The organism is Pseudarthrobacter albicanus (assembly GCF_018224015.1).
GTDB classification, from domain to species: domain Bacteria; phylum Actinomycetota; class Actinomycetes; order Actinomycetales; family Micrococcaceae; genus Arthrobacter; species Arthrobacter albicanus.
Genome location: NZ_JAGPOT010000004.1, coordinates 55227 through 112368 on the forward strand (window position 1 = coordinate 55227; position 57142 = coordinate 112368).

Annotated in this window: 47 protein-coding genes and 5 pseudogenes (1 of these 52 running past the window's edge); 21 read left to right on the top strand and 31 right to left on the bottom strand. The window is 66.5% G+C overall.

What is annotated here, in order from left to right; genetic code table 11:
- The 3 genes from J9611_RS01405 to J9611_RS01415 all read right to left on the bottom strand — a co-directional run.
- Positions 1–769 carry the 5' portion of an MFS transporter gene (locus J9611_RS01405; protein ID WP_211877020.1) on the bottom strand. It extends 590 nt beyond the left edge of the window, so only the first 769 of its 1359 coding nucleotides appear in the window; the start codon lies at positions 767–769; its stop codon lies beyond the left edge, outside the window.
- 275 nt (positions 770–1044) lie between these two features.
- Entirely contained in the window at positions 1045–1647 is a 603-nt protein-coding gene (locus J9611_RS01410; protein WP_211877021.1) for a class I SAM-dependent methyltransferase, read from the bottom strand.
- A 46-nt stretch (positions 1648–1693) separates the two neighbouring features.
- Positions 1694–2029 (bottom strand): cupin domain-containing protein, encoded by a 336-nt coding sequence (locus tag J9611_RS01415; protein WP_211877022.1) that lies wholly within the window; start codon positions 2027–2029, stop codon positions 1694–1696.
- Between the two features lie 140 nt (positions 2030–2169).
- Here J9611_RS01415 and J9611_RS01420 point away from each other — a divergent pair, with 140 nt between their 5' ends.
- Together J9611_RS01420 and J9611_RS01425 are read left to right on the top strand one after the other, a co-directional pair.
- Positions 2170–4023, top strand: coding sequence for a RecQ family ATP-dependent DNA helicase (locus J9611_RS01420; RefSeq protein ID WP_211877023.1), 1854 nt, complete (start codon positions 2170–2172; stop codon positions 4021–4023).
- A 246-nt stretch (positions 4024–4269) separates the two neighbouring features.
- Positions 4270–4497, top strand: a complete 228-nt coding sequence (locus J9611_RS01425; protein ID WP_211877025.1) for a hypothetical protein — start codon at positions 4270–4272, stop codon at positions 4495–4497.
- A 654-nt stretch (positions 4498–5151) separates the two neighbouring features.
- On the opposite strand, the pseudogene J9611_RS01430 reads toward J9611_RS01425, so the two are convergent.
- A pseudogene (locus tag J9611_RS01430) lies at positions 5152–5904 on the bottom strand (helix-turn-helix domain-containing protein).
- Positions 5905–5955: 51 nt separating this feature from the next.
- Between J9611_RS01430 and J9611_RS21680 the strand changes: the two are divergent.
- A pseudogene (locus J9611_RS21680) lies at positions 5956–6027 on the top strand (short-chain dehydrogenase); the annotation flags it as partial.
- A gap of 124 nt (positions 6028–6151) precedes the next feature.
- Here J9611_RS21680 and J9611_RS01435 read toward each other — a convergent pair.
- From J9611_RS01435 to J9611_RS01485, 11 genes and pseudogenes are all read right to left on the bottom strand, one after another.
- Positions 6152–6637, bottom strand: a complete 486-nt coding sequence (locus J9611_RS01435) for an NUDIX hydrolase (protein ID WP_211877028.1) — start codon at positions 6635–6637, stop codon at positions 6152–6154.
- Positions 6638–6790: 153 nt separating this feature from the next.
- Entirely contained in the window at positions 6791–8524 is a 1734-nt protein-coding gene (locus tag J9611_RS01440) for a thiamine pyrophosphate-dependent enzyme (protein ID WP_372447740.1), read from the bottom strand.
- 96 nt (positions 8525–8620) lie between these two features.
- Positions 8621–8776: a hypothetical protein gene (locus tag J9611_RS01445; protein ID WP_211877034.1), complete on the bottom strand. Its 156-nt coding sequence runs from the start codon at positions 8774–8776 to the stop codon at positions 8621–8623.
- A gap of 120 nt (positions 8777–8896) precedes the next feature.
- The gene (locus J9611_RS01450; RefSeq protein WP_211877039.1) at positions 8897–10411 is read right to left on the bottom strand and encodes an amino acid permease; all 1515 of its coding nucleotides are present in this window, start codon (positions 10409–10411) and stop codon (positions 8897–8899) included.
- 74 nt (positions 10412–10485) lie between these two features.
- Positions 10486–11430: a glutaminase gene (locus J9611_RS01455; RefSeq protein WP_211877041.1), complete on the bottom strand. Its 945-nt coding sequence runs from the start codon at positions 11428–11430 to the stop codon at positions 10486–10488.
- Positions 11427–13025 (bottom strand): PucR family transcriptional regulator, encoded by a 1599-nt coding sequence (locus J9611_RS01460; RefSeq protein WP_211877042.1) that lies wholly within the window; start codon positions 13023–13025, stop codon positions 11427–11429. The genes J9611_RS01455 and J9611_RS01460 overlap by 4 nt, the downstream gene beginning before the upstream one ends.
- Positions 13026–13218: 193 nt before the next feature.
- Positions 13219–13512, bottom strand: coding sequence for a winged helix-turn-helix domain-containing protein (locus tag J9611_RS01465; protein WP_211877043.1), 294 nt, complete (start codon positions 13510–13512; stop codon positions 13219–13221).
- 70 nt (positions 13513–13582) lie between these two features.
- The gene (locus J9611_RS01470) at positions 13583–14893 is read right to left on the bottom strand and encodes a dicarboxylate/amino acid:cation symporter (protein WP_211877044.1); all 1311 of its coding nucleotides are present in this window, start codon (positions 14891–14893) and stop codon (positions 13583–13585) included.
- A 247-nt stretch (positions 14894–15140) separates the two neighbouring features.
- Positions 15141–16556, bottom strand: a complete 1416-nt coding sequence (locus J9611_RS01475) for an aspartate ammonia-lyase (RefSeq protein ID WP_211877123.1) — start codon at positions 16554–16556, stop codon at positions 15141–15143.
- 187 nt (positions 16557–16743) lie between these two features.
- Positions 16744–17472 (bottom strand): FadR/GntR family transcriptional regulator, encoded by a 729-nt coding sequence (locus J9611_RS01480; RefSeq protein ID WP_211877046.1) that lies wholly within the window; start codon positions 17470–17472, stop codon positions 16744–16746.
- A 201-nt stretch (positions 17473–17673) separates the two neighbouring features.
- Positions 17674–18347, bottom strand: a pseudogene (locus tag J9611_RS01485) (carbon-nitrogen hydrolase family protein); the annotation flags it as partial.
- On the opposite strand from J9611_RS01485, the gene J9611_RS01490 reads away from it, so the two are divergent.
- A complete protein-coding gene (locus J9611_RS01490; protein ID WP_211877048.1) occupies positions 18229–18900 on the top strand; it encodes a DUF2848 domain-containing protein in 672 nt (223 codons plus the stop codon). The pseudogene J9611_RS01485 and the gene J9611_RS01490 sit on opposite strands and share 119 nt — an antisense overlap.
- A gap of 137 nt (positions 18901–19037) precedes the next feature.
- On the opposite strand, the pseudogene J9611_RS21685 reads toward J9611_RS01490, so the two are convergent.
- Positions 19038–19160: pseudogene (locus tag J9611_RS21685) on the bottom strand (alcohol dehydrogenase); the annotation flags it as partial.
- Between the two features lie 53 nt (positions 19161–19213).
- Entirely contained in the window at positions 19214–19519 is a 306-nt protein-coding gene (locus tag J9611_RS01495; RefSeq protein WP_211877050.1) for an acylphosphatase, read from the bottom strand.
- Between the two features lie 187 nt (positions 19520–19706).
- Between J9611_RS01495 and J9611_RS01500 the strand changes: the two genes are divergently transcribed.
- The 3 genes from J9611_RS01500 to J9611_RS01510 are packed head-to-tail and all read left to right on the top strand — an operon-like array spanning position 19707 to position 22249.
- Positions 19707–19970, top strand: a complete 264-nt coding sequence (locus tag J9611_RS01500) for a YegP family protein (RefSeq protein WP_211877051.1) — start codon at positions 19707–19709, stop codon at positions 19968–19970.
- A 27-nt stretch (positions 19971–19997) separates the two neighbouring features.
- Entirely contained in the window at positions 19998–20984 is a 987-nt protein-coding gene (locus J9611_RS01505; protein WP_246527217.1) for an ABC transporter ATP-binding protein, read from the top strand.
- A 2-nt stretch (positions 20985–20986) separates the two neighbouring features.
- The gene (locus tag J9611_RS01510; RefSeq protein WP_211877053.1) at positions 20987–22249 is read left to right on the top strand and encodes an ABC transporter permease; all 1263 of its coding nucleotides are present in this window, start codon (positions 20987–20989) and stop codon (positions 22247–22249) included.
- A gap of 42 nt (positions 22250–22291) precedes the next feature.
- Here the strand turns inward: J9611_RS01510 and J9611_RS01515 are convergent, their stop codons facing one another.
- From J9611_RS01515 to J9611_RS01525, 3 genes are read right to left on the bottom strand one after another with little or no spacing between them, the layout of a single operon-like run.
- Positions 22292–23299, bottom strand: coding sequence for an alpha/beta fold hydrolase (locus tag J9611_RS01515; protein ID WP_211877054.1), 1008 nt, complete (start codon positions 23297–23299; stop codon positions 22292–22294).
- Between the two features lie 51 nt (positions 23300–23350).
- Positions 23351–23749 carry a hypothetical protein gene (locus J9611_RS01520; protein WP_211877056.1) on the bottom strand — a complete coding sequence of 133 codons (399 nt, stop codon included), beginning with the start codon at positions 23747–23749 and terminating at the stop codon, positions 23351–23353.
- Between the two features lie 48 nt (positions 23750–23797).
- Positions 23798–24403, bottom strand: coding sequence for a recombinase family protein (locus tag J9611_RS01525; protein ID WP_211877058.1), 606 nt, complete (start codon positions 24401–24403; stop codon positions 23798–23800).
- Between the two features lie 338 nt (positions 24404–24741).
- Between J9611_RS01525 and J9611_RS01530 the strand changes: the two genes are divergently transcribed.
- Entirely contained in the window at positions 24742–25041 is a 300-nt protein-coding gene (locus J9611_RS01530) for a cupin domain-containing protein (RefSeq protein ID WP_211877060.1), read from the top strand.
- Between the two features lie 273 nt (positions 25042–25314).
- Here J9611_RS01530 and J9611_RS01535 read toward each other — a convergent pair whose 3' ends face one another.
- Together J9611_RS01535 and J9611_RS01540 are read right to left on the bottom strand one after the other, a co-directional pair.
- Positions 25315–28248, bottom strand: a complete 2934-nt coding sequence (locus tag J9611_RS01535; RefSeq protein ID WP_211877062.1) for a Tn3 family transposase — start codon at positions 28246–28248, stop codon at positions 25315–25317.
- 68 nt (positions 28249–28316) lie between these two features.
- Positions 28317–28505: a hypothetical protein gene (locus J9611_RS01540; RefSeq protein WP_211877064.1), complete on the bottom strand. Its 189-nt coding sequence runs from the start codon at positions 28503–28505 to the stop codon at positions 28317–28319.
- Positions 28506–28807: 302 nt separating this feature from the next.
- Here J9611_RS01540 and J9611_RS01545 point away from each other — a divergent pair, with 302 nt between their 5' ends.
- The gene (locus J9611_RS01545; RefSeq protein WP_246527218.1) at positions 28808–30043 is read left to right on the top strand and encodes a mechanosensitive ion channel family protein; all 1236 of its coding nucleotides are present in this window, start codon (positions 28808–28810) and stop codon (positions 30041–30043) included.
- A 112-nt stretch (positions 30044–30155) separates the two neighbouring features.
- Here J9611_RS01545 and J9611_RS01550 read toward each other — a convergent pair whose 3' ends face one another.
- The 3 genes from J9611_RS01550 to J9611_RS01560 form a co-directional block, all read right to left on the bottom strand.
- Positions 30156–31259, bottom strand: coding sequence for an alpha/beta fold hydrolase (locus J9611_RS01550; protein WP_246527219.1), 1104 nt, complete (start codon positions 31257–31259; stop codon positions 30156–30158).
- Between the two features lie 101 nt (positions 31260–31360).
- Positions 31361–32278: a pullulanase X25 domain-containing protein gene (locus J9611_RS01555; RefSeq protein ID WP_211877066.1), complete on the bottom strand. Its 918-nt coding sequence runs from the start codon at positions 32276–32278 to the stop codon at positions 31361–31363.
- 196 nt (positions 32279–32474) lie between these two features.
- The gene (locus tag J9611_RS01560) at positions 32475–34619 is read right to left on the bottom strand and encodes an amylo-alpha-1,6-glucosidase (protein ID WP_211877068.1); all 2145 of its coding nucleotides are present in this window, start codon (positions 34617–34619) and stop codon (positions 32475–32477) included.
- A gap of 408 nt (positions 34620–35027) precedes the next feature.
- Between J9611_RS01560 and J9611_RS01565 the strand changes: the two genes are divergently transcribed.
- From J9611_RS01565 to J9611_RS01575, 3 genes are all read left to right on the top strand, one after another.
- A complete protein-coding gene (locus J9611_RS01565; RefSeq protein ID WP_246527220.1) occupies positions 35028–37622 on the top strand; it encodes a winged helix-turn-helix domain-containing protein in 2595 nt (864 codons plus the stop codon).
- 128 nt (positions 37623–37750) lie between these two features.
- Complete coding sequence (locus J9611_RS01570; RefSeq protein WP_211877070.1) at positions 37751–38440, top strand: hypothetical protein; 690 nt, start codon at positions 37751–37753, stop codon at positions 38438–38440.
- A 47-nt stretch (positions 38441–38487) separates the two neighbouring features.
- Positions 38488–38712 (top strand): DUF8691 family protein, encoded by a 225-nt coding sequence (locus J9611_RS01575; RefSeq protein WP_211877071.1) that lies wholly within the window; start codon positions 38488–38490, stop codon positions 38710–38712.
- Between the two features lie 261 nt (positions 38713–38973).
- On the opposite strand, the gene J9611_RS01580 is transcribed toward J9611_RS01575, so the two are convergent.
- The 3 genes from J9611_RS01580 to J9611_RS01590 all read right to left on the bottom strand — a co-directional run bounded on the left by J9611_RS01580 (position 38974) and on the right by J9611_RS01590 (position 42072).
- Complete coding sequence (locus J9611_RS01580) at positions 38974–39741, bottom strand: DUF899 domain-containing protein (RefSeq protein ID WP_211877073.1); 768 nt, start codon at positions 39739–39741, stop codon at positions 38974–38976.
- A 42-nt stretch (positions 39742–39783) separates the two neighbouring features.
- Complete coding sequence (locus tag J9611_RS01585; RefSeq protein WP_211877075.1) at positions 39784–40419, bottom strand: DUF2182 domain-containing protein; 636 nt, start codon at positions 40417–40419, stop codon at positions 39784–39786.
- A gap of 198 nt (positions 40420–40617) precedes the next feature.
- Positions 40618–42072 (bottom strand): purine-cytosine permease family protein, encoded by a 1455-nt coding sequence (locus tag J9611_RS01590; protein ID WP_211877076.1) that lies wholly within the window; start codon positions 42070–42072, stop codon positions 40618–40620.
- Between the two features lie 257 nt (positions 42073–42329).
- On the opposite strand from J9611_RS01590, the gene J9611_RS01595 reads away from it, so the two are divergent.
- Entirely contained in the window at positions 42330–43214 is an 885-nt protein-coding gene (locus J9611_RS01595; protein WP_211877078.1) for a carbon-nitrogen hydrolase family protein, read from the top strand.
- 21 nt (positions 43215–43235) lie between these two features.
- On the opposite strand, the gene J9611_RS01600 is transcribed toward J9611_RS01595, so the two are convergent.
- Positions 43236–44354: an adenosine deaminase gene (locus J9611_RS01600; protein WP_246527221.1), complete on the bottom strand. Its 1119-nt coding sequence runs from the start codon at positions 44352–44354 to the stop codon at positions 43236–43238.
- A 48-nt stretch (positions 44355–44402) separates the two neighbouring features.
- Between J9611_RS01600 and J9611_RS01605 the strand changes: the two are divergent.
- A pseudogene (locus J9611_RS01605) lies at positions 44403–46841 on the top strand (excinuclease ABC subunit UvrA).
- Between the two features lie 169 nt (positions 46842–47010).
- On the opposite strand, the gene J9611_RS01610 reads toward J9611_RS01605, so the two are convergent.
- Positions 47011–47583 (bottom strand): hypothetical protein, encoded by a 573-nt coding sequence (locus J9611_RS01610; RefSeq protein ID WP_211877080.1) that lies wholly within the window; start codon positions 47581–47583, stop codon positions 47011–47013.
- Between the two features lie 146 nt (positions 47584–47729).
- On the opposite strand from J9611_RS01610, the gene J9611_RS01615 reads away from it, so the two are divergent.
- From J9611_RS01615 to J9611_RS01645, 7 genes are all read left to right on the top strand, one after another.
- Positions 47730–48629, top strand: a complete 900-nt coding sequence (locus J9611_RS01615) for an MSMEG_6728 family protein (RefSeq protein WP_211877082.1) — start codon at positions 47730–47732, stop codon at positions 48627–48629.
- Between the two features lie 131 nt (positions 48630–48760).
- Complete coding sequence (locus J9611_RS01620; RefSeq protein ID WP_211877084.1) at positions 48761–49798, top strand: nuclease-related domain-containing protein; 1038 nt, start codon at positions 48761–48763, stop codon at positions 49796–49798.
- Positions 49799–49842: 44 nt separating this feature from the next.
- Positions 49843–50808: an NAD-dependent epimerase/dehydratase family protein gene (locus J9611_RS01625; RefSeq protein ID WP_211877086.1), complete on the top strand. Its 966-nt coding sequence runs from the start codon at positions 49843–49845 to the stop codon at positions 50806–50808.
- A 69-nt stretch (positions 50809–50877) separates the two neighbouring features.
- The gene (locus J9611_RS01630; RefSeq protein ID WP_211877088.1) at positions 50878–51267 is read left to right on the top strand and encodes a DUF1622 domain-containing protein; all 390 of its coding nucleotides are present in this window, start codon (positions 50878–50880) and stop codon (positions 51265–51267) included.
- A gap of 41 nt (positions 51268–51308) precedes the next feature.
- Positions 51309–52073, top strand: coding sequence for a YqjF family protein (locus J9611_RS01635; protein ID WP_211877089.1), 765 nt, complete (start codon positions 51309–51311; stop codon positions 52071–52073).
- Between the two features lie 80 nt (positions 52074–52153).
- Positions 52154–53893 carry an HNH endonuclease signature motif containing protein gene (locus J9611_RS01640; RefSeq protein ID WP_211877090.1) on the top strand — a complete coding sequence of 580 codons (1740 nt, stop codon included), beginning with the start codon at positions 52154–52156 and terminating at the stop codon, positions 53891–53893.
- Between the two features lie 167 nt (positions 53894–54060).
- Complete coding sequence (locus J9611_RS01645) at positions 54061–54459, top strand: VOC family protein (protein ID WP_211877092.1); 399 nt, start codon at positions 54061–54063, stop codon at positions 54457–54459.
- Positions 54460–54526: 67 nt separating this feature from the next.
- On the opposite strand, the gene J9611_RS01650 is transcribed toward J9611_RS01645, so the two are convergent.
- Positions 54527–57052, bottom strand: a complete 2526-nt coding sequence (locus tag J9611_RS01650) for a Tex family protein (RefSeq protein ID WP_211877095.1) — start codon at positions 57050–57052, stop codon at positions 54527–54529.
- Positions 57053–57142: the final 90 nt, after the last annotated feature.

Consider the following 57142-nt stretch of genomic DNA (forward strand, 5'->3'; position numbering starts at 1 on the left):
GGAACGGCGGGCTGAACCGCAACTCGCGCCACACAAACAGCGCGGCGAGCACAACCCCTCCCCCGAGCAGCCACCACCGGAATTCCGGCAGGACATCCAGCAGGGCCATCATCACCAGCATCAGCGCTCCGACAAAGGCCAGGATCCCGGGAATATCCGAGCTGCGCAGCAGCTCAGCGGCGCTGCCGCGTTCCCGTTCGGCGTCGGCCGGGGCGAACCGCCGGACGATGAAGATCGCGGCCAGGGACAGCGGCACGTTGACCAGGAACAGGGCCTGCCACCCCACCAGGCTCACCAGCAGCCCGCCGAGCACCGGCCCGACCGCAGCGGCGGAGGTGTTCGCCATCTGGATCCGGCCCAGCGGACGCGTCGACTCCACCTTCGCCTGCCGGACCAGCGCCCCGACCATTACGACGGCGCTCGGGTAGGCCGTCGCCGTGCCGAGCGCCATGAAGACCCGTGCCACGCAGAGCAGCGCGAAGTTCGGAGCGAAGGGTGCCAGCGCACACGTCACCGCCACCACCAGCATCCCGGACAGGAACAGCCGCCTCGGCCCGAACCGGTCCGCCAGCCGCCCCATCAGCGGCTGGCCTGCCGCTGAGGTGAGGTAGAACGCCGTGATCACCCAGGTGACCGTGGCGACGTCGAGCCCGAAATCCGCGCGCAGCACCACCAGGGCCACGGCGATCATCGAGGAGTTCAGCGGATTCAGAGATGTGCCGAGGCTGAGGCCGGCGACGGCGAGGTTGTTGCGGGAAGAGTTGCTCACGGCAACAGTCTGTCCTAAGGCGCCAGCCGAAATCGAACCATATGCCGCGGCATGGGCCGGTTGACGCGTCACGCTGGGCAGACTTTCAGCCCTGCGGCGGCCGGGATCTCCCGGAAAACCGCGGAAGACCGCGCGTCCGGGACCGAAAAACTGCGTCCAGTGACGTCTGCCCGGATACGTTCACGCCAGCAACAACCACCCAATGGTCGATGCCGGGAGATGCCCAGAGGGGCCATCGATGCACGAGCAGGATCACAACGAGGCCGGCTCCGCCTTCACGGCCGGCGGGCGATCACATCGAAAATGTGCCAGCGCTTCGGCCCCCTGAACGATTGTCCGTCGTCGTCAAACACCTCGAATTTCAGTATTTCGAGTCCGTCGAAGAGCTGCCGCGCCTCCGCCTCTGTGTGGAAGTTCCAGTCGGCAATGTCCGCCCAGGAATCCCGGTCCCCGAACAGGTTTACGGCGATGACGCCGGCGGGCCGGAGCGCATCCAGCATCACCCGCCAGATCCGCCCGAAGTCCTTCGGGTGGATGAAGGGCAGCGAATAGCCGGCGAAGATCAGGCCCGCCTCGGGCAGGCCCCTGATGTCCTCGAACGGCCTCATGTCGACGTACAGGAGTCCGTCCATCGCCGCCGGCACAATCGCCAGCAGCCGCTCGCGTGTGCCGGGGAGGGAGTCAACGGCGTGCACACGCCAGCCCTCATCCAGCAGGGCCAGTGTTTCTTTTCCCGCGCCGCAGCCCAGATCTATGGCCTGGCGGCCGTTCCCGGGACCGGCGAGGGCCATGGCGTCGAGGCAGAGTGGGCGCACGGATCGCGTTGCCTGGGCGGCGTTGTACTCAGCCCAGACTTTGCTCCCGGCAGGTCTTTCCACAGGATCAGTTTTCCGCTCTCGCGGGGGCGTAGCCACGGATCGGCGCTCAGGTCCGGATCTTCGCCACCGTCATCAGGATCGCCGAGTCCTCTTCCGCTTCCAGGCTGTGCAGGCCGTCCGGAACGATCAGGAGGTCGCCGGTCTTCCCCTGCCACGAGTCCTCCCCAGCCCGCAAGCGGACGCACCCCCGGAGCACAAAGACCGTCGCCTCCCCTGGGTTCAGGTGTTCACTCAGTTGCGTCCCTGCTTTGAACGCCATGACCGTCTGCCGGAGGACCTTTTCGTGCCCGCCGAACACCGTGTCCGCCGCCCGGCCACTGCCCGACGCCAGCGCGGCCGTGAGCTGCTGCCGGGCCAGGGCCTCGATCGATATCTTTTGCATGAGGACACCGTACCCAGAATCGGGCCCGGTGCCGAGAGCCCTTGGTCCCGGGGCGGACTCCGCGGCGCCCGGGGTGGAAGGCGTTAGGCTGGATGGACGGCTGAAGCCACCGGCCCCCGGATCGTCCAGCGGAGCACCACATGACCGACACCATCGCAGACCCTCCCCGCGGCCCGTCCGGCGCTGAGCGCCAGCTGCCGCGTACGTCCCATGCCGGGGTTCCCGCCCCCTCCGCGGCCGCGGACGACGCCGGCCTCCGCCGGCTCGCCGACGTCACCTTCGGCCTCTCCCACCTCCGCGGAGGCCAGCTGGCCGGGATGCGCGCCCTCGTTTCCGGCCGGGATGTCCTCGCCGTGATGCCTACAGGGTACGGGAAGTCCGCCATCTACCAGGTCGCCGCGCTGGAGCTGCACCGCCGCCTGAAGCGCCCCGCCGTCGTCGTGTCCCCGCTGATCTCGCTGCAGGAGGACCAGCTGGACGGCCTGCGGGAGGTGCTCGGCCCGGACGGCGCCGTCGCGGTCAACTCCTCGCACAGCGCCGCCGAGCAGGAGCGCGCCTGGCAGGCGGTGGAGAGCGGCGGGGCCACCTTCCTGTACGTGGCCCCGGAGCAGCTGGCCAAGACCAGCACGGTGGAACGGATCGCAGCCCTGGACATCGCCTTGTTCGTGGTGGACGAGGCCCATTGCGTCTCCTCCTGGGGCCATGACTTCCGGCCGGACTACCTGCGCCTCGGCGAGGTCCGCGAGCAGCTGGGCAACCCGACGACCGCCGCCCTGACCGCCACCGCCGCTCCCCCGGTCCGCGAGGAAATCCTGGCCCGGCTCCGCCTGCACGACCCGCTGCTCCTGGTCCGCGGCTTCGACCGGCCCAACATCCGCCTCGACGTGCTCCGCGAGCAGGACGACCAGGACAAACGCCGCAATGTACTCCGGCAGGCCACGGAACTGATCGCGGGACTCCGTGAATCCGGGCTCCGTGAATCCGGGCCCGCCGGAGCCGGGCCCAATGACGGGGGCAGCGGCGGGTGCGGGCTGGTCTATGCCGCGAAACGGAAGGACACCGAGAAGTACGCCGCGAAGCTGGTCAGGAGCGGCCTCCGCGCCGAGGCGTATCACGCCGGCCGCACCCCGGCCGAGCGCGAGGCCGTCCACCAGCAGTTCCTCGACGGCGAGCTGGACGTGGTGGTGGCCACCACGGCCTTCGGCATGGGGATCGACAAGCCCGACGTCCGCTTCGTGCTCCACGCGGACATCCCCGAGTCCCTGGACAGCTACTACCAGCAGCTCGGCCGCGCCGGGCGGGATGGGGCGCCCGCGGCCGCGGTGCTGCACTACCGTGCCGAGGACCTCGGCCTGCGCCGCTTCTTTGCCAGCCACAGGCCGGACGAGGAACGGCTGCTGGCCGTCCTCACGGTGCTGCGCGACGCCGCCGCCTCCGGGGTCCCGGTCCACCGGCCGGCGCTGGCGGAGCAGACCGGCATCCCCGCCCGCACGCTCACCGGGCTGCTGAACCAACTGCAGGAAACCGGGGCCGTGAAGGTGGGCAAGCGGGGTGTCCGGCTCAGCCGCAAGGCGGACCTTGACCAGGTGGTGGGCCGCGCCGTCGGGCTGGCCGAAGCGCGTGAACGCATGGACAAGTCGCGCATCGAGATGATCCGCGGCTACGCCGAGACGGACGGCTGCCGGCGCCAGTTCCTGCTGGGCTACTTCGGCGAGGACCTGCCGGATCCGTGCGGCAATTGCGACAACTGCACGGATGGCTCCGCGGACCCCTCGCCGATGGAGGAGAACGACGGCGGCGCTGCCGCCGGGGACCCGGAGCCGTTCCCGCTGAACTCCCGGGTGGAGCACAGCGAATGGGGTCCGGGCCTGGTGATGCGGCACGACGACGACATCCTGACGGTGCTGTTCGAGCAGGAAGGCTACAAGACGCTGTCCCGGAAGACGGTCCTGGAGCGCGGGCTGCTCGCGCGCTGCGGGGACAAGTGTGACTAGGGCGTGTCCACGCTCGCCATTCGCCATTCGCCACGAAGACGGTCCCGACCGCCGCTAGTCGCCCGTCTCGGCGGCGACCGGCCTGCACGAATTCCCGAGTGGCGACGTCGTCCAAGGTTATCTTAAGTACGCCGGGCGAGACTCGTCGCGTCTGAGATCTGACCTCAGGGCCTGCCTTTTTCGTCCGCCAATCAATGGCGATTGAGTACAACCAGATGAGAAACTCTTCTTGCATTGGATGAAAACATGACAAGCATTTCAATCCGCCGATATGCCCTTTCCGTCCTGCTGGGAGCTGCACTGATTGCCGCTCCCCAGGCAGCAACCGCCGCCGCCCCTGCGACCGACAAACTCACCGTCACTGTCAAGGGCCCACCTGACGACTTGCTCGTGCCCCGCCTGGACGCCGGTGTAGCCTGCCCTGGCTTCGCCCTGAAAGTGAAGGGCACAAATTCGAAGACCCGCACGCTGTAATACAGGGACCAGAATGGCAAGCTGGTACGCACCGTCCAGTCCGGCAATGGATATAACCTGACCTACACAAATCTAGACACCGGCAAGTCCGTCTTCTACAAGTCAGACTACTTCCGTGAGGTCTCCGTCTACCACAAGGATGGAACGAGGACTGTCACGTCGACCGGACACTTCGGACTCATCATGTTCCCCACTGACGTGCCCCCCGGACCGTCAACGACGCAGTATGTGGGAACCGTCGTCTATGACGCCACCCCGAACAACGATTTCACCATAAAAAGCGTCCAAGCAAAGAGCACAGACGTCTGCAAGCAGTTAGCGGGCGGCCGACCGATCTCTTGACAACGATCCAAAAGTACACGCTTTTTCGTACTTATCCCATCTGATTGCCGAATGGTCCCGTCCTCCTTGCTGACGGTTTTCTGGGTGCCGTCTGCATTCCCCCCGGGACCACGGTGCCGCCGATGCGTGCGGCCGGAAGTAGGCGCAGCAAAGGGTGGGAGCAGGCGGTTGCCTGCTCCCACCCCGGGCTCAGAAGCCTTGCGCCTCCTTATTGACGTAGGCAGATGATGACTTCGTAAAGGACGACGCCAGCGCGGTAGGTCAGGGTGAGTTTGTCGTAGCGGGTGGTCCCGACGCCCTCACATTGAACCCTTAAAGCTGTTCCCGCGGGTCAGACGTCGGACGGGCCGATCTTTTCCTCGGGCGTGCGGGTTGGTGCTGGGTCGCTCCCCAACCGGCAAGGAGCCGCAGGCGGTCACCGTCGGGCGTTCCAGGTTCGGCGCTGTAAACAGTCAGGACCAGGCGTAAATCGGCGGGCAGGTCCATGGCATTGAAGCTCAACGTTAGGTTCCCGACGACCGCGTGATGGAAGTGCTTGGTTCCGGTGTGGTGCAACCGGACATCGTGCGCGGCCCAGCGGACACGGAACTCTTCGCTGCGTGTGGAGAGCTCGCCGACGAGGTCCTGCAGGTCCCTGTCGTAGGGGTTGCGGCCGGCCTCGCTGCGCAGCAGGGCGACAGTGGTGTCGGCAGCCCCGTCCCAGTCGGGGTAAAAACTCGTGGACCGGGGCCGAGGAACGCGAAGCAGGCCAGGATGTCCAGGCCGCCGTGTGGTGGCAGGCTTGCGGCGTCCTGCGGCCTTGGCCAGAGCGAAGAGGTGCTCGCGCTCGGTCTAGTTTCAATGCCGGCTCACGGCTTCCAGCACGTCTTCGGACACTCCGGAGAGGTTGCCGCGCTCCAGCCGGGTGTAGTACTCGATGCTGACCCCGGCCAGCATCGCGACTTCCCCGCGACGCAATCCGGGCACCCGGCGGACGCCACCGAATTCCTGCAAGCCCGCCTCCCCCGGGGTGAGCTTGGCCCGCCGGGAAGCCAAAAACTCTTTAATTTCCTTGCGATTGTCCATACACCCAACCCTTGAACCAGACCTCCGCGACCAGGGAGTCCCTGGCAGTGCCTCACCTTCCTGCTCAGCGACGACGGCACCAACATCAGCGGCGCCATCCTGGCGTCCGACGGCGGCTGGTCGGCGCTGCACGGGAGCGGGACTACACACCAGAGGACGACGGCGGGAGGTCCCGCCGTCGTCCTCTGCGGGTGCCTGCGATGCTGCATGCTGGGGCGATCGCCCGGGAGGGGAGATCCTTGCGGGTTTACTTTGGTCCTGTTCCCCGTTTCCCGAGGTGCTCAATGAGCGCATCGAGGATCGGTACTTGCCCTGTCACCAGCTTGGTGCGAGCTTCGGATTCTTTGAACCACCTGGCGTCATCGATTTCGGGGTAGCTTCTTACCCTGCCGGATCCTTTCGGCCATTCCAGCGAAAACGTGTTGCTCACAATTCGTTCGGGCTGGAAGTCCGCCTCGGCTGCGAAAACCGTGATGATTTTTCCTGAAGGTTGCCGGAATGTCCCTAGGTGGAGGTAATCACTGGACGGTGCAGGAGTACCGATTTCCTCGGCAAATTCACGCCAGGCGGCCGCCAGCGGATCCTCGTCCTCGAGGTACTCGCCCTTGGGAATGGACCAGGCATGGGCGTCCTTACGAGCCCAGAAGGGTCCGCCCATATGGGCCATCCATATCTCCAACTGCGATTCTGTGCTCCGCCGGTACAGCAGGATGCCTGCGCTTTGAACCGTCATGTCCCCTCCACGTCCCAAGGCTACCGCGCGTCAAGCGACCGTGCAGCGGACTTCCGCGCTGGCTAACCCATCGGAGCCTTAACGGAAGCGGACGACGGCGGGGGTTCCCGCCGTCGTCCGCTTCCGCTTCCTGCGGAAGCCGGAAGGCGTTCGTTAGTAGGCCTTTACGCGCTGTTCGACGATGAGGTGGATGAGGGCAAACACCCCGTCCTGGTCGATGGCCTGGAGCGCAGCGTCGAGGGCGGCCGGCACGTCCTTGTCCTGGGTGACCGTGACGCCGAAGCCGCCGAAGGCTTGGGCCATGAGGCCGAAGTCAGGGTTTTTCAGCTGCGTGCCCGAAACCCGGGACGGGTAGTGGCGTTCCTGGTGGGTGCGGATGGTGCCGTATTCCTGGTTGTCCATCACGATGATGAGCGGCGTGGCTCCGTACTGGGCAGCGGTGGCCAGCTCCTGGCCGTTCATGAGGAATTCCCCGTCGCCGGCGATGGTGACCACGCGGCGCTGCGGACTGGCCAGCGAGGCGGCGATGGCCGAGGGAATGGAGTAGCCCATGGAGCCGTTTCTCGCGCTGATCATCGAAGCGTAGCGCCGTGTGGGGAAGTACCGGTGTGCCCAGTTGGTGTGCTCGCCCGCCCCGAAAGTCACCATGGCATCCTCGGGAAGCCGCGGGACCAGGTTCGCCATCAGGGTGTCCATCCTTGCAGGCCCTTCGCAGGGGGTGACCGGCGGCAGGCTGGCGAAGGAAGTCTGCTCGGCGCGCATCCTGGCCGTCCACGCTTTCCACTCCTCTTTCATGGGCAGGTCGATTTCAACGAGATCCCGGACGAAGGCGTCCGGTTTCGCCACTATCTGCCTCGAGACCGGACCTGAGCGGCCGCGCAACGAGGGGTCTATGGTCACCAGAAAGTTCTTCTTGTTCCAGTCCTGCCTGCAGACAAAGCCGTCCGTGATCACGTCCCCCGGGACCGTCCCGACGAAAACGAGGAGGTCGGTTTCCTCGAGCAGGTCGTACGTGGGGCGGGGGCGGCCGTAACCGATCGGGCCCACGTAGCTCGGCGAGTCGAAGGAAACTGTTCCCTGCGTGCGCCATTCCGCGGCGGCCGGGATGTGGTGCTTTTCGAGCCATTCTGTGAGTTGGTGGGCCGCTTCCTGGGACCAGTCGTTGCCGCCGGTGACAAAAAGGGGCTTCGAGGAATTTGCCAGGGCCGCGGCGAGTGCTTCGGCATCCGGGGTGCTCATTCCGCCGGTGGCCACGGGGATGGTGGGGTGCAGGGCTGGATCCACCTGCTGGCGGATGATGTCTTCCGGCAGACCCACCACCACCGGGCCCGGCCGTCCGCTCATTGACGCGAACATCGCTTCCGCAACGATCTCGGACGCCCGTTCGGCATGGTCAAGCACCATAACGCGTTTGGCTCCTGTGTCGAACCAGGCCTTGATATCAAACTCCTGGAACGCTTCGCGGTCCCGGTGGGCAAAAGGGATGAGCCCGACGAATAGCAGCATCGGGGTGGAGTCCTGCCAGGCGGTGTGCAGGCCAACATGGGCGTTGGCCGCGCCGGGTCCACGGGTGACCATGGCCACGCCCGGACGCTGGTTCATCTTCCCGTCAGCCTCGGCCATGTAGGCGGCGCCGCCCTCATGCCGGCAGACCACCGTGTCGATGTCAGAACCGTGCAGCCCGTCCAGCACGTCCAGGAAGCTCTCGCCGGGAACAACATAGGTGCGTTCGACTCCGTGGGCCACGAGGGAGTCAACAATTACATGCCCGGCGGATTTCAGGGCCCGGCCGCCGTCCAGGCCCCCGGGAACGGTCGATGGGGTGGGCTGTACGGGGCCGTGTTGGATGATGTTGGCTTCGAATGGCTGCGTGTCGGTTGCGGTCATGGTGGATGCGGACTCCGTTGTCATCTCTACTTGTCTTCGTGGGTTGGTTGGCGTGCATGGTATTTCCGCTGCCTTCAGCGGAACGATAGTTGGTGCTTAGTCTGTTTCCGGTCCGGTGCAGAAGAAGCAGCCGTCCTCGCAACTGTCGTTCGACGCCGGTACGTAGCCGTTGTCTGCGGCCACCGCCGGCAGCGGGAGGTCCGGGCCTCGTTTGGCGGATACCGGATGCGGGATAGGGGTGGCAGCTGACATGTGGCGGTCCTGAGGAGAGATGTGGCGGTTAGGGCTCTGCGGATTTCGTAGCTTCATGAGGCTTTCCGTCGTTTGTTGAGGGATTGGGCAGCGGAACCGGGACGGTGGGCAGCTGTTCGCTTACCGGATCGAAGGCCTATTGGCCACCACGGGGGCGGCGCCCGTATAGCCCGTCCGGATTTCGGCGATTTCGTGGATCCGCTTCCGGCAGGCGTACCAGCCGGCCACCATCAGGGCACAGGCAAGCAGGGTTACCAGCAGCGTGAGCGGGGAGTCGATGAAGACCATGACCAGCACGCCGACGAGGAACAGCAGCGAGAGGTAGCCGGTGTACGGGGCGCCGAACATCCGGAACGATGGGCGTTTCAGCCAGCCCTTGTCCGCCCAGCGTTTGAGCTGCATCTGGCACAGCACGATCGTGGCCCACGTGACGATGATGCCCACAGAGGCGACGTTCAGGACGATCTCGAACGCCTGGGACGGCACGAGGTAGTTCAGCGGGACGCCGAGCAGCGAGACGCCGGCGGTCATGGCGATGCCGCCGTAGGGGACGCCCGCCTTGTTCATGCGCTGGGCGAACATGGGCGCCGAGCCAGCCACGGACATGGAGCGCAGGATGCGGCCGGTGGAGTACAGGCCGGCGTTGAGCGAGGACAGCGCGGCCGTGAGGACGACGAGGTTCATGATGACGTCCACGCCCTGGATGCCGATGGAGCCGAAGAAGGTCACGAAGGGGCTGACGCCCTTTTCGTAGGAGGTGTAGGGCAGCAGCAGCGCGAGCAGGATGACCGAGCCGACGTAGAAGACCGCGATGCGGAAGACCACGGAGTTGATGGCTTTGGGCATGATTTTCTCGGGGTTCTCGGTTTCGCCAGCCGCGGTGCCGATGAGTTCGATCGAGGCGTAGGCGAACAGCACGCCTTGCATGAGGATGATCATGGGAAGCAGGCCATTGGGGAAGATGCCGCCGTTGTCCGACAGGAGGCTGAACCCCACGTACTGGCCGTCGACGGGGGTGCCGAAGATGACGAAGAAGGTGCCGATGACGAGGAACGCCACCAGCGCGGCGACCTTGACCAGGGCGAACCAGAACTCGAGTTCGCCGAACACCTTGACCGAGACGAGGTTCAGGCTAAGCACCACCACGAGGGCGATCAGGGCCCAGGCCCACTGCGGCACGGCGCCCATCCAGGGGACGTACTTGCCGAAGAAGTTCATGTACAGGGCCGCGGCGGTGATGTCCACGATGGTGGTGGTGGCCCAGTTGAGCCAATAGAACCAGCCGGAGACAAACGCTGCCTTCTCACCGAAGAATTCACGCGCATAGGAGACAAACGAGCCCGACGACGGCCGGTGCAGCACCAGTTCCCCCAGTGCCCGGAGGATGAGGAAGGCGAAGAAACCGCAGACGGCGTAGGCGATGACCAGGGATGGGCCTGCCGCGTTGAGCCGGCCGCCGGCGCCGAGGAACAGGCCGGTGCCGATCGCGCCGCCGATGGCGATCATCTGGATCTGGCGCGCCTTGAGACCCTTGTGGTAGCCGGCGTCTTCGGCGTGGATCAGGGCATCCGAGGCATGGGCGTGGCCGCCGTCGGCCTCGTACAGACCAACCGCGTCATTGGGGTTGTTGGGCATGGGTGTTCCTTTCGACCTGTCAAAGATCTAAATGGGGGACTATCGGAAAATGGTGGGGACGTCTCGGGCCGGGGTCAGAAGACCGACCACCCGGTGCGGTCGGACAGGTCAGCGAGGGCCTCTGTCCCGGCCAGGGAATTGCCCTTGGAATCCAGCCGGGGGCTCCAGACACAGATGGCGCACTCGCCGGGGACGATGGCCAGGATGCCGCCACCTACACCGCTCTTCCCGGGAAGGCCCACGCGGTAGGCGAACTCACCGGCCGCGTCATACATGCCGCAGGTCAGCATGATGGATCCGATGCGTTTGGCCTCGCTCCGGGAGACCACGGTTCCCCGCGCGCCCAGGCCGTCCTGGGCGAGGAACAGGCCGGCCTTGGCCACCTCCACGCAACTCATCATGATGGAGCACTGCCTGACGTAGTTTTCAACCACCGCGTCGGCGGGCCGCCTCAGGTTGCCGAAGTCCTTCAGGAAGTGGGCGAGGGCCAGGTTGCGGCTGCTGTTGGCGAGCTCACTCTTTGCGGCCACCTCGTCAATGAAAGGACCCTGTCTGCCATTCTGGTTACCCACCTGACCGGCGAGGAAGCGCAGGACGTGGCCGGCGGCGTCGGGAAATCTTTCCATCAGATGGTCGGTCACCACCAGGGCGCCCGAGTTGATGAACGGGTTCCGGGGGATGCCGTGCTCGACTTCAAGCTGCACCAGGGAGTTGAAGGACGTTCCTGACGGTTCGCGGAGTACCCGTGACCAGAGCGCATCGGGGTCATCGGCGCCGAGCGCCATCGCCAGGGTGAAGACCTTCGAGATGCTCTGGATGGAGAAGGGAAGATCGGCGTCACCGGAGCTGAACACGTCCCCGGACGCGGTGGCCACGGCAATCCCGAAACGGTCGAACGGCGGCGATGACAGGTGGGGGATGCTGGCGGGAACCGACCCTGCTTCACTCCGGGGCCGGTGGCTGCGGACAATGTCGGCCAGGACCAGGCCCAGAGGCGGTGAATCGAGTGCTGTCATCATTTCTTGCCCAGATGCTCCTTATGCTTGCCGGCCCACTCCTGGATGTGAAGCAGGGCGACCAATGAATGGCGGGGATCGCTGAAGTTCAGGCCGGTAACCCGGCTGACCTTGCTGATCCTGTAGTAGACGGTGTTCTTGTGCAGTTTCATCCGCTGGGCGCATTCGGCCACGTCCAGCGACGCCTCGAAATAGGCCCGGAGGGTTTCGGCCAGCTCGCCATCGTCGCGGAGGAGGGCCCAGAGGCTGCGATGACGGAAGGCCGAGGCGGTGAAGTTCTCAACTGCTTCGTGGAACAGGATGTCCGTTTCGAAATCGTCCACCGTGGCCACAGAAGCGGTCCCTGACCTCCGCATGCAGCCGAGCAGTGCCTCCGTCTTGGCGGTCACCGAATGAATCGACAGCAGATCCGGTGCGATTGGTCCCACCGCCGCGAACGGAGTGATGCCAAGGTGCTTCCCGGCGTCCCTGACGATGGCCTCGGCAAGGCTCCGAAGCCCGGCTTCGGCATTGGCGGACTGGAGTGCCGGGATGATCACGGCGGTGTCGCCGTTGAACTGTCCTACGATGGCCGACGGTTTGTAGGCCGCCGCATGGATGGACGCAAGGTTGGCGAGCTCCCCATGTTTGAGCGCTGCATCGTCTTCCTGCGCCCCGGCGGCCGACATTCCCAGCAGGATCAATGCCGTGGGGCGGTCCGCAGGGATCTTCTGGCTGTGGGCGCTCGCCGCGGCTTCTGCCGGACCCGAAAGGATCCGCGCAATCCGGTCCTCGCGCATGTGCACCGACTGCTGGTTGCGGTAGCGGATCAGTTCGGCTGACACCCGCGTGGCTGATCCGGTCAGCACATAGTCAACGTCTGCGCCGAAGCCGTCCCCGGTTTCCTGGAGCCAGATGTACCCCATAATGCGATCGCCCGCGAACAAGGCGATAGCAACGCGCTCCCTCAGACCGTCCTGGGGCCTGGCCGGAACCCTGACAGGCAGGCGGGTCCGGTGCAGCTCGCGGTAGGCGCCAAGATCCTTGAGGAGGAGTTCGTATTTGCGCGGACCCCGTCGGGCCAGAATCGATGCCTTACGCAGCTCGTCGATGTCATTCGACACTGTGGAGTACGCCAGAACCTTGTTGGCAGCGTCCTCGATGACCACGTGGCTCGACGTCAGCCGGGCCGTCGTCTGGGCAATGGCGAACAGGTCTTCTTCCAGCAGCGTCAGCACTTCGCTCAGGTAGCTGGGTGGCTGGATCCTGTCCTTGGCGATTGACAGGAGCCGGTCCCAGTCCGCGCCCGGGTCCACCAGAAGGAGACCTGTTCCGACAGCCCGGAGCAGCTCTTCTGCTTCCCCCAATTCCTCGGGACTGCCCTTGACGGCCAGCACAAGGGGAGGATTTTTCAGAAGGCGCCGCAGCGCGGGCAATGCGGAGCGTCCGCGAACCCCGATAAGCAGGACGAACGCAGCCCCGCCGTCGGAAGTCTCGTCGTCGGCATCAACGATCAGCAAGCGTTCGATCGGCGAATCGGCGCGGGACGGCCGAAGAATAAGACTGGCGAAACCCAGAGGGAGATCCGACAGGATGTCGTCCACTGTAGCTGCGGCCATGTGCTTCCTTCTGACATTGACACCCGCCCGGACGGCTCTGTCCGGACACCCAATGCTATCCAGAGCCAATCCCGGAAAATATGGATGCCGGCCTAAATTCCATGGCGGCTTTAGGTCCCGGGACCAATGCGAAGAGCGGACGACGGCGGGGGTCCCGCCGTCGTCCGCCTACTTGGTAGCCGGCGCCGTCTGGCTAGGAGCCCGACTCCGGTTTTTCAGGGGCAAGCGCGTAGAAGGGTGTGAACCGGCATCTCGCTCCGGGGGAAATGTTGGAACGGACGATCGAAGCGGTCTCCAGCGCTGCCAGATGGTATCTGACTGAGCCCCGCGAGGAGGCGATGCCGTTGCTGATGTCGGCTACTTTGCTGGCACCGTTGCTTGCCAGATACTCGACGATCTGTGATCTGATCGGTCTGCTTGGTGCTCTTTCCGGGCGCTCAATGTGATGCACATCCATCGACCTGTGGATCTCAAAATCAGTGGTCATTGCCATGGCCTTTCATCCGGTGTGAGGGTAGATTCGCTGGCTGAGGGTTGGTGGGCGGAGCGAGATCCGGTCAGTGCATCGAAACGCGCCCAGGATCCCTGCTGTCTTCAGTGTCGTACGCGTCGTCAGCGTCGTAGGCAGCTTCCGCAGGTGATCCCTCGAGGAGGGAAGCAGCCTTGTCGTGGTTTCGGCCGATGACCGCGGTGGCGATGGCATTGCCCAAGATGTTGGTGGCCGTGCGTCCCATGTCCAGGAGCTGGTCGATCACCAGCAGGACACCTATTCCGGCGGCGGGGATACCGAAGGCAGGGACCACGGCCGCTACGACGACGAGTGACCCGCGCGGCACGCCGGCCATGCCTTTGCTGCTGAGCAGGAGCATTGCGGTCATCGCGATCTGCTGGCCAAGGTCCATGTCGATGCCGTAGGCGTTGATGAGGAAGACCGATGCGAAGGTCATGTACATCATGGACCCGTCCACGTTGAACGAGTAACCCAGGGGCAGCACAAAACCGGTGGTGCGCTTCTCGATGCCGAACTTGGTCAGGCCTTCAATGAGCTTGGGCAGCGCGGCTTCGCTGCTGGAGGTGGCGAATGCGATGACCATGGGTTCGCGCACTATCCGGACCAGCCGGAAGGCCGCCCGTCCGAGGAAGGCGACGGCGACGGCGATCATGATCGCCCAGAGTGCGGAGAGGGAGATGTAGAAGCCGCCGATGAACGACGCGTAGGTTGCGAAAGCGTCCACGCCCTTGGAGGTGAAGGCTGCCGCGATGCCGGCGAATACGCCCACCGGGGCCGCCTTCATCACGTATCCGGTGACCTTCAGCATGATGCCCATCAGTTCGTCGATGGCATCCGCTATGGAGGAGCGGCCCTTCTTCCGGAGGTTCAGCAGGGCGATGCCGAAGAGAGCGCCGAATACGAGGATCTGAAGGGGGTTGTTTTCCGTCAGTGCGGCGAAGACGCTCGTGGGGATGATGTGGGTAACAAACGCCTGGTAATCGAGGGGCTTCGTTTCCATTCCCGCGTCACCTCCCGGCATCAGGTTGAGCCCGTCACCGACGTTGAGTATATGGGCCGTGATGAATCCGAAGGCGCCTACCAGGACGGAGGCGGACAGGAACCAGATCATGGAGCGGCCAAACAGCTTGCCCACCCCGGCGGATTTGGCCGCTCCTGCGATGCCGGACACCAGGGTGGCGAAGATCAGCGGGGCAATGATCATTTTGATGAGGTTCAGGAACATGTGCGTCACGGTGTCGAGGACGGCCACGACGGAACCGCGCGTGTCCACCGGCAGCAGCCAGTGGAAGAGCAGCCCGCTGAGGATTCCGAACACGAGCGCTGCCAGAATCCACATGGTTGATTTGTTTTTCAAAGTCAGTCCTTGTCTAGAGGCCGGGATGGTGGCCCGGTGTTGGAACGGTCCTCGTCCTCGAGTTCCGTTTTCTCTGTAGTCAGTAGGGATTTTGGGCGCGACGGTGCGCCCCCGGCTCCCTGGTCGGACGAGGTGGTCGCTGGTCGAGCTTGTCGAGACTTGGTTTCGACAGGCTCAACCAGCGGCGGTGGGCCCACGACCGCAGGGTTCCCTAACTGAGCTTGCGAGGTTAGGGAGCGGTTGGGGACTATTTGCTCAGGTTGGCCAGGCGCTGGGGGCTGAGGAGGTCTTCGAGCTGCTCGGCGGTGAGCAGCCCGTGTTCGAGCACCAGTTCTGCGACGCCCTTGCCGGTGGCGAGGGCTTCCTGGGCGATGGCGGTTGCGGTGGAGTAGCCGAGCTGGGGGTTCAGCGCCGTGACCAGGCCGATGGACTGTTCCACCGTCAGCCGGAGGCGTTCGGTGTTGGCGGTGATGCCCCGGACGCAGCGTGCCGTGAGGGTGCGGCAGGCCGCTTCCAGGTGGGAGATGCTCTTGTGGAGGCTGTGGACGATGATCGGTTCGAAGGCGTTGAGCTGAAGCTGCCCGGCCTCGGCGGCCATGGTGATGGTGACGTCGTTGCCGACGACCTCGTAGGCCACCTGGCTGACCACCTCCGGGATGACCGGGTTGATCTTGCCGGGCATGATGGAGGAACCGGACTGCACGGCCGGGAGGTTGATTTCGCCGAATCCTGCCCGCGGGCCGGAGGAGAGCAGCCGCAGGTCGTTGCAGATCTTGGACAGCTTGACGGCGACGCGCTTGAGCACCCCGGAGAGGTGCACGAACGCGCCCACGTCCTGGGTGGCCTCGATGAGGTCCACGGCGGTGACCAGCGGCAGGCCGGTGATCTCGGCCAGGTGCCGGCAGGCGGCCTCGGCGTAGCCGGCGGGGGCGTTCAGCCCGGTGCCGATCGCCGTGGCGCCGAGGTTGATCTCGTGGATCAGCAGGTCCGCCTCGGCCAGCCGCAGCCGGTCCTCGCCGATGGTCACGGCGTAGGTGCCGAATTCCTGGCCCAGTGTCATGGGGACCGCGTCCTGGAGCTGGGTGCGGCCCATTTTCACGACGGTGCGGAACTCCAGAGCCTTGGCGGCGAAGGCCTCCTCGAGTTCGGTGAGGGCCGCCAGCAGTTCCCGGGCAGCGAAGATGGTGCCCAGTTTCACGGCCGTGGGATAGACGTCGTTGGTGGACTGGCTGAGGTTCACGTGGTCGTTCGGGTGCAGCCGGGCGTAGTCGCCCTTGGGTCGGCCCAGGATTTCCAGGGCCCGGTTGGCGATCACCTCGTTCGCGTTCATGTTCGACGACGTCCCGGCGCCGCCCTGGATCACGTCCACGACGAACTGCTCGCTGAGCTTGCCGCTCAGCACGTCCCTGCAGGCGTCCTCGATCGCCCGGGCCCGCCCGGCGTCCAGGAGCCCGAGCTCGCGGTTGGTGCGGGCGGCCGCCATCTTCACGGCGGCGAGCCCGCGGACCAGGTGCATGTTCGAGGACAGGGGCTGGCCGGTGATGGGGAAGTTCTCCACGGCGCGGAGCGTGTGGACGCCCCAGTAGGCGCCGGCGGGGACGTCGCGGTCGCCGAGGAGGTCGTGCTCCGAACGGGTGTACGGCACGGCATCGATGGTGGTCATGGTGGTCATGGGGTCCTCGCAGGGCTTCGTTGACGGGTTTGGACAAGGAAATCTTGGGCCAGAGGCAGGTCTGAGTGATGCCGCAGCCGGCACTATGGGCATGGTTGTGCCACGGCAAGGAGGCCGAGCGGGGCTTGCGGCGATGCGGCAGGTCAGGGGACGCTGAGCGACATTCGGGGCTTAGGACTTAGTGCGTATGGCCGGATCGGGAGTTCCCGCCTCCGGGGACAACGGTGCTCAGGGCGCATTCGACGCCGTGCAAATGCATCCTCATGGCCCGGGATGCGTCGTCGGCTGATCCATTCTCGATGGCAGCGAAAATCCGGGCGTGCTCTTCACCCGATTCCTTGCGCCGGTCCGCCACGAGGTTGAGGGTATTGGATTGGTTGGCCATGGCGTCGCAGATATCTGACAGGAATGTTTCGAAGACGCCGTTGCCGCTGCACCGGGCGATGGTCACGTGGAACTCAGTGTTCAACAGCACCCACTGCTGGAGATCGTCCTCCTCGGCCATCTCCTCAAGGATTTCGCGCAGAGCCTCCAGGTCTTCGGGACTGCGGCGTTGGGCCGCAAGGCCGGCGGCAGGAACTTCTACGTGGGGACGGGCTTCCACGAGGGCGCTGGCCGAGTATTTGCCGAGTTTGAGGTCCTGGGCGACTTTATCAGCGATGACAAAGGTGCCCTTGCCCGTGTGGGTGGCGGTCAGTCCCAGTGCGGTGCACGAGCGCAACGCCTCCCTGACCATCGTGCGGCTCACACCGTACTGCTTGGCAAGCGCTGCCTCCGAGTCGAGGCGGGTACCAACCGGAATCTTGCCGCCTTCAATGGCCCCCCGGAGCGATGCGAAAACCGCTTCAGCCGCGCCAACGCGTACCACTCGGCCTTGTCTAGCTGTCCAGCTGTCCAACAGGTCCATATGAAAACTATGGCATCTGTCACACAGCCTGTCAACGACGCCCCGGAAATGTTGCGCAGGGAACGGCGCCCAGTGGCCCGATTTCAAGGCGTGCGTCCAGTTGGGCGCTGCTGGTGCTGACCCCTGGTGATGGGGCACCGATAGAAGGGACGACGGCGGGAGGCCGCGCCGTCGTCCGCTTCCTTTTTCCGTGTGCTCGGCCTAGATACTCCTGGCGTTCGCCAGGACCGGCAGCTTTCCGCGGACCTCTGTGATGACGGACGGGTCAATGTCCACGACCACCAGTTCGGGTTCGCGGCCCAGGGCAACGACGGGAGAGCCAAGCGGGGACACCACCACGCTGTGGCCGATGCCGGTGGGGGCGGTGCCGGCTGACGGCAACCGATACTCGCAGGATCGCCCTGTCCGCAGGCCACCACGAACGTGGTGCTGTCCACGGCGCGGGCACGGACCAGCAGGTCCCACTGCTCCGCCTTTCCTTCGCCGGCACCCCACGACGCACAGACAATGTTGACTTGGGCGCCCGCCCGTGCGTTGGCCGTAAAAAGCGCAGGAAAGCGCACATCGTAGCAGGTGGCGAGGCCTATCACCGTGCCGTTGACTTCGAAGGCCACGGGTGACGTGCCGGCGTCCACCGAATCGGACTCGGCGAAGCCGAACGCATCAAACAGGTGGATCTTGTCGTAGGAGGTGTCGATCCCCGGGCCGGTCACGAGCAGGGTGTTGCGCACCCGGCCGTCGTCTCCCGGGGTGAACATGCCTGCCACGACGGTGATCTCCAGATCCCTGGCTATGTCGCGGACGGCCGCGGCCCACGGGCCGTCCAGCGCAGGGCGGGAGCAGGAGGAAGTGCAGGCGCACATTGCCGAACTTGGCGTTCCGGGTCCCACCACCACCCCGGCGCTGTACCCGGTATCGCCCTACCTGGCGCAACAGGTCTCCGAAGTCCGCGTGCAGCACGCACGCACCTCCGGGGAGGCCGAACGGGCCCTGGTCATCACCGACGAAGGCGTGCTGCTCACCGTCGCGTGCGACCACACGGACCGCGACCTTGAAGTTCACGGGTTGGCCTGGAGCAAGAACGCCAGCCCGGACGTCCTGGGGCGCAAGGCCTGGCGCCTCGATGATGTGCGGGACCACCTGGACAGGATCACCTTGAAGGGCTGGGTGGGCGAGGGCGACACCCCGGACACCCTGATCCAGGACAGCTCGCTGGCGGCGCTGCTGACCCCGGACTACTGGCTGGACATCCTCACTAACCGCGGCCTGAACGCACCTGGAACCGTCCTTATCTCCGGCACGGTGGCCATGACCAGCGGGGTTGACCAGTTTGCCCGCAGCTGGAAAGTGGAAATGAAGGATCCCGTGACCGGCGCCTCCGTGGACGCCCAGTACGTCGTGGAGAAGATGGCTGAGCCGATCGGCTGATTTACCCTTCAAGCAAAGCCAAGAGGACGACGGCGGTGATTCCCGCCGTCGTCCTCGTCTTATTTGCCCAACTGACTCGCAGTTGTTGCCGTTCTGAGGGCTCAAAACGACAACAACTGCGAGCTACATGGGGGCGGTTAGCCCAGCGTCGAGGTGTCGATGACGAAGCGGTACCGCATGTCGGAGGCCAGGACGCGTTCGTAGGCGTCGTTAATCTTGCCGGCCGGGATGACTTCGATTTCGGCGCGGAGCTGGTGTTCGGGAGTTCCTGTTGTGAGGGGTACTGTCAGGGACCCCCTAGCCGCCGTTGGAACTAGTACCCCACATCGAAGCCGCTGAACTCCCCCGTCGCGGCGGAGAGGGCTTCTTCCACGTTTTCCACCCGTCCCGGCGCCTCCGGCGAGCGCAGCCAGCGCCGGAACTCCAGCACCACAGCCTGCGGCCCCTCGGCGACGACGGCGACCGAGCCGTCGTCGTTGTTCCGGACCCTGCCGGTCAGCGCGAGCTCCTCGGCCTTGCGCACCGTCCAGTACCGGAACCCGACGCCCTGCACCACGCCGTCCACCCGCGCCTTCAGCCGGACAAACTCTCCGGACTCCGCCTCTGGAATCTCAGCCATGCTCCCAATGTAGCGCCCTGGACAATCCCAAACACCAGACATCATGGGACTTTCGCCCCTTACGCAGCCGTTGCCCTCCGGGAGAGGCTGATCATTCGCGCTGCGGGAACTCCTCGAGCAGACGGCATCAGCACAAAGACGTGCCCTTACCACCCGCGGCGGTACTACTGCCAGAAAGGACAAGACGATGGCAGGACAATTTGAGATCTTCATGGACGCGGAGTCGAACGTCAGATTCCGGCTCCTGGGAGCAGACGGTACAGTACTGGCCACTTCGACGGCCTTCGAGGACAAACAATCCGCCGCGGACGGCATCATGGCTGTCCGCGAATGCGCCGGCACAGGCCTGATCACGGAGGCCCGCTCGAACGCGTGGGGCGGGACGGGCCGGACCAGGAAAGGCATCCCGACGCCCGCCCACCGCCGGCACCGGCACTCCCCCGCGGTGTAGTGCTGTCCGACAAAGTCGGGGGCGGCAATGGACGAGGCACGGGTCCACATCAGCGGCTTCCGCATGGATTTCGGCGCCACCACCGTGATCCGCGACCTGTCCTTCGACGTGCAGGCCGGGGAGACCTTCGGCTTCCTGGGGAGCAACGGCTCCGGGAAGACGACGACGATCCGTGCCCTCCTCGGCATCTACGAACCGACCGCCGGGATCCTGCACATCAACGGCCGGGGCTTCAGGCCCGAGCACGGGGACCGGCTCGGCTACCTCCCGGAGGAGCGCGGACTGTACAAGAAGGAAAAGGTCATCGACATCATGACCTACTTCGGCCGGCTCAAAGGGATGGATCGCCGCGCCGCCCGTCAGTGGTCGCTGGCGTACCTGGACCGGGTGGCGCTGGCGGACAAGGCCTCCTCCCTGCTGGACAAGCTCTCCAGCGGCCAGCAGCAAAAGGTCCAGCTCGGCGTCACCATCATGAACAACCCCGAGCTGCTGATCCTCGACGAGCCCACCAAGGGCTTCGACCCGGTCAACCGGCGCCTGCTGATGGACATCATCGCCGGACAGAAACGGGCCGGTGCCACCGTCGTCATGGTGACCCACCAGATGGAGGAAGTGGAACGCCTCTGCGACCGCGTCATCCTGCTCAAGGACGGCACCGCGGAGGCCTACGGGACCATCGACGAGGTGCAGAACAAGTACGGCGGCCGCATCATCCGGATCAAATACAGCGGGACCATTCCGCCCTCGCCCCACTACGCGGTGCTGCTCCAGGAAACCAACTACGCGGAACTGACCATCACCGACGCCACCGATGAGGCCGCCATCCTCAAGGACCTGATCGACGACGGCGTGACCGTCCGCAGCTTCACCACCACCAAGGTTTCCCTTGAGGACATCTTCCTGCGCGTCTACGGCGACCAGAACGAACCCGACGTCGGCCCGCCCGAAGCCGGCCGCCGCACGCCGGACGGCCGGCTCAGCGGGGACAACAGAATCAGCCGGGACGGCGCATAGCCATGGCCCGGCACAATCTCGGCACGGTGATCGGCTTCGAGTTCGTCCGCACCGTGACCAAGCGGCGGTTCTGGATCGGAACCCTGGCCGTGCCCGTCATCATGGCGATCGTGTTCGGGCTGATCTTCCTGAGCAACACCACGACGGACACCGCCGCCGAAGCCCAGAAGAGCGCCCAGTTCAGGATTTCCTACACGGACGCCTCCGGCCTGGTCACCGCCGGGGACGCCGCGCTCTTCCGCGCCCGGCCGGCCGGCTCCCCGGACGCCGGAATCAGGGCCGTGCAGTCCGGGACCGTGGACGCGTACTTCGATTTCCCCGCCCACCCGGAATCCACCGCGGTCCGCGTCTACGGAACGGACAGGGGGATCTTCGAAAACGGCAAGTACGGCGCCGTCGCGCAGGCCATGCTGGCCCGCGCCGTCGAACAGAAAATCGCTTCACCGCAGCTGTCCACGCTCGCCGCCGGCAAGGCACAGATCGACACCGTCACCTTCGAGGGCTCCCGGGAATCCGGCGGCCTGGGCACCGTGGTTCCGCCGCTGATCTTCCTGGTTATCTTCTACGGCCTGATCGTGCTGCTGGCCGGGCAGATGCTCAATTCCACCCTCGAGGAGAAGGAAAACCGCGTCACGGAGATGATCCTGACCACCCTGAAGCCCACCACGCTCATCGCGGGCAAGGTGATCGCGCTGTTCGCGATCGGGCTGTTGCAGATGATCGTGTTCACCTCCCCGATCGTCATCGGCGCCCTGTTCTTCCCCGGCGAGCTGAGCCTCTCCGCCCTGGACCTGCCCCCGCTGATCTTCGACCCGGTCCGGATGACCGTCGGCTTCCTGATCCTCGTGGGCGGGTTCGCGCTGTTCACCACCACGCTCGTGGCGATCGGGGCGGTGATGCCGACGGCCAAGGAAGCCGGCAACTTCATGGGCGTCATGATGGCGCTGATCTTCGTGCCGTTCTACGCCGTGGCCCTGATGGTCTCGGATCCGCACGCCGTGATCGTGCAGATCTTCACCTACTTCCCTTTCTCCGCCCCGGTCACCGCGCTGCTGCGGAACGGCTTCGGCTCGCTGAACCTGCTCGAGGCCGGGATCGTGATCGCCATCCTCTTCGGGGGCGCCGCCGTCATGCTCCGCCTGGCCGTGCGGCTCTTCCAGTACGGTTCCATCTCCTACACCTCGAAGGTCAGCATCCGCACGGCGCTCCGGGGCGGTTCGCGGCGGCCCGGGTCCGGCGCGGCGCCGACGACGCCGGCCGGCTGAGTTCGGGCTGGATCCCGTCAGGCTGACGGGCCCGACGCCCTGCTACCGGCTGCCGAGGAAGGTCCGGATCGATTCAGCCATGGTCCTGGCCTGGGTCCAGTGCAGATAGTGTCCGCCGTCGAGAGGCACGGTTTCGTGGTGTTTGACGTTTTTCAGGATGCTTTCCACCGCCTCGGCCTTGGCGGATGCCGCCGGGGACCCTGCCTCCGAGATAAACGTGAGCACGGGCAGTTCGTCGGGATAGCCAACTCCCCTGAGGTCCGCGGCGTTGTTGCCGATCCGTGCGGTCTCGTCGGCGACGGCCTGGTTGCCCAGGTTCCAGCTCGTCATCAGGCGGATGCGCTCGCGTTCATCCGGTGTATACGCGGTGCCGTCCGGCTCCCCCAGCGCCGGTGCGACCGCGAGGACCGTCCGGGCCATTCCCGTGATGGACAGCATCCGTTCCACGCCCGATCCTTGCAGCGGCAGCTCCACCGGCCCGCTCGTCGCCGCCGGCACGGTGGGGTCGATCCCGATCACGGCCGCTACCTCGTTCGGGTACCGGTTGGCGTAGTCGAGCATGTAGAAACCGGCGATCGAGTGCCCCGCCAGGACATATGGCCGGCCGAGGTCCAGCTTCCCGAGCACCTCATGGACTTCTGTGCTGATGTTCTTGTTGGTGCGCTCGCTGGCGCTCATGTCGCTGTAGCCGTACCCGAATCCCTCCACCACGATGACGTCGTAGTCGCCCAGCTCCCGGATCAGCGGGGCGAAGTCCAGCGCGGGCGCGGCCGTGCCCAGGCCGCTGAGGAGCACGATCGGCTGGCCGGGGTGACCGTTCCGGTACACATTGACCGTTCCGCCGGCGATCTCCATTCTTTCGCCATAGGGGGTGATGCCGGCCCGTTCCTGCCGCTCCAGGAACCAGTTGCCCGCCGTCGAGACCAGTCCCAGCCCCACAACGACAAGAGCCAGCAGCGCAAAAACGCGCAGCAGCCGCCGGGACCTCCGCCGACGGCCCGGGGCCGGATCCGTCGGGACAGCGTTGCTGCGACGGGCAATAATCCCCATGGCGGGCCTTTCGGTGCGGACAAGCGCGGATCAAGCCCAGCGTACGCCCGGCTACTTTCCGGCCGGCCGGAGCGAGGTGATCATTTTCCGGATGTCCTGATACTCCGGGGTTGCAGCGTAAAGCTCCGCCTTCGCCAGGTACGGCAGCGACGGGTCCCCCGGCGTCGTGTTGTTCGCCGGGCTGTACGCCTGGCCGAACAGCGCACCGCTGGGCGGCCAGAGGAACAGGTGGAACATCTGGCACGCCGTCGGGCCTGCTTCCTCCGGCATCGTCGTGATGCCGTCGGCGGCGAGGGTAGTCCGCGACGGCTCCGGTGCCGTGGTGTCTCCCCGGGTTTCGAAGACGTAGCGGGGCACATTGTGGTCGGCGGCACCGGGTTCGGCGAGCGCCTGCATCGGCTCGGAATCGAACACCTCGTACGGGCCCAGTCCTCCTATAGCTGTCCTCACCCGACAAGTATCTGATAAGTAACTTGTACTGGAGGATTGTGAGAGTCGTTAGCCTTGGGCGCTGATCCAGTGTTGCGCTTCGATCCCTGCGATGCGCCGGTACAGGGTCGCCCTGGACATGCCCATGTCACGTGCCACCTGGATTGCCGGTTCGCCGCCTGCGATGAGGCGGCGGGCGTTTTCGATCTGGCTGTTGGTGAACCGTTCCCGGCGCCCGCCCAGATCCTTGCCCGCGGCCCTGCGCTTGGACACGGAATCGGTGATCCGTTCCCGCTTGATCTCCAGTTCCATCTGCGCCAGGGCCGCCATGACGGTGAACACCATACCGCCCATGGGCGTGCCGGTGTCCACGTCCCCGCCGCCAAGATTCAACACGCGAAGACCGATTCCTCGATCCCGAAGCACTGTGGCCAGCTCCAGCATGTTGGCGGTGGAGCGCCCGAGCCGGTCCAGTGTGGTGATCACCAGGGTGTCGCCCTCATGCAGGGCATCGAGGGCCGTACCGAAGGCCGGCCTCAACGCCCTGGCACCGCTGACCCCATGGTCGATGTAGAGGTCATCCCGGCGCACCCCGGCAGCCAGCAGGTCCGCGATCTGCCGGTCGGTGTCCTGTGCCCGGCTCGATACCCGGGCGTATCCGATCAGCTTGCCCATTTTCGCCTCCAGAGTGTCCCGCAACGGTGGTTGACTATGGCAACTCCACCCCTTGCTTACGGGACATGTAGCAAGACACCCGAGTCGTTGAAGCGTCAAGGACATCGAATGTCTCGACTACCAGTCTTGCAACCCATGGGATGCAAGACAGCCGCGTGAGCCAGCGGGGCCGCCGCCCTTTTCAGCAGACGACTACACAGAATGTCAGAAGACGTTTACGCAAGCGGCGAGGCCGCCAATATAACGGCGGCATTGACACCGAGGGCAGCGGGGACTTGAATGTGGTTGCACGCAGGGATTCGTGGTTGCCGGCGGCACCGATACGAGGGAGTGGAACAATGGCGGAAGATGCGGTCAAGGTTGCACCGGAGGTCTACAAGGTCGTGCTCGAGAACGACCAGGTCCGGGTGCTGGAAGCGCGGCTGGCGCCGGGGGCGAAGACCGACGTTCACGGTCACCCGGCGCTCGTGGCCATCATGCTTGAGTCGGCCAAGGTCCGGTTCTCGGAATCGGGCGGCGAAACGACGGAGTTGGAATTACCCGCCGGGCAGCCGATGTACCTGCCGGCGACCGAGCACACATCGGAGAACACCGGCGACAGCGAACTGCACGGCTATCTCGTCGAACTCAAGCGGTAGAACGCTGACCCACGCGGACCTGGTCCTCTATGGGGTCGTCAGGGCAGCCCCCAATGACGCTCCCGGACTCTCCTGTCACGGGACAGCGCCGAACAAGTGGCGCCGGCGGTTTGTTGATCAAAACACTGTCAGAAGTCCTATGCACAACACCGGCCCTGCCCCGTCAAGTGGTGCAACCGTCTTGTAAAAAAGACGGTTGCCCCGACTGTCTCACCCGACCGCCTTGCATCCAATGGGATGGGAGGCAGTTGAGTTGGCAGGCATGGTTCATAGTCATGATTGTTGCGCCTGGTTGTCTTGGGTGAGGTCGAGGCGGGTGTTCATATCGAGGTGGAATTTGCCGTAGGGGTTGATGTGGGTCCAGAACAGCGGAGACAATCCGCGGCGTTCGTGGGGGCCGATACTGTCATGAAATTCCGGCGCTTCCAGGACGGTCTGCAGCAGCAGGGTATTGACGTGCACGAGCGCTGACTGCAGCAGGTGCAGGGTGAGCATGGACACTTCGGCATGTTCGCGGTCGGGTCCGGTGAGGTCTCCGTCTTTTCCGTAGAAGATGACGCCGTTGCCGCTGTTCCAGTTCTCCACGACCTGCAGTCCGCCGTGGATTTCACGGCGCAGGTCCGGGTCGGCGAGGTAGTCGCAGGCGAAGATCGTGCGCACGGCACGGCCAAGTTCCTCCAACCCCTGGTAGGTGGGATGTTTGGGCCCTCCGCGGGTGAAGCGGCGCAGGATCGATTCCGACTCGGCTGTTCCGAGCCTCAGGGCCGTGGCGTATTTGACCATCTGGTCGTACTGCTGGGCAATGAGATCCCACCGGATAGGCCGGGTCAGCACCGGCCCCAGCTCGGCGTAAACCGAAGTGTCGTCGGGGCGGTAGAGGCGGATGGACCCGATGTTTTTCAGCCGTGGCAGGAGTTTGAATCCCAGGAGTTCGGCGAAGGCGAAGCCGACGATGGAGGCCCCATGGGTATCGACGTAGCTGGCTTGGATGTCGGCGTCTGTGCAGTGCCGCAGCAGGCCTTCGATCATGGCTGCGACCTCGGAGGAGGAACAGTTTTTGAGTTGGCTGTAGATGCAGGTGGAGCGGCGTTCGACGTGCCAGTAGATCATCACCCCTGGCCCGCCGTAGCGGTTGTGCCATTCGGTCATGAGGTTTGATTCCCAGGACCCGAACTTCTTCGAATCCGACGCGCAGGCAGTCCCTGTACCCCACCAACCGGGGTCGCGGGCTTCGAAGGTGGCGTTGACGAGTTTGGCGATAGCCCGGCGCAGATTATCGCGGGTGATGAAGTGCCGGCGCACGTGCCGCAGCTCGCGTTCGGTTTCCCCATGGCCTCCTGTGTCCACGATGGCCTTGAGGCCCATGTTGGTCCCCAAAGCGAACAGACACAACAGAAGGCGGCGGCGCAACGTGTCCCGGTCAAGGATCTCCCTGGAGGCGACGGAAGTGAATTCTGCCGTGAAGTCCGCGAGGAAATCCGAGTCCTTGAGTACATCGAGAAGGTCCATGGTCCCCCAGCGGCGGATCACTTCATCCTTGAGGGCCTGGAGGTTCTGCGGTTCGGGGAGCGGCTCCATTTTCGGCACCCCGATCCAGGGATCCCCGCGCCGGGTGGTGATTTTCACCCCGCCGGCCGTGACATCAACCAGGGCGGAATCCAACCGTTCCAACGCTGCTGCCATGCGTTCGCGAAGGTCATCGATGAATTCTGTTGGGTCCACCGGCTGGCGTATCGCGGTGTAGTGGACTTCGCGGTTAGCCTCGAAGTCCTGGGGCAGGTCATCTTCCGGATTCCGCCATTTGTTGGCGCCGTCGACGAATATTTCCCGGCGGCGGATAGCATCCCGTAGCGCCACAAGCACGCACAGCTCGTACGGGATGCGTTCGATGCGGCCGCGTTCATCGACCACGGCCGAACGCCAGGCCTTGGGAACGACACCATCAACTGGCACTTGAGCGGCGTCAGCGTAGTATCGGGCTTTCCCGTCCACCCCGGCGTAGCGGTTCAGCAGCTCCAGGGCCTGCATGACAGGGCGGTAAGCGGTGTTGTTGCAGCGAAAGGACAACGCCGCGAGCAGGGCGGGGAGCATCCGGCGGTAATGGTTGGAATACGAGCTCCGCAGCACGGTCCGGACCCTGCCCTGAAACGCGAGTTCGTTGGCCTTGGCCTCACGGACGAGTTCCCTCAACGTCTTTTCCCCGACCACCGGATACAGAGCAGACCGGACTGTATCGTCGGGATGGCCGATAGCGGCCTCAGCGATCCGGAACAGAATGCCCTCCCTGCCCCGCACCCGCCGCAAATCCTCCGTCAGCTCCCGCTCGACCCGCCGGTCAGCCCGGGTATTGACTTTCAACACCAGCGCGATCAGCAAGTCCACCAGCGAATCGGTGATCTCCGAAGACCGCTGCCAGCACAGGGCAGCCAACAGCGTGAGTCGGACCGGTGCCGGCATCGACCGAAGGTCCGAAGGGTAGGCACGGGCCGCCCGGGACCGCCAGGCCTCCACGAGCTTGTCCGGCGTATGCGTAAACAGCGCTGCAGGCAACCCCAGGGCACGGATGGCGGCGAGCTTATCGACCTCCCGTAACAGGGTTTCCAGCCCCACCTGGCCCGGGTCAGACTTCAACTCTGCCAGCAACCCTCTATCGGTTCCGTCTGTAACCAGACCCTCCAACCGGGCGGCGCAGTCAGCATTCAAACGGGCGACGGTGGAGTCGCAGAAATCCTTCTCGAACGCTGCCCGGGCGGACCCAATGATCCGCTCAATCCGCCCTGGCGGCTCAATCTGATCAGCGCGGCACCGGACAAGTACGGCTTCGCGTAGCTGTTCGTCCCGCTGTTCTACCGGACATACTTCACGGGCCAGCCTCTCTGCAATCTTCTCCTCGCCGCGGGAGAATTCCCGGAATCCGAACGCCGACCGAATTTGAGCACGATGGCGCTCAATTACCCGGCCGGACCATTCATACGCGCTGAACAGCAGCGGATCGATCTTGACCTGGGCCGCAACATATGCCACCGCCTCGCTCGTGAAATCGATGGCGGTCCGTGGAAAACGGGCCTCAAGCTCAAAGAATTTAAGCAACAGAGCAAACCCCAGCCGGGTCACTCCCGACTTGTTGCCCACCAGTTCCCAGTCCCCGCCCACCAGAGTCCAGGACCCAACCAGCTCGTCAGAAATAGGTTCCGAGCGTAAGTTCACCCCGGAACCCTAACCCTGCACCGCCCCCTTCACAAGTCACTCGCCAGTTACTTGTCGGGTAGGGACAGCTATAGGAGTACCAGGCCGTACGGGTACGGCTGCGGCGCCTCCCCGGCCGGATCCTGGACGGTCCAGGCCGACGGATAGTCGAAACTCAGCTGCCCGTCCGACGTCGTGAAGGTGCGCCAGCCCGACGACGGCGGCACAGCCGGCGTGGGGATCGCCGGAGCTCCGGTGCTGCCGGGCGGCTGGCTCACCGGGGCACCCGCGGTGGACGCCGGCTCCGCCCGTCCCCTCAGGCCCATGCGAAGCCCTGGCTTCCGGTCCGGCAACCGCCTGCTACTTCCCCGCCGGCCGCATTTATCCTCCCCCGGGGATAGAAACTGGTTCGATGGTGCGGGCAGTCCGGGCCTGAATGCTAGGGTCAAAGGTCCCGAAGCCGCCGCCGACCGGGCCGTCCACCGGGCGCTTTCCGTCCAAGGGGCCCCGGCGTGACCGGTCCCACGTTGACACGCGTCTGATTTCAGGGGCCCGCGAAAGCTTGCTAGACCTTTAAGTGATGCAAGATTTCCTAACTCAAGCAATGCCCTTCCTCGCCATGGCCCTCGCCGTGGCCGCCGGACTCGTCCTGTCCTGGCTGCTGCGCCGGATTGTGCTCCGGCTCAACCGCAAACAAACCGAACTGCGCGAGACGTCGCGGATGGCCCGGCTCCCCTTACGTTTCGTCCTGTGCCTGATCGGTGTCCGGATCGCCCTCGCGGTGTCCGCCGGGGACATCGAATGGCGCCACGGAGTGGACCATCTGCTCCTGATCGGCCTCATCGCCGCGGTGGCGTGGCTGGCCGTGACCATGCTGCTGATTATCGAGACCATGGTCTTCATGCGCTACCGGGTGGATGTGGCGGACAACCGCCGGGCCCGACGGCTCCGCACCCAGGTGATCCTGGCGCGCCGGATCGGCGTCGCCCTGATCGTGGTGGTGGGGGTGGGCAGCGCGATGCTGACCTTCCCGGCGATCCAGGCCCTCGGCGCCGGACTGCTGGCCTCCGCCGGCGTGCTGTCGATCGTGGCCGGCCTCGCCGCGCAGACCTCCCTGGTAAACGTGTTCGCCGGCGTCCAGCTCGCATTCACGGATGCGATCCGGGTGGACGACGTCGTCGTGGTCCAGAAGGAATGGGGCCGGATCGAGGAGATCACCCTGACCTACGTGGTGGTCCACATCTGGGACGACCGCCGGCTGATCCTGCCGTCCACCTACTTCACCACCACGCCGTTCGAGAACTGGACCCGGCGCCAGTCCGAGGTCATGGGCACAGTGGAGTTCGACCTCGACTGGCGTGCCCCCGTGGAAGCGATGCGCGCGGAGCTCAAGACGGTGCTGGCCGAAACGGAGCTGTGGGACAAGCGCGTGGGCATCCTGCAGATCACCGACGCGACGGCCGGCTTTGTCCGGGTCCGCATCCTGGTCAGCGCGGCGGACAGCGCCTCACTGTTTGACCTGCGCTGCCTGATCCGGGAAGAACTCGTGCTGTTCCTGCAGCAGGACCACCCGACGGCGCTCCCGCACGTGCGCCTCGAGACGATGGCTCCGGCCAGGTCCCGGGCCGAGTCCGGAAACGGCCGCCCCGGCAAGGCATCCGCCGCGGACGAGCACCCCCGGCACCACCCGGCCGACCCGCACGATTCCCAGTTGTTCACCGGTTCCATCGAGGCTGTGCAGCGTTCCCGCGCCTTCTCCGGGCCCGGCGAGGATGTGTTCGAGGACCGGGACAGGACAATCGCCGCCCGGAACTAGGCACGGGAGCCTCCCCTGCCGCGTCCCTGGTGGGGCGCGGCGGGCCTCTTTGCGGGCTTTGTTGCGGGGGGCCGCGGCCGGGCCTTCCCAGCCTGCCGGAACTGGTCGATAATCAGACCGACAAACAGAGGGAGCGCGGCATGACTATTCCACCCACCCGGGAACCTGATCCGTTTCCCCCGGAACCCGGCCCCACCACCCCGCCGCCGGAACCGGGCGATCCTTTTCCCCCGGAGCCCGGCCCGGTCCCGCCGCCGGGTCCGAGTCCTGTGCCCGGGCCGGCCCCCGGCCCTGCGCCGGGCCCCTTGCCGATTCCCGATCCCGGCCCCGCACCCCGGCCGGATCCGACCCGGTTCCGGTGACGGCCCGGTTCCGGTGACGGCCGGGCTTCGGTAGTCCAACTCGGCACCAAGGCCTGGCTCAACCGCCGGCCACGCTGTGCAGGAACCGCCGGACCGCGGCGTTGAACGCCGTCGGCGCTTCGGCGGGGGCGAGATGCCCGACGTCGGGAATCACCACGAGTGTGGATCCCGGGATCCGCTGGTGCAGCTCCCGCAACGCTCAACGGCGCCCTTGTGTCCTCTGCGCCGTACAGCAGGAGCGTGGGCACCGCGACGGCTGGCAGGACGTCCCGGTAGTCGGCGTGGCCGCTCGCATTCAGCAGCGCCCGCATGCCGTCGGGGTGGAAGTCGGCCATGATCGCGCTGACTTCCTGGACCACGGCGGGATCGGCCCGGCAAGTGAACAAAGTGGGGAGCCAGATGGGGATGAACTGTTCGGGCGGTTGGCCGAGTTCGGCCAGCACCTGCGCGTACCTCCGCTCCACCTCCTTCGGAGGCAAGGACCCCGCCCAGCCGGCATACGCGGAGGCCAGCACCAGTGACGCCGGCATCTCCGGGGAGGCGCGGTAAAGCTCCAGCGCGATCCCGGAACCCATGGACAAGCCGAGGATATTGGGCCTGCCGGGCACGGCTTCCCGCAGGAATCCGGCCAGGGCATCGCCAAGGTCCTTTCCGGAGAAGTCCGGCGGAGGATCATCGGAGCGGCCACAGCCCGGTGCATCCCAGGCGAAGACAGTGAACTCGTCGGACAGCGCCTCGAGCTGCGGCCGCCAGACCCGGCTGTCCTCGTAGGTCCCGTGCAGCAATACCAGCGCCGGGCCGTGGCCCGCGCGCTGGTACGCGATGCGGAGACCGGCGACCTGGACGGCGTCCATGGCCCAATTCTAGGGCCATCGGACGCCGCCACCCAGGCGTGCGGGCTTGCCGCCGGAACCCTGCCGGCGCGCTTTAGCGCGGAACCTTCAGGCCAGGACCTTTAGCCCAGGACGATGTCGCGCGTCCGGTGGTCGTAGTGGATGACCAGCGGGCCGCCGCCGTGGTGCACCTCGTGGTTGGGACCGTCGAACACGCCGAACGCACCGTAGTTCTCATCCCAGGAGCGGTTAAGCGCGATCTTGAAGGTATAGAAGCCGGCCGGGACGTCGGCAGCGAGCTTCCAGAGCTGGTCCACGAGGTCCAGTTCCATCTGGGACTCCTCGTACTGGGGTGCCCAGTTGGCGGGTGCACCCAGCGCGATGTTGAAATCGCCGGCGACGGCGACGGCCGCCGGCTGCTCGACCGTTTCGGTGCTGACGGCGGAGCCGGACGGTGCTGGTCCTGCAACTGATTCAGCTGCTGGCGGGGTCTGCGCCGCGGCGGCCGCCTTGCGCTTGCGGACGGCCTTCGCGACGGGTGCCACGGCGTCGTCGATCAGTTTGGCGGCCTTGCCGACAGCCTTGGTGGCTTTCGACGGAGCTTCCTTATCCCCGGCGGACGCGGCCGGGGCCGCGGTCTTGCGGACAGCCTTGGCAGCCGGCTTCTGCGCCGGTGCCGCGGGCAGCGGGGTGCCGGCCGGGACCGGGGTGCCGGCGTCGAGCGCTGCAACGAAAGCCGCAGGCTCGGCGAACGCGACGGTGGCACGCTGGCCGTCGTCGGTGATGGACCAGCCGGAACGGCCCTTGACGAGCCAGCCGGCCTTGACCAGCTTGGCGGTGGCCGTGGTCAGCGTCTTGTGTCCGCGCGGAATGCCGCCGCTGAGCAGTTCACGCTCATGCTCATTGAGCGGCACGCGCTCGATTGCCTCGCCCAGGACCGCCCCGGCGTTCAGCTTTTCAGCCGACCAAACCCCCTCTGCCAGAACTTCCAGCACGGCTTTCAGTCGAAGGGTCGTGTTTTCCGCGGTGTTCGCGCCCATGGGTCTCCTTTAGAAGCAATTGATCCACAAGCATTTTGCCAAGGATGTGGCCTTTCCGCGAGCGGAAACGGCTAACTGCGTGTGTCGTGTCCCACTATGACAGCCTGAACGGGCGAAGTGAGGGACCAATCTCGGGTACCCGCCAGTAGCTTCCGTCAAACTTTGCCTGCGGAGCCTCCAGTGGCGTCGGGGACGGTCATTTCATCCGGGTCAGGTTCAACAGTTCCAGCAGGGCGGGTCGGGCTTCCAGCAGGAGCTGGACGGACTCCGGCAGCCCGTCCACAGTCACCGAGTCCTGGGTGATGTTGATGGAGAGCCTTTTGCCGGCAAAAGGGACGTTGTCCACGCGGAACTGTCCGAAGCCTTTGGGGAGTTCCGGCGCCAGCCACAGCTCATTCCACGGAAGGGCCGGGTCGAACCGCATCAGCGTGCGGATCAGGTGGATCGGGGCAGCTGCCGCCCAGGCCTGGGGGGAGCATGCCGCAGGATACGGCACGGGCTTGGGATATCTGGAACGGTCCAGTCCGGAGAACAGCTCCGGGAGCCGGCCTCCAAAGTGGTCCGCCGCCTCGAAGAGACCGTAGGCAATTCTCTGGGCCTCGTCGATGAATCCGTACCTCATCAGCCCGTGGGCGGCCAACGCGCTGTCGTGTGGCCATACGGACCCGTTGTGGTAGCTCAGAGGGTTGTAGGCGCCCATGCTGCTCGCGAGAGTGCGGATCCCCCAGCCGGTGAACATTTCCGGGGACATCAGGCGTTCGGCCACCTGCGCTGCCTTGTCTGTGTCCACGATGCCCATCCAGAGGCAGTGGCCCATGTTGGAGGCGAGGGCATCAACGGGTTTTTTGTCCCCGTCCAAGGCGATGGCGAAGTAGCCGCGGTCCGGGAGCCAGAAGCGTTCGTTGAAAGCTTCCTTCAGCCGGGCGGCCTTGGCCGCCCAGCGATCGGCTGTTTCTGTGTCGCCGTCGCCCAGCGCCATCAGGGCGCGCCCCACGTACGCCCCGTACGTGTACGCCTGGACTTCGCAGAGCGCTATCGGGCCCTGGGCGATGCTGCCATCGGCGAAGTTGATGCCGTCCCAGGAATCTTTCCAGCCCTGGTTTATGAGCCCGTGTTCGGTCTGCCGCTGGTATTCGACGAATCCGTCGCCGTCGCGGTCGCCGTAGTTCTCAATCCAGGCAAGCGCGCGGTCCGCGGCCGGCAACAGTGCGTGTACTGCGTCCGTTTCCAGGCCCCACCGTCCCAGTTCGCTGAGGACGGCGACGAACAACGGGGTGGCGTCGGCGGTTCCGTAGTAAATGCTGCGGCCACCCAGGACGGACTCGGTGCTGGCACCCAGGCGCACTTCGTGGAGGATACGGCCCGGTTCCTCTTCCGTCGCCGGGTTCACTTCCTTCCCCTGATGGTCTGCCAGCGTCTGGAGGGTCCCAAGTGCCAGGGACGGGTCCAGCAGCAGGGACATGAGGGATGAGATCAGGCTGTCACGCCCGAACAGGGCCATGAACCACGGGGCGCCGGCGGCGGCGACTGTGCGGTCCGGGTGGTCCGGGTCGAAGATCCGGAGCGAACCGAGATCCTCCTGGCTGCGCAGGATCGTGTCTTGGACGGCGGCGTCGCCGAGATTGGGGATGGGCATGGACATCCGCCAGGAGAGGAGGCGTTGCGCCTCGGAGGAAACTCCCGTAGTCCCATATGCCGCCGCAGATATCACCGCCTCACCGTTCAGGTACGGGGTGGCCGTGACGGTCTGGGTCCATTTCCCGTGGGCAGGAATTGTCGGATTAAAGACAAGCCGGTGCGCCTCGAAGGCAGCGCCTTCCGAGCGGACGGCCAGCCCATAACGCCGGCCTCCCGATTCGGATTCAAGAAGGAGGCAATCGCCTTCCAGGCGGACATTCTGCTTCCCTCGGCTGGCAGGCCTGCCGTCCTTGACCTCGAAGAGATCGGCGAAATCAGCAGTTACGGTCAAGGCGAGCGTGCAGTCTTTGGGCGCCCCCGAGTGGTTCTCGACTGTGATGGTTTCGGTGAGCCCGGCACCAATAGTCCTTTCCCGCTCTATCAGCAGCGGGGTGTCGGCGCCGCCGGCACGGCCGCTGACCCTGCCGATAAACTGCGCCCGAAAGGGTTCCAGGGCTGTCGCGGCAAGCGCCTCGAGTTGGGCGTCGTTGACGCTGAGGTTCCATCCGGTTATGTACCGGGTATCGTGGAAAAATGCGCCGTGGGGGCTCCCGGGAACCATGTCACCGTTGGGCGCTGTGATGCAGAACGAGGAACCGTCAAGGATGGTGACGGCGCCGGCGCCAAGAGGGCCGGCGGCGTTGTCGGCGTTCCAACCCGACATTTCTCGCGCTCCTCCTGGAATGGGGCAGTCGAACAATGGCTTGGCGCTAGAGGGCCGGTCATCGGGCCGGCACGTATATCAGAACTATGACGCTCGTCCGCTGGGAAAACAAGCCCTGGCCGTTGTGTCGCCGGAGCGGACATGCCTCCAGGGCGTGTCACCTCCGGCAGGTCAACCCGACCTCAACACAGCTCACGGTCCCCCTATGCCCCTGACCACGAGTGCCCCGGTACGCTGGGGATAGTTGCCGCACACCTCGACCATGGTTGTGCACCTTGGAACGGGGATCGTATGGCGCGTCCGCTCATCGCAACGAAGCTGTACGTCCCGAAGCTGCGACGCGGTCTTGTGGGCCGCCCACGTCTCATTGACCGTCTTGGTCGCCGGGCTGCGTCGAGACTGACGCTGTTGTCTGCACCGGCCGGGTTCGGCAAGACGACGCTCCTTGCCGAGTGGCTGGCCGGGACGCACGGCGAAGATCGTCGTATTGCGTGGCTCTCGCTCGACGCAGCGGACAGCGATCCTGCCTCATTTTGGACCTACGTTGTGTCCGCGCTCCAACCGGCGGTACCCGGCATCGGCTCGTCTGCACTGGAGCTCATAGCCTCCTCATCGATGTCGATCGAGCCTGTGCTCACCACGGTGCTGAATGAGCTGGCCGCGGCACCGACCGATGTCTGGCTGGTGCTCGATGACTACCACCTGGTTGACAGTGACGATGTCGGCGACGGGATGGTCTTCCTGCTGGAACATCTTCCGCCCCAGGTGCACGTGGTGATCAGCACCCGCGCCGACCCCGGGCTGCCATTGTCTCGTTGGCGGGCACGCGGCGAGCTCGTCGAGATCCGTGCTGCGGAACTGCGTTTTACGTCCGCGGAGGCCGCCGCGTACCTCAATGAGGTGGCCGGACTGGACCTTTCCGCAGGGGACGTCACGGCGTTGGAGCAGCGCACGGAAGGGTGGATCGCCGCGCTGCAACTCGCTGCGCTTTCTATCCAGGGGCGCGAGGACGTTGCCGGTTTCATTGCCGGGTTCGCCGGGAACGACCGGTACATCGTCGACTACCTGGTCGAGGAGGTACTCCAGCATCAACCCGGTCCGGTTCGCGAATTCCTGTCGCGCTCAGCGGTTCTCGACCGTCTCACGGGCCCGCTCTGTGACGCCGTCACTGGCCGCGACGACGGGAGCGACATGCTCATGGCCCTGGAACGCGCGAACCTCTTCATCGTCCCCATGGACGACCGGCGGGAATGGTACCGCTACCACCATCTCTTCGCCGACGTGCTGCGGGCGCGCCTGCTCAGCGAGCAGCCTGAGCAGATTCCGCTGCTGCACCAGCGCGCCAGCGGCTGGTACGAGTGCCACGACCTGACAGGGGACGCGGTCCGGCACGCATTGGCTGCCCGGGACTTCGACCGCGCGGCGTACCTTATGGAGCTGGCAGCCCCTTCTATCCGGCGCAATCGTCAGGATGCGATGCTGTTCGGCTGGCTGAAGGAGCTGCCCGACACCGCCGTCCGGCGCAGCCCGGTGCTCAGTGTCTTCTACGGATTCATGCTCATGCTCTCGGGTAACCCCGACGGAGCCGAACCCCGATTCGAGGACGCAGAACGCGCGCTGGCTGCCGTGCCGGAGGGATCCCCTACCCCGTGGACTGACAGCGAAGAGCTTCAGACGCTGCCGGCGACCATCGCCGTCTACCGCGCCTCGCTCGCCCAAGCACGGGGCGATGTGGCAGGCACGTCCGAGCACGCCCGGCACGCATTGGACCTGGCCCGTCCGGGCGACCATCTTGCCCGGGGCGCTGCGGCCGGATTCCTGGGGCTCGCCGCCTGGGCAAAGGGAGACGTCTCTACGGCGCTGCAGACTTTCACTCAGGCAGTGGCCAGCCTGCACGCAGCCGGCAACCTGGTCGACGAGCTCAGCAGCACGGTGGTGCGCGCTGACATGTGGCTGGCGGCAGGCCGACCCGGCAAGGCACGACGGCTCTACCAACGCGCGCTGCGGCTGGCCGAGGCCCAGGGCGAGTCAGTGGCGCGGGCAACCGCAGACCTGCACGTGGGGCTGAGTGAGATCGACTGCGAAGCCGGAGACCTCGGCAGCGCCAAACGACACCTCGAGACCGCCGCAGCGTTCCTCGAGCGCGCTGCGATGACCGAAAGCCGCTACCGATGGTTCGTGGCAAGTGGACTGATCGCCCAAGCCGAGGGAAGCCCGGAGAGCGCAATCAACCTCCTGGACCAAGCGGAGCAGATCTACCGGCCGGGGTTCTTCCCGGACGTACGCCCTATCGCCGCGATGAAGGCCCGGGTCTGGATCGCGGCGGGCAGGATGTCAGAGGCCGCCGACTGGGCACATGACCGAGGCGTGTCCGTCACGGACGATGCCAGCTACCTGAGCGAGTTCGACCACCTCACCTTGGTGCGACTGCTCATTGCGCAGCACCGCTCATACCCCGACGCAGGAGCCTTGGACCATGCACGCCGCCTGTTGGACCGGCTGGCTGAGGACGCCGAATCATCCGGACGAGCCGGAAGTCTGGTCGAGATCCGCATGCTGCAGGCTCTTGCGCATGCGGCGCAGGGACACCGGCCGCAGGCCCGCGAGGCGCTGGGCCGGTCATTGGCCGAGGCCCCCGAATCAGGTGAGTACGTGCGGCTCTTCCTGGACGAGGGTGCCCCCATGATGGGGCTGCTGCGCGACGCCACACGCCACGGTATCGCCGGCAACCACGCGCACCGCTTGCTCGGCCTCGGTGCATCGGCCGAAGCGCAGGCCCCCGGCCCAGGGCAGCGCCCGCTCTCGACGGCGGACCCGTTGAGCGGACGGGAACTGCAGGTGCTCAGGCTCCTCGCCAGTGAGCTGAGCGGGCCGCAGATCGCCCGCGAGCTGTTCATCTCGCACAACACGCTGCGGACCCACACCAGGCACATCTTTACCAAGCTCGAAGTCACCACCCGCCGGGCGGCGGTCCTACGGGCCCGCGAACGCGGTCTGATGTAACCTGGCCAGCCTCGGGTTCTCACCCTCCCGGTCACATCGCAGGGTGATGCCGGGTCACCCAATCCGCCCCTACCTTGGAGTCATCCCGCGGCGCCCAGCCACGGACACCCAGAACCAGGGAGCCGGACATGTCCATCACCACCACCAAACTCACCCGCGCGGCAGGCTTAGGCGCCGTCGCGGCGGGCCTGCTGTTCATCGGCATCCAAATCAACCACCCCCACCTGGACGCCACCTTCGTCACCACGACCGAATGGACGGTCCGCCAAGCCCTGAAGGTCCTCATGGCCGCCCTGTCGCTCATCGGCATCACCGGCATGTACCTGCGCCAGGTGAAGCAAACCGGGATGCTCGGCCTGCTCGGGTACCTCCTGTTCGGCGCCGGTTACCTCATCATGATGAGCATCGAAGTCATCGGTTTAGTCGTCCTCCCATCCATCGCCCACAGTGCACCCGGCTACGTCAACGACGTCCTGGCCGTTGCCACCGGCGGTCACGCGACCGGCGACATCGGCCTGATGCAGGCCCTCAGCCTGATCTCCGGCCTGGCATATATCTCCGGCGGCCTCGTCTTCGGGATCGCGCTCTTCCGCACCAACATCCTCGCCCGTTGGGCTGCGGCGCTCCTCGCCGGTGGCACCGCCGCAACCATCGCGATCCCCCTGCTGCCCCAGATCAACGAAAGGCTGTTCGCCGTGCCCACCGGCGTCGCCCTGATCGGCCTCGGATACTCCTTGTGGCGCGATCAGCGCGCCGCGGCCGCTCGGCCCATGCCCAGCACTGTCAGCCCGCCGCTGGACCCGGCCGGCGCCAAGTGACACAGCAGCAGCCGAATCAGCGGGGCGACGGCGGAAGTCGGGTCCTCATGACCCAGTCCCCCAAACTAGTGCCCGCCGGCTACCGGATTCGGGTCGACGGGCACCTCGACGACCACTGGTCTGCCTGGTTCGGTGACCTCACCCTGGCCCGCGAAAGCGACGGCACGACAAGCCTTACCGGTGTCGTCACCGACCAAGCGGCCCTGCACGGGCTACTCACAAAGGTCCGCGACCTCGGCGTCGCCCTGATCTCTGTGGAGGCCATACGTTGAGCACACCAGGGGCGATAGAGACGATGAGGTACCACCGCAAGATTGAGCTGAGAGCCCCACCGGCATGGAAGCGGCGGTCCTCAACGTCGTAGAGCACACATCATTGGTCGATGACCGTGGATGTTGCGCACCTGCCACCTGGTCGAGCCTTCTCAGTCTTCGGTGTCTCACATCCTCTCTCAACCCTTGCGGGCCGCGGAGTCTGGGGACAGAACTGCCGGCCGGTCCGGCGTCGAACATGGACGCAGCCTTCCGCACGCGTCACTGGCTGTCGTACTCGTCGTGGCGGCGGAACCAGAAGCCGGTCTCGTTGCGGCCCAGCGGCGCGCGGTCGAGCCACTGGTACATGCCCCAGAGGGAGTCCACGCCGCGCGCGTAGGCGGAGTAGGTGTGGTAGACGACGCCGTCCTCGAGGGCGAACGCGCTCACTCCGTGCTCTTCCTGCCGGTACGTCGCCCAGTCCGTTCCGACAACGCTCAACGCGAAGTCGTCGAGCCCGGACCCGTCCTCGCCGGCCGGCGCCCGAAAGTCCGCCGCGCGGTAGTTGTACTCGATGGTTCCCGACTCCCACTGCTCCTTCGTGAACGCCGCGTGGAAGTCGTAGTTGAAGTCGCTGCCGAACGACGACGCCCAGGGGAAGCGCCAGCCCATCCGCTGCTTGTACGCCTGCAGTTTCGCCAGCGGTGCCCGCGACACCGCGAAGAACGACACGTCGTGATTGGCGAAGTGGACCACGGAGCCTTCGAAACCGTCCGCGATCGCCGAGCAGGACGGGCACCCTGCCTCGAAGTCGGGCCCGAACATGAAGTGGTAGATGAGCAGCTGCGACCGTCCCCGGAACAGATCGGCCAGGGACGCTGCGCCGTCGTCGGTCTCGAAGCGGTACTCCTTGTCCATGCGGACCCAGGGCAGATCCTGCCGCTGCCGCGCCAGTTCGTCGCCACGCCGCGTCAGCGCCTTCTCGGCGTCGAGCAACTCCAGCCGGGCTGCAAGCCACTCTTCACGTGTTCCGGTCTTGTGATTGGTCATTGTCTCTCTCCTTCTTGCGTGTTGCACCAGCCTGATGGTGCCTCATCTTGAGGGCATAAGTCCGGGAACCGACGACGGCGCGATGAGGATCAGGAGTCCAAGCCCGACGATGGCCAGCGCCACTGACACATCGACGGCGGCTTTCGCGGGCAGGAGCTTCTGGGCGAGGACGACGATCATGGACATCCAGGTGACGCTCATGACGCTCAGCGCCACCAGCATCAGCATCAGTCCGATGCTCGAGCCGACGCAACAGAGCCCGAACTCGAATCCAGAGCCGACGCTCTCGCGGCAGCGCCGGCGGAAGTGCTGCTTGAGCGGCGTGAACTCGTAGACACCTGCCCCGATCACAATCGCACCGGCGGCGAAAGGCTCGTGCGGCCGGTACAACGCATAAACGGCAACGCCCACGAGTGTCCAGACGGCAAGGTACGACCCGAGGAAGAGCGGCACGGCGCGCATACGACCGTTGGCATGAGCGTGTCTCACGACTGCCGGAGCCGCGCCTGGCAGCATCATCGCCGCCATCATCGACACCCACAGCGGGACAAAGAACGTGAACGAACCGAGCCGGGTCGCAACGCCCATGTCCATGCCGTTCATCAGCCAGACGGCGACGACCCAGGATGCGGCGGCGAGACCGAGCGTCGTCGTCAGCGCGGCGAGTCGAAGTTGCACCGTGTCCCTCCCCCTGCTTATCCCGATCCCCGATGCGATTGCATGATGAAACCTCAGATGTGTCGCCTTGTATCAAAGGTGGCGCCAACTGGACGGCGGCGAGTCAACTTGTGTCGGCGGCTGACTCACAGGCGCCCGACTAAAAAAGCGGTGGACCCCCGGCCAGCGGATGACCGCCGCTTGCCCCATGCCTCGGGTTCAGGGTTCGACGTACATTTTCGCGGCTTCCTCAAGTTCGGTTGCCTGGGTCTGGGCCAGCCGTGTTTCCGCGGCCGTGTCGATGTGGCGGGTGAGTACCCAATAGAGGAAGGCTGAGACCGGCAGGCCGATGAACAGGGAGATGTCAGCGCCACCCATCGCTTCGGCCGCGGGTCCGACGAAGAGTTTTCCGGCGGAGAAGAAGGGAATCATGACCGCGAAACCCACGAGGTAGGCGGTGATTCCGGGCCAGCCCCAGCGTCCGTAAATGCCGTGGGGGTGGAAAATCTCCGCGATGGCATAGTGGCCCTTGCGGACGATGAAGTAGTCGGTGAGGTTGACGGCTGTCCACGGAATGAAGAAGTACAGCACCAGCAGCAGGAAGTCGTTGAAGTTGGCGAGGAAATCGGCGGATGCGATGTTGGCGAAGACGAGGGAGATGGCCGCGGTGATCACGATGGTGACGACGCGGATTCTGATTGTGGGCCGGATACGGCGCAGGCTGTCGATGGAGGAGATCAGGGTAAGGGATCCGCCATACATGTTCAGCGCCGTGACGGACAGGAGCCCGAGGGCTGCGATGAACAATGCGATCGATCCGAAGCCCGGGAACAGCTTGTCGGCAGTGTCCTGGATCGAACCGATGGTCTCGAAGTCCTTGCCGGCTGCCGCGGCGATGAATGAGCCCAGGAACATGACCCAGATACCGCCCAGGGCGCTCCCCCAGAATGTCCACTGGAACGTCCCGCGGGCGGATTCCGGGGGGAGGTAGCGGGAATAGTCCGAGACGTATATGGCCCAGGAAATCTGGTAACCGGCGGCCACGCCCAGTTGCCCGAGGAACGGGACGAGATGGAAATCGGCCAGATCGAATGCGCCGCCGGGCAGGTTAAGGTGGGTGAGAACCGCCACCGTCAGCAGCGCCAGCATGATGATGGTCAGGTATGTCAGGTAGCGTTCGAAGCCGTGGATCAGGTCATAGCCGAACAGCGCGACGGCCGCGGCGACAATCGTGACGACCCAGAACCAGAGCGTTTCGTTTCCGATGTGAAGGGACCCGGCCGCGGCTTGGCCGGCCAGGACTGTGTTGAAGACGTTGAATCCCGCGTACTGCAGGTAGGCAAACAGCCACACCAGCAGAGCCCCCACGTACCCGAACTGCGGACGGGACTGGATCATTTGAGGCAATCCGAGCTGCGGGCCCTGCGAGGAGTGCGCCGCCATGAACAGGGTGCCCACCAGCACGCCGATCGCGATCGCGATCAACGACCAGATCAGGTTCCCGCCCGTCGTGATGCTGATCAGCCCCACCGCGAGCGTGGCTATCTGGGCGTTGCTCATAAACCAAAGCGGCCCGATGTGCGAGACCTTTCCATGCCTCTCGTTGAGAGGAACATAGTCGATCGACCGGACTTCCAGTCGACGGCCCGTCACCGGACCCGTGGCTGCACTCATGACATGTCTCCTAGAACGTGCGATGCCGCCGGCATCGCCGCGGTATCGAAGGCTGCAGCGCCCGGAACCCGCGCCGGCGCCAAGATCTAGTGAAGCGGATCACATGCAGGTCGTGGACAAGACTAAACTCGAGTCATGCCTTTGCCCATAGACAGAATCATGGGCCTCTTTTTGTGCGAATGTCCACAGCCCGGGGTGAGAGCCGGTACCGCCGTCGACCGCCGCCCATCACCGTCAGTTCGAAGGTGACCGCCAATATGTCCCATCTCGTCCTCGCAGCCGTCCAGGCCCCTCCGCGGCCGATCGGTGAACCCCTCTCCGAGTTCGCCGGTGAAGTCGCCCGCGTCATGGCGGAGAACCCCGGAACGCAGCTGATGGTTTTTCCGGAACTTCACCTGTTCGCCGATGGAATCCCCGACAGGCAACGATCCGAAGCGCTCCAGGAAGCCGCGCAGCCTCTCGACGGGCCGCTCGTTAATGAGTTGAGGCAACTCGCCGGGGACCTCAAGCTCTGGTTGGTCCCCGGGAGTATCTGCGAACGCGGGCCCCAAGGCCAGCTGTTCAACACCTCCCTGGTCCTCTCCCCCGACGGCGTCCTGGCGGCCAGCTACCGGAAGATCTTCCCCTGGCGCCCGTTCGAACCCTACGACCCGGGAGACAAATTTGTGACGGTCGATCTACCCGGATTCGGCAGGGCCGGCCTGTCCATCTGCTACGACGCATGGTTCCCCGAGGTCACCCGGCAACTGGCCTGGATGGGGGCAGATGTCATCATCAATGTCGTCAAGACCACCACCCCGGACCGCGCCCAGGAACTGATCCTGGCCCGCGCCAATGCCATCGTCAACCAGGTATTCATGATTAGCATCAACGCCGCCGGACCCACCGGACAGGGCCGCAGCATCATCGTGGACCCCGAGGGCGCTGTCCTGTCAGAAGCCCCGGACGATGCCCCCTGCGTGCTGTCTACCGAGCTTGACATGGGGCATCCGGGCCGGGTCCGTTCAGGCGGTACCGCCGGACTGAACCGGATGTGGTCCCAGTTCAGGGCGGATGAACCTCCCATCGAGCTCCCCATCTACGGCGGCCGGATCAACCCCGCCAACTGGACACCGGAAGCCCACACGAATAGCCAGCCCTAGCTGGCTGGTGGCGGCTTGTTGTCAGTGTCCCGACTCCGCCAGCTCGGCCAGCAGCTCTGTCTTGCGTTCCTCGCTCGCGAAGGAGGACCGGATCGAGTTGGCCGCCATCCGCACGCAGTCGAACTCGGACAGGCCGATCACCGCCTTCAGCTGGGCGAAGTTGTCATCCACGTAGCCGCCGAAATACGCCGGATCATCCGAGTTCACGCTGACGTTCAGCCCCGCCGCGAGCATCGCCGGCAGCGGGTGGTCGGCCAGGGTGTCCACGGCCCGGAGCCTGACGTTGGACAGCGGGCAGACGGTGAGGGGCGTGAGGTCCTCGACGAGCCGTTCCACGAGCTCCGGGTCCTCCAGGCACCGGATGCCGTGGTCGATCCGCTCCGCACCCAGTACGTCCAGCGCCTCGATGATGTACGACGGCGGGCCCTCCTCGCCGGCGTGGGCGATGCGCCGCAGCCCGGCCTCCCTGGCCCGTGCAAACAGCCGCTCGAACTTCGCCGGAGGGTTGCCGACCTCCGCCGAATCGAGGCCGATCCCGGCCACCGGCGCGTCCATCGCCAGCAACTGCTCCAGCACGTCCCGCGCGGACTCCTCGGACAGGTCCCGCAGGAACGCCGCGATCAGCAGCGTGGAGATGCCGAACTCCTCGCGGGACGTCGCCAGCACCGACGCCACCCCGTTCACGCAGGTCGCCAGGGAAACCCCGCGGGACAGGTGCGCCTGCGGATCCAGCATGATCTCGGCATGCCGCACCCCGGCGAGCGCAGCCCGGGAAAGATAGGCCCGGGTCATGTCGGCGAAGTCCTGCTCGGTCCGCAGCACCGCCATGTTGGCGTAGTACAGGTCCAGGAAGGACTGCAGGTCCGTGAACTCATACCGGCCGCGGAGCTCGTCCAGGTCCGCGTACGGCAGCCGGATCCCGTTGCGCTCCGCGAGCGCGAAGATCAGTTCCGGCTCCAGCGTCCCCTCGATGTGCAGGTGCAGTTCGGCCACCGGCAGCGCGCCCTTGACGGCTGCGGGGACGTCCGCCTCCAGCTCGGTTGCGTGGTGGGGATCGGTACTGCCCGGGCCGGTGCTGCCCGTGCTGCCGGTGCCGGGATCGCTGGTGCCGGCGCCAGCGCCGCCGTCGTAAGGTTCCATCCGGCAAGGATAATGCCCGGGAGCGCCGGCGCCGCTAGAGTCGGAGCAATGCAAAGTGAACAGCATGCTTCTGATTCCGCTGCCATGACCCTGCCAACGCTGGCTCCCGGCCACCCCAGGGATGGTTTTGTCCGGGTGCGCGGCGCCCGGGAAAACAACCTGCGCACCGTGGATGTGGACGTGCCCCGCGACGCCATCGTGGCGTTCACCGGAGTCTCCGGCTCGGGCAAGTCGTCCCTGGCTTTCGGCACCATCTATGCCGAGGCCCAGCGCCGCTACTTCGAATCCGTGGCGCCGTACGCCCGCCGGCTCATCCAGCAGGGCCACAATCCCAAGGTGGAGCAGATCACCGGGCTGCCGCCCGCCGTCGCACTCCAACAGCGCCGCGGCACGCCCAAGTTCGCGGTCCACCGTCGGCACGGTGACGACGCTGTCCAACCCGCTGCGGATGCTCTTCTCGCGGGCCGGCAGCTACCCCGACGGCGCTGGCCAGCTGGACTCGGACGCCTTCTCCCCGAACACCGCGGCTGGCGCCTGCCCGGAATGCCATGGCCTGGGCGTCGCGCACACCGTCAGCGAAGCCTCCCTGGTCCCGGACCCCTCGCTGAGCATCCGCGACGGCGCCATCGCGGCCTGGCCCGGCGCCTGGCAGGGCAAGAACCTGCGCGACATCCTCACCCACCTGGGTTACGACGTCGACACCCCGTGGCGGAAGCTGCCCAGGAAACACCGCGACTGGATCCTCTTCACCGAAGAGCAGCCCGTGGTGGAGGTGACGCCCCAGCGCGACCGCGTCGCCAAGCCGTACAAGGGCCGGTTCTGGAGCGCCCGGAGCTATGTGCTGCACACCCTCGCCGATTCCCAGAGCACCACCATGCGGGAGAAGGTGCTGCGCTTCATGGAAACCGGACCGTGCCCGCGCTGCGGCGGCAGCGGCCTGACCCCCGCCGCCCTCGCCGTGACCTTCGCCGGGAAGACCATCGCCGGGCTCAACGCCGTGCCGATGACCGAACTCGCGGAGATCATCCGCCCCACCACGGAGCTCACGGCAGCCGGGACCGCCTCCCGCAAGCAGTCCTCCGGCGAAGGCAACGAGGTGGCCGTCGCCATCACCCGGGACCTGCTGCAGCGGGTCACGGTGCTCCTGGACCTGGGGCTGGGCTACCTCGCCCTGGGCCGCTCCACCCCCACGCTCTCCCCCGGCGAGATGCAGCGCCTCCGGATCGCCACCCAGCTCCGCTCCGGCCTGTTCGGCGTGATCTACGTGCTCGACGAGCCCTCGGCCGGACTGCACCCCGCCGACGCCGAGCCCCTCCGGCCGGCGTTGGTTCCCGCGCCGGCGTTGGTTCCCGCACCGGCGGCGGCGTCCGCCGGGAAGCTGCCGGCTGGCTGGAACTGCGGGACATCAGCCGGCACAACCTGCGCGGGCTCGACGCCGACTTCCCGCTGGGCGTCCTGACCGCAGTCACCGGCGTGTCCGGTAAATCGACACTGGTCAGTCATGTGCTCGCCGAGGTGGTCGGCGGGCAACTGCATCCCGACGCCGCAGCGGACGCTCAAACGGCGGACCGGACGTCCCTGGTTAATCCAGACGCCGACGCCGACGCCGACGCCGGTGAGCTGGGCGGGCCGCTGACCGTCGGACCCGTCTCCGGGCTGGAGCAGCTGGACCGGCTCGTCACGGTGGACCAGAAGCCGATCGGCCGGACCCCGCGCTCCAACCTCGCCACCTACACGGGACTGTTCGACGCCGTCCGGAAGGAGTTCGCGGCCACGGACGAGGCCCGCGCCCGCGGTTTCGGCGCCGGACGATTCTCTTTCAACGTGGCCGGCGGACGCTGCGAAACGTGCCAGGGCGAGGGCTTCGTCGCCGTCGAACTCCTGTTCCTGCCCGGCAGCTACGGCCCCTGCCCCGAATGCCACGGCTCGCGCTACAACCCCGAAACGCTGGAGGTCACGTACCGGGGCAAGAACGTCGCCGAAGTGCTGGGCCTGACGGTGAACGCGGCCGCAGGGTTCCTCGCCGGCGTCCCCGCCGCAGCGCGCAGCCTGAAAACCCTGCGCGAGGTGGGCCTGGGCTACCTGCGGCTGGGCCAGCCCGCCACCGAACTCTCCGGGGGCGAAGCCCAGCGCATCAAGCTCGCCACCGAACTGCAGCGCGCCCAGCGCGGCCACTCGCTGTACCTGCTGGACGAGCCCACCACCGGCCTGCACCCGGCCGACGTCGAACTCCTGATGGCACAGCTGCACCGGCTCGTGGACGCCGGCAACACGGTGGTTGTGGTGGAACACGAGATGGATGTGGTGGCCGCCGCCGGCTGGGTGATCGATCTGGGGCCTGCCGGCGGCGACGCCGGCGGCAGGATCGTGGCCACCGGGACGCCCGCCGTCGTCGCCCGTTCCACGAAGAGCCGGACGGCGCCGTATCTCGCGGCGGCGCTCCAGGCTGGACCCCGCCACGAAAAGACGATGAACATAACGTCTTGATAGCGGTCCGGGCCTGCCTTAGCCTTGCTGCAGCTCCCTTCGTAGCGCCACGCACAAAAAACGACGCAGGAGCCCTCCCACGGGGAGGGCTCCTGCGTCGTTGCTTGGGGCGTTCTACCGGACGGTAGGCAACCGGACTTCAGTCAGCTGGTTTTCAGGCGGCTGGATTTCAGGCGGTCCGGGGCAGTTCGCGGACGATCCGTACTTTCCAGGCGGCGTCGTCGCTCGTGTCGAGCAGGGCCACGGTGCCCATGGCCAGGTTCAGGGCCACGCGCTTGGCGGCGAGCAGTTCGAGGTAGAGCTTTTCGTTCATCCGGGCGGGGGCGTCGATGACGTACTTCACGCCGTCGCGGACCTTGCGGTAGTTGTCGCTGCGCTCCCGGTGGAGGTGCAGTTCCAGCATCTGCCGCTGCCGCAGCCTCGGTTCGTGGCGGTTCAGCCAGGACACGGCGTAGTGGACTGCCACCACGAGGGCCAGCGACACAACGTAGATCTGCCAGCCGCTGGTGAGCAGGAACAGGGGGAGATTGGCGATCGCCACGATGGCGATGAAAACCCGGAACGCCCGGATGCGCCGCATGGTCAAAGCCACGGAGGCCAGGGCGGCGCGGAAGCCGTGCTGTTCCTTGCGCGCCGCCGCGGGATCAATGGTGAACTCTTCCAGCACGAGAATGCCATTTGCTTCCGGGCCGAGCATCTGTCCGTACTTGGGCGCAACTGGCGCCTCAGGTGTAAGTGTCATGGTGTGTCTTCCGCAGGGCAGGGGGTGGTTAGTGCTATTCTACCCGCCATAACAAGGTGCCGCCTGCTGGTGCTTCGAAATGTGAAGGCGCTCACCCCGATCCGTCCGCAATTGGTGCATTAGGCGCGGGGCGTCAAACTGGAGAGATGCAGACTTTCCTCCCCTTCCCCGATTTCCGGCAGAGCGCCGCGGTTCTGGACCGCGTCCGGCTCGGCAAGCAGCGCGTTGAAGCGCTGCAGATCCTGCGTGCGCTGGTGATCCCCGAGTATGGCTGGCAGTCCCACCCTGCCGTCCAGATGTGGATGGGCCATGTGCCTGCGCTGACCCTCTATGGCCTGTCCATGGTGGACGAATGGACGGCCCGCGGCGGCGAGGACAGCACCCGTGACAAGATCATGGAATTCGCGCCCCAGGCGGCACACCCTGCCTATGCCGCCAAGATTCCCATGCCTCCGTGGCTGGGGAACCCCGAGCTGCACCTCAGCCACCGCTCCAGGCTGATCGCCAAGGATCCGCGGTTCTACTCGCCGCTGTTCCCGGGCACGGAACCGGACCTGGAGTACGTCTGGCCCGAGCCCAAGCACCTGCTGGTGCCGCAGGATCCTTCCGGGGACCGCCTGTGGGTGCTCCGCCTGCCGGTCGGGGACATCGAGCCCGAGCAGCTGGACACCATCAGCCTGCCGCCGGCGGGACGCGCGAAGGCCGCAGCCGCGGACGACGAGTACCAGTTCGTCTACGCCGATTCGGGTGCCCGGCGCCCGGCCAAGCAGCGCAAGCTTCCTCCCAAGCAGCTCGTCAAGAAGCCCACCCGGAAACGCCAGCAGCAGGAGGAAGCCTTCACCACGCTGCCCGGCAACTCCGTGGTGGCGATCCCGTTCGCGGGCGGCGCTTCCTTCGCCGTGGGCAAGGTCCTGGGCCGGCCCATCACGGTGGAAGGCCGCTTCGCCCGCAACTTCAAGGTGGACGAGGTCCTGGACCGCTCGGCCTTCGATTACCCGGCACTCCTGCAGGATCCGCGGATGTTCTTCCCGGTCCCCGCACCCTAAGGACACCTTGGTGCCGCCCTTGTAATGCAGGCGTTTGATTGGGAAAATCACCATCGTCTGGAATAAGGTGGCAGCCACACGTTTGCATCCACCCGGGGCAGCCGTGCACGCCATCGATATTGGGGGACGACATGGCTGCTGGAGATGGGGCTGCCGAGCAGTCAAGGCGCGCCACGGAACGCGTGGCCCGTCTCCGACGCGAGCTGGAACAAGCCGAACGGAACGTACAGTCCTGGTCTGTGGGCGCGACCGGCGAGGCGATGGTTGCGGCGAAAACGGGTGAGTTGGCCGCCAGCGGCTGGTCGGCTCTCCACGACGTCCATTGGCCGGGCAGGCCCAAGGCAAACCTTGACCACATCCTGATCGGACCCGGCGGAATCGTCGTCGTCGATGCCAAGAACTGGAGCGGCAACGTACAGACTGGCGGCGGAAGGCTGCGCCAGAACGGCTACCGGAGAGATAGGGAAGTACTCGCGGCCGCAGAACAAGGCGCTGCCGTGGCGGCGCTCCTGGAGCCGCACCACCGTCTCTTTGTCCGCGGCTGGATCTGCCTGGTGGCGCAGCCGGACGTCGATGAGAGCGCCGGGAGCGCCGTCAGAATACTGGGATTGGACAGGCTCTGCCCGGCGGTGGCCGGCCTGCCGCCCGTTCTGGACGCAGCCGAGGTCCAAGTCATCCATGCCTACCTGACCGAACAGCTTGCGGGGCCGTCGAGTCCTCGGCTCCTCACCACAGCGCAGCTCGCCACAGCGCAGTTCGCGAGCGCAGATGCTCCGGCAGCCTCCTTGCAGCAGTGGCGGAACCGGGCCCAGGCGGGAGCCAGCCAGGATACGCCGCTGGGCCAGCCCCAGCCGGGACCCAGCAAGGATACGCCGCTGGACCAGCCCCAGCCGGGACCCAGCAAGGATACGCGGCTGCGCAAACCCCGGCTCGGACTCAGTACGGGTTGGCCACTGCGCCAACGTCGACTCGGACCCAGTATGGGTTCGCCACGGCGCAAACGTCGGGGGAAATCCAGGGGGCCAAGTTGGCTGGAACTGCTGCTGCAGTTGACCCTCCTGATCGTCGGTGCATCAATGCTGACGAACTTCGCGTCCGCTTATCGGCCTGCAGCCCCGTCAACGCCCCGCCCATCTCCGACCGTGTCCCAGACACTGCCCGCTCGTTAGCCGCCTGGTGCCGGCGCACCGGCGAAGCTGGCAGACTGGCCAGCATGACTGTACTTCTGGCCGGTTGCGGCGATCTGGGCACCGAGGCAGGGCTGCGCTTCGCAGCCGCCGGCCACCGGGTAGTGGGCTGGCGGCGTTCGCCGGAGAAACTTCCGGCTGCCATCGACGGCGTCGCGGCTGACCTGAGCTCCGGCGGCCTGCCGCCCCTCCCGGCGGACACCACCGCCGTCGTCGTCGCCGTGGCGGCCGATGCCCCTACCGAGGAGGCCTACCGCGCAGCGTACGTCGACGGCGTGGCGAACGTGCTGGACGCCGTCCTGGCTTCACGGGGCAGCGACCGTGGACCGGGCGACGGCGCCAACGGCGTCGAGGGTGGTATTCCCGTCCGGGTCCTGTTTGTCTCGTCGACCGCGGTCTACGGGGACGCCGGCGGCGGCTGGGTTGATGAAAGCACGACGGCGGCGCCCGGCGGTTTCTCGGGCCGCATCCTCCGCGAAGCGGAGGAACTGCTCCACAGCCGGCTGCGCGGCACCGGAATCACGCCCGTGGTGCTGCGGCTGGGCGGAATCTACGGGCCGGGCCGGACCCGGCTGATCGACCAGGTGCGCGGCGGGACCGCCGTGGTGCCTGCCGGGTCGCGCTTCACCAACCGCATCCACCGGGACGACGCCGCGGCGGCGATCGTCCGGCTGTGCAGCATGTCCGATACGCCCGGACCGGTGTACCTGGGCGTGGACAACGAACCGGCAGAGCTCGGCGAGGTGCTGCGCTTCCTGGCCGCCGAGCTGGGACTCCCCCGGCCGCCGTCGGCCTCCGGATCCGGTGACTCGACGGCGCGCGGCTCCGCGGGAAGCTCCGCGCGCGGCTCCGCGGGTGGCGAGCCGTCGCGGGGCGGCAATAAGCGCTGCAGCAACGCGCTATTGCGCGGCACCGGCTTCGAGTTCGCCTATCCGAGCTTCCGCGAAGGCTACCGGGCCATCCTCGCCGGCGCCGGCGTGCGGCACCCTTAGAGGCGCCCCTGCTCCGCATGCCAGCTGCTTCGGATATCAGCGCCGACCCGCCTTTTCTCGAGGGGAACCATGGATTTTCAGCACATTATTGAGACCGTCGGCCGGTTTATGGACTTCGCCGGGGTGGCCGTCATGGTGGTCGGCGCCCTCGTCTCCATCCCGATGGCCCTGCGCGGATTCCAGCCCCAGGGCCGGCCCGCAGGGTCCGAGCCGCTGTCCGTCTACCGCTCCTACCGGCAACTGCTGGGCCGCTCCATCCTGCTGGGACTGGAGCTGCTGGTGGCGGCCGACATCATCCGGACCGTCGCCGTCACGCCCACCTTCGAAAGCGTGGGCGTGCTGGCCATCATTGTGCTCATCCGGACGTTCCTGAGCTTCTCGCTGGAACTGGAAATCACCGGTCGCTGGCCGTGGCAGAAGCAACCGGCAGGTTCCACCGCGCCCGCCTCCGGCGGCTGAACTCCTTTCCGCCTGGCTGTCTCCGAAGCTAGGCTCGGCCCATGGCTGAACCGCCGCATGCCCCAGGTCCCTGGCCGGAGCCGCCGGAGCTTCCCCGGCCCGTCATCATGCACCAGCGGTGGCTCGACGCCGTCTTCCTGCACTGGCGTATTCCCGAGGCCGTCGCGGCGCCCCTGCTGCCCCCAGGCGTGGTCCCGGACCTTTTCGACGGATCCGCCTGGGTGGGCCTCATCGGGTTCCGGCTGCGGGCCGCCGGACTGGGCAACGGCCCGCCCGTCCCGTATTTCGGCGATTTCAACGAGATCAATGTCCGCCTCTATTCCCGGGGGCCGGACGGCACGCGCGGCGTTGTCTTCCTCAGCCTGGATGCGTCCAGGCTGGCGGCGGTACTGGCCGCGCGGGCCGCCGGGATCCCGTATGTGTGGTCCCGGACGAGCGTCCGGCCGCCTGGCTTTCCGGTCCCGGCGGACCCGTCGGACCGGTCCATCGGGTATTCGGTGCGCCGGTTCCGGGGCGGTGCAAGGAGTGATTTCGCTGTGTCCCCGGGGCCCGACGGCGGAGCCACGGATCCGTTGTCCGTCCACCTCACCGCCCGGTTCGGTCTGCACACCCGCTTCCGCGGCCGCACGCTGTACATTCCCAATACGCATGGCCCCTGGCCGCTGTACCGTGCCCGGCTGATCCTGCTCGATGATGAGCTGGTAGGCGCGGCGGGGATTACCGTTCTGGGGCCGCCCGAGTCCGTGCTGTTCTCGCCCGGAGTCCGCACGCAGTTCGGCCGTCCTCGAGTACTGGGGCATCCCTGACGGCGGAAGCCCTGACACTGGGGATGCGGGCGGCGCCAGGGGCTGCTAATCCTGTCGTAGGTCGCAAGTAGATTTGACTCATGGAAGACACCAGGGAGTTCGTCTCCTTCGCGGAGGCGGGGCAGGACGCAGGGTCTGCCCTGGGCCGTGCCCTGGGCTTGCTCCGGACGGAGCCTGCCCTGGTCCGTGCCCTGGGCTTGCTCCGGACGCTGGCCTCGACGGCCGTGCAGGACGCCGGGTCCTGGGGATGCCAGGCTGCCTCGGACTTCGCCGGCGAGGTGGAGGAACTCTCGCGGACCGTGGAGTATCTCCAGCTCGTCGCGGCCGGGGCAGTGGACCGGACCAGGAAACTGCCGGCCGCCACGGCTTTCACGGGCACCACGTCGTGGGCCACCGGGTGGCGGGACAGCCCCGTCGACAGCTCCAGCGGCAGCCCGGGCTGTGCCGCCGGGGCTGACGCTTCCGTGGCGGCCTCCGTGGCCAGCGGATCCGGGGCGGTGGCCGTGCCGGTGGATGACGGCTTCCGGAACACGACCGAGTTCCTGCGGGCGCGGCTGCGGATCAGCGCCGCGGAGGCCCGCCGCCGGCTCTCCCTTGCCGGCAGCGTCCTGCCGCGCCCGGTACTCGCCGGCCGGCAGCCGATGCCTGCCCTCCGGGCGGAACTCGGCGAGGCCGTCGCCGCCGGGGAGGTCCCGTCCCGGTCCGCGACCATCATCGCCCTGGCCCTGGACGGCGTCCGGCACAGCTGCGACGCCGCGGCCGCGGCGGCGATGGAGCACGCCCTGACGCGCACCGCCGCCGAAAACGACCCGGACTTCCTGGTCCGGATCGCCCGGCGCTGGGCGGACGCCCTGGACCAGGACGGCGCCGAACCCTCCGAAGAACTGCTCCGCCAGCTCCAGGGCGCCTTCATCCGCCGCACCCGCCACGGCCTGCACCACCTGGAAATCTTCGCCACCGCCGACCAGTTCGAACAGCTCCTCACCGTCATGAACACCGCCACCAACCCCCGCACCCGGCCCACGGGGCCAGCCAGCGCTTCCAGCGACGGCCAGGAACCCGGGGCCGCCCCCGCCGCTTCCACCGCCGCTTCCACCGCCGCTGCCCGGGCGGCCGCTGCCGCGATCCCGCGTGCCGGCGGCGAAGACGACACTGACCCCGGCGCGGCGGGGCTGGACCTCCGCTCCCGCCCGCAGAAACTCCTCGACGGCCTCGTCGGCGCCTGCAAGGCCGCGCTGGCTACGGGCGGACTGCCCGCCGCGGGAGGACTCCGCCCCCAGGTCATGGTCACCATCGACTACCGTGCCCTCCTCGAAAGGCTCGGGGACACCGGCACCTTGGCCCGGACGGCGTCGCACACCGGAACCCCGAACACCGGAACAGGGAACACCGGGACGCTGAACACCGGGACACTGCTGTTCACCGGCCCCGTCACCGCCGCCACCGTGCGGAAGATCGCCTGCGACGCGGACATCATCCCGGTCCTGCTCGGGACCGAGGGCAGGATCCTGGACATCGGCCGGACCTCACGGATCTTCCCGCCCCACATCCGCAAGGCCCTCACCGCCCGGGACCAGGGCTGCGCCTTCCCCGGCTGCACCATCCCCGCGCCCTGGTGCGAAGCCCACCACATCAGCTACTGGTCCCGCGGCGGGTCCACCAGCACCGACAACGGCACGATCCTCTGCTCCCATCACCACCACCTGGTCCACAAGGAACAATGGACCATCCAGCTCCGCACCGGCATCCCCTGGTTCATCCCCCCGCCCCACCTCGACCCGCGCCAGGAGCCACGACGAAACCACTACTTCAGGTCATGAAAGCCCGCCCTCGCCCGCGCCACCGGCGCTGGCCGGAGAACGCTGCACCAGGCCGGAGAAAGCTGTACCAAAATACGCCTCCGCATCGCCACGGTTGCTGCAACGATTGATGTAGCTGCCGATCCACCGTGAACTTCCGCCCCACCCCGAACCAAGGGAGGCACAGCATGCTCAACCGCTTCTACGTCAACCCCATTCTGCCCGCGCAGGACGGAAACCGCGCACGGATCTTTTACCGTGACGTCCTCGGCCTCGACCTTTTGTCGGGCCCCACAGAGGACCCCATGGCATTCGGCGCGGCCTCCGGCTCGAGCATCGTCCTGAGCGAAATGCCCGACCGGATTCCGCCCCCATATCCGGTGGTCAGCTTCATGGTTACGGGCATCGAGGACCTCGTCGAGGCCCTCAAGGTCCGGGGCGTCAATTTCCAGCCCCTCGCCCCGTCCAGTTTTGCCGGCGTGGAAGGAAAACCCGTCGGCGATGTGATGGATTTCGGGCTGGTCAAGTCAGCGTTCCTGAAAGACACCGAAGGCAACGTGATCGCGCTCAACGAGATCATGACCTGACGGTTCGCATCACCGTTGGCCGCCTACCGCCCCGCGTCGCTCCCGTGGGCGCCGCTCAGTTCGGCCTTCACTTTCCGAGCCCCGCCTTCCGGAGCGCTTCGGCCATCGCAGTGTTGGCCGGCGACAGCTGCGGCTGCCCGGCGGAAGCTTGCCGTGAAGGAGCCTTCCGTGAGGCCGCCTGACCACCGCGTGTCTGCGCCGTGGATGGCTGACCAGCGCCTGCCTGCCCGCCACGGGCCTGACCAGCCGATGCCTCCCGGGCCGGCGCTGGCCCCTGCGGCCCTGGACCCTGCGTCGAAGGCGTTTGCTTCGACGGCGCCTGCCGCGCGCGCTCGGGCCGGGAACCGCCACGTCCGCCGGAAGCTGCCGGTTCGTCGTCGAGCCTCAAGGTCAGGGAGATGCGTTTCCGCTCCGGATCCGCCTCCAGGACCTTGACCCGGACCACCTGCCCTGACTTCACCACCTCGCGGGGATCGGAGACGAAGCGGTTGGCCAGCGCCGAGACGTGCACCAGCCCGTCCTGGTGCACGCCGATGTCGACGAACGCGCCGAACGCCGCCACATTGGTCACCGTTCCTTCCAGCACCATCCCGGGCGTGAGGTCGGCGATCTTCTCGATCCCCTCCGCGAACGTTGCCGCGGCAAACGCCGGCCGCGGGTCCCTGCCGGGCTTCTCCAGCTCCGCGATGATGTCCCGCACCGTCGGCAGGCCGAAGGAGCCGTCGACAAAGTCCTGCGCGTTCAGCGCCGCGTAGCTTCCGCCTGCGCCTCCGCCTGCCTTCATGATCTTCCGCGCCACCGGATAGGCCTCGGGGTGCACACTGGACGCATCCAGCGGCTCCGGTCCCCCGGTGATGCGCAGGAAGCCCGCGCACTGTTCGAACGCCTTGGCGCCGAGCCGCGGCACCTTCTTCAGCTCGGCGCGCTTGGCGAACGGGCCGTGCTCGTTCCGGTACGCCACGATGTTCTCGCTCAGCAGCGGCCCGACGCCGGCCACCCGGCTCAGCAGGGCCGGCGAGGCGGTATTGACGTCCACGCCCACCGCGTTGACGCAGTCTTCCACCACGGCGTCGAGGCTCCGGTCCAGCTTCGCGGCGGTGACGTCGTGCTGGTACTGCCCGACGCCGATCGACTTCGGCTCGATCTTCACCAGCTCCGCGAGCGGGTCCTGCAGCCGCCGCGCGATGGACACCGCCCCGCGCAAGGACACGTCCATGCCAGGCAGCTCCGCCGCGGCCAGGGCGGACGCCGAATACACCGAGGCGCCCGCCTCGGAGACCACGAGCTTCTGCGGCTTGCTGTCAGCGTCCGCGCCGAGCTGCTTGATCAGCTCGGCGGCGAGCTTGTCCGTCTCCCGCGAGGCGGTGCCGTTGCCAATGGCGACGAGTTCGACGGCGTGCTTCCGCGCCAGCCCCACAAGCGTCCGCAGCGCCTCATCCCATTTCCGTGCCGGCGCGTGGGGATAGACCGTGTCCGTGGCCACGACCTTGCCGGTGCCGTCCACGACCGCGACCTTCACCCCCGTGCGCAGACCCGGGTCCAGGCCGAGGGTGGCACGGTTACCGGCGGGCGCGGCCAGCAGCACGTCCCGGAGGTTCGCGGCGAACACGCGGACGGCCTCGTCCTCGGCGGCGGCGAACATCCGGCTGCGCAGATCGCCCGTCAGCCGGGCCAGCACCCGCGAGCGCCACGCGAGCTGGGCGGTCTGCAGCAACCAGGCGTCGGCGGGCCGGCCGCGGTCGGCGACCCCGAGGAACCTGGCCACGGCGGATTCGTAGCGGCCGCGGGCGGCGGCCAGGGCGGCGTCGTCGGACGGCTCGGCCTCGGCGAGGTCCAGCTCCAGCACTCCGTCCTTCTCACCGCGCAGCAGCGCCAGGACCCGGTGCGAGGGCATCCCGGACGGCGCCTGGGAGAACTCGAAATAGTCCTTGAACTTCTGCCCCTCGGCGTCCTTGCCCTTCTTTACGCGGGACACCATCCGCCCCTGCGTCCACAGCCGTTCCCGCAGCGATTCGGCCAGATCGGCATCCTGGGCGACCCGTTCCACCAGGATCGCCCGCGCGCCGGCGAGCGCCGCGGCGGTGTCGCCAATGGCATGCCCGGTGTTCAGGTACTTGACGGCTTCGCGCTCCGGATCCAGGTCCGGCCGCTTCAGCAGCGCCTCGGCGAGGGGCTCCAGGCCGGCCTCGCGCGCGATCTGCGCCTTGGTCCGCCGCTTGGTCTTGAACGGCAGGTAGATGTCCTCCAGCCGCGACTTGGTGTCCGCGCCGACGACGGCGGCCTGCAGCTCCGGGGTCAGCGCACCTTGCGCGGCAATCGCTTCCAGGATGGTACGACGGCGGTCCTCAAGTTCGCGCAGGTAGCGCAGCCGTTCCTCCAGCTCGCGGAGCTGCGTGTCATCGAGCGTGCCGGTGGCTTCCTTGCGGTACCGGGCGACGAAGGGCACGGTGGAACCGGCGTCGAGCAGGTCAACGGCCGCCTTAACCTGCCAGGCCTTGACGCCGAGCTCGTCGGCGATCTGGGCGGCGATGCCGGACTCCTGGCTTGGCGGGGTCTGGGCGGAGGGGGAAGGGCGCTGCGGAAGTTGGCTCACCTAGCCCATTTTGCCACCACATGCGCCGGGCAGCGGCGCATGGCCATGGGCCGGCGGGCCCTCCGTTCGGGGCGCGGCTCAATTTGTCAG

Excerpts from the sequence above, each read along its gene's own strand:
- J9611_RS01590 (WP_211877076.1), bottom strand. The coding sequence starts at position 42,072 with ATGAGTGCAGCCACGGGTCCGGTGACGGGCCGTCGACTGGAAGTCCGG.
- J9611_RS01515 (WP_211877054.1), bottom strand. The coding sequence starts at position 23,299 with ATGGGGATTATTGCCCGTCGCAGCAACGCTGTCCCGACGGATCCGGCC.
- J9611_RS01595 (WP_211877078.1), top strand. The coding sequence starts at position 42,330 with ATGTCCCATCTCGTCCTCGCAGCCGTCCAGGCCCCTCCGCGGCCGATC.
- J9611_RS01640 (WP_211877090.1), top strand. The coding sequence starts at position 52,154 with ATGGAAGACACCAGGGAGTTCGTCTCCTTCGCGGAGGCGGGGCAGGAC.
- J9611_RS01505 (WP_246527217.1), top strand. The coding sequence starts at position 19,998 with ATGGACGAGGCACGGGTCCACATCAGCGGCTTCCGCATGGATTTCGGC.
- J9611_RS01615 (WP_211877082.1), top strand. The coding sequence starts at position 47,730 with ATGCAGACTTTCCTCCCCTTCCCCGATTTCCGGCAGAGCGCCGCGGTT.
- J9611_RS01465 (WP_211877043.1), bottom strand. The coding sequence starts at position 13,512 with ATGACCACTGATTTTGAGATCCACAGGTCGATGGATGTGCATCACATT.
- J9611_RS01495 (WP_211877050.1), bottom strand. The coding sequence starts at position 19,519 with ATGGCTGAGATTCCAGAGGCGGAGTCCGGAGAGTTTGTCCGGCTGAAG.
- J9611_RS01525 (WP_211877058.1), bottom strand. The coding sequence starts at position 24,403 with ATGGGCAAGCTGATCGGATACGCCCGGGTATCGAGCCGGGCACAGGAC.
- J9611_RS01490 (WP_211877048.1), top strand. The coding sequence starts at position 18,229 with ATGCCTGCCACGACGGTGATCTCCAGATCCCTGGCTATGTCGCGGACG.
- J9611_RS01415 (WP_211877022.1), bottom strand. The coding sequence starts at position 2,029 with ATGCAAAAGATATCGATCGAGGCCCTGGCCCGGCAGCAGCTCACGGCC.
- J9611_RS01475 (WP_211877123.1), bottom strand. The coding sequence starts at position 16,556 with ATGACCACCATCGATGCCGTGCCGTACACCCGTTCGGAGCACGACCTC.
- J9611_RS01625 (WP_211877086.1), top strand. The coding sequence starts at position 49,843 with ATGACTGTACTTCTGGCCGGTTGCGGCGATCTGGGCACCGAGGCAGGG.
- J9611_RS01555 (WP_211877066.1), bottom strand. The coding sequence starts at position 32,278 with ATGGGCGCGAACACCGCGGAAAACACGACCCTTCGACTGAAAGCCGTG.
- J9611_RS01445 (WP_211877034.1), bottom strand. The coding sequence starts at position 8,776 with ATGTCAGCTGCCACCCCTATCCCGCATCCGGTATCCGCCAAACGAGGC.
- J9611_RS01560 (WP_211877068.1), bottom strand. The coding sequence starts at position 34,619 with ATGTCGGGTTGGAACGCCGACAACGCCGCCGGCCCTCTTGGCGCCGGC.
- J9611_RS01545 (WP_246527218.1), top strand. The coding sequence starts at position 28,808 with ATGCAAGATTTCCTAACTCAAGCAATGCCCTTCCTCGCCATGGCCCTC.
- J9611_RS01455 (WP_211877041.1), bottom strand. The coding sequence starts at position 11,430 with ATGATGACAGCACTCGATTCACCGCCTCTGGGCCTGGTCCTGGCCGAC.
- J9611_RS01575 (WP_211877071.1), top strand. The coding sequence starts at position 38,488 with ATGACCCAGTCCCCCAAACTAGTGCCCGCCGGCTACCGGATTCGGGTC.
- J9611_RS01550 (WP_246527219.1), bottom strand. The coding sequence starts at position 31,259 with ATGGACGCCGTCCAGGTCGCCGGTCTCCGCATCGCGTACCAGCGCGCG.
- J9611_RS01600 (WP_246527221.1), bottom strand. The coding sequence starts at position 44,354 with ATGGAACCTTACGACGGCGGCGCTGGCGCCGGCACCAGCGATCCCGGC.
- J9611_RS01635 (WP_211877089.1), top strand. The coding sequence starts at position 51,309 with ATGGCTGAACCGCCGCATGCCCCAGGTCCCTGGCCGGAGCCGCCGGAG.
- J9611_RS01580 (WP_211877073.1), bottom strand. The coding sequence starts at position 39,741 with ATGACCAATCACAAGACCGGAACACGTGAAGAGTGGCTTGCAGCCCGG.
- J9611_RS01620 (WP_211877084.1), top strand. The coding sequence starts at position 48,761 with ATGGCTGCTGGAGATGGGGCTGCCGAGCAGTCAAGGCGCGCCACGGAA.
- J9611_RS01450 (WP_211877039.1), bottom strand. The coding sequence starts at position 10,411 with ATGCCCAACAACCCCAATGACGCGGTTGGTCTGTACGAGGCCGACGGC.
- J9611_RS01530 (WP_211877060.1), top strand. The coding sequence starts at position 24,742 with ATGGCGGAAGATGCGGTCAAGGTTGCACCGGAGGTCTACAAGGTCGTG.
- J9611_RS01435 (WP_211877028.1), bottom strand. The coding sequence starts at position 6,637 with ATGACGGTTCAAAGCGCAGGCATCCTGCTGTACCGGCGGAGCACAGAA.
- J9611_RS01460 (WP_211877042.1), bottom strand. The coding sequence starts at position 13,025 with ATGGCCGCAGCTACAGTGGACGACATCCTGTCGGATCTCCCTCTGGGT.
- J9611_RS01630 (WP_211877088.1), top strand. The coding sequence starts at position 50,878 with ATGGATTTTCAGCACATTATTGAGACCGTCGGCCGGTTTATGGACTTC.
- J9611_RS01645 (WP_211877092.1), top strand. The coding sequence starts at position 54,061 with ATGCTCAACCGCTTCTACGTCAACCCCATTCTGCCCGCGCAGGACGGA.
- J9611_RS01480 (WP_211877046.1), bottom strand. The coding sequence starts at position 17,472 with ATGGACCTGTTGGACAGCTGGACAGCTAGACAAGGCCGAGTGGTACGC.
- J9611_RS01610 (WP_211877080.1), bottom strand. The coding sequence starts at position 47,583 with ATGACACTTACACCTGAGGCGCCAGTTGCGCCCAAGTACGGACAGATG.
- J9611_RS01510 (WP_211877053.1), top strand. The coding sequence starts at position 20,987 with ATGGCCCGGCACAATCTCGGCACGGTGATCGGCTTCGAGTTCGTCCGC.
- J9611_RS01500 (WP_211877051.1), top strand. The coding sequence starts at position 19,707 with ATGGCAGGACAATTTGAGATCTTCATGGACGCGGAGTCGAACGTCAGA.
- J9611_RS01440 (WP_372447740.1), bottom strand. The coding sequence starts at position 8,524 with ATGACCGCAACCGACACGCAGCCATTCGAAGCCAACATCATCCAACAC.
- J9611_RS01570 (WP_211877070.1), top strand. The coding sequence starts at position 37,751 with ATGTCCATCACCACCACCAAACTCACCCGCGCGGCAGGCTTAGGCGCC.
- J9611_RS01425 (WP_211877025.1), top strand. The coding sequence starts at position 4,270 with ATGACAAGCATTTCAATCCGCCGATATGCCCTTTCCGTCCTGCTGGGA.
- J9611_RS01420 (WP_211877023.1), top strand. The coding sequence starts at position 2,170 with ATGACCGACACCATCGCAGACCCTCCCCGCGGCCCGTCCGGCGCTGAG.